Genomic DNA, 57047 nt, shown 5'->3' with positions numbered 1-57047 from the left:
ATAAATCGGCATCAGCTCACTGAGCGGTTGTCGGCGCTGTTGGATAAACCGATTCTGCAGAAGATTGTTTTTGAGCCGAGTGTGGATCTTGAGACGGCGGCGTTTCAGGGGATCAAGGCGTTGATTGATCTGGCCACGGGGACGGAGTTTGATTTGTTGCTCAACAGCGGGACGTTGATGCCGTCGCGGTTGCGCGAGATGTTGGTTGATGCGGTGCTGGAGGCGTGGCCACATAACTTTTCCGAGGAGTTGCGGCGGCCGACGGCGATGGTTGCGCCGCGACATGTGAAGTTGGCGGTGGAGTTTATTCAGGCGCATCCGGAGCAGTTGGTGAGTGGTGTGGATCTGGCGCGGTTGAGCCATGTGAGTCAGCGGGCGTTGCAGGAAGGGTTTCGGCGGTTTGTCGGGATGTCGATTGTGGCGTATCAGCGGCAGGTGCGGCTGGAGCGGGCTTATGAGGTGTTGAAGCAGCGGGGTTCGGGGTCGGTGACCGAGGTGGCGTTGCGGTTCGGGTTTAGTAATGTGGGGCGGTTTTGTCGGTATTTTCAGGGGGCTTTTGGGGTGAGTCCGGCGGAGTTTCGGACTCGGGGGTGATTGGGTAACAGGTTTGCAAGGTAACTTGTGGTGAGAAGATTTAGCTAAACGTCGCACCGCGCCGATGGGTCGCTAAGCGTGGGGATGGCACGCCGGCGCGGTTGATCGAGGAGTGGGCGCGGAGGCGTTTGACCGAGTTGGCCAGTTGATTTTGCGGTGACTGCTTTCCCCTCATCGGAACGCCGCCCGCCTATCCCTCTCCCCAAGGAGAGGGAACCGAGCCGGGGATATTGAAGATCTACACCGACCTGAGAGTCTTGCTTTGAATCCATAATCGCCTCGATCTTTCAGGTCGATGCATGACGCAAGACGCCTCGGTCAGTCCCCTCTCCCACAACTTCATATACCAGCGCAAGGGACACTCGCAGGTTTTGTGGTGGGGCTGCCCCTCATCGGAAAGCCGCCCGCCCATCCCTCTCCCGAGGGAGAGGGAGCCGATTGGTGGGCTTTTCAAAATTTGAGCTCGACTCGGTATGCCACGTCGGTGTAACCCTTCCAATCCACGCGGTCAGTCCCCTCTCCCTTCGGGAGAGGGTTAGGGTGAGGGGCTTTTGTGGGAGCGGGATTGCTCGCGAACGCGGTGGGTCAGTCGATTTGATGTTGACTGGCCTGGCGCTTTCGCGAGCAGGCTCGCTCCCACATTGGTTTTTTTTGGGGGGGGTGTTGGATTGGGGGTCATCCTTGATCCCGCGTGTGTTTTAGAAGGCGTAGCTGGCTTTTAGACCGCCGTTGAAGCCGTGGCTGTCGCCGCCGCCGTTGGCGCCGACTTCTGCGCCCAGGCTCAGGGCGCCGAGGCTGGCCATGACGTTTACGCCGCCGCTGAATTGGTCGCGATTATCGAAAGCAGCGCGTTGTTCGATGTCCAGGCCTAGCAGGTGGCTTTGGCTGTCGACCTGGTTGTCGCCCAGTGTGCGTTCGTAACCCACTTGTACGCCCGGCACCAGTTGCCATGCGCCCATCGCCACCGGGGCGAAGGCGACGTTGAGGTTGGCGACGGCGCTGCGGCGGGTGGAGCTGTTGTCGTCGACGTCGAGGGCCAGTTCGCTGCCCTTCTCTTTGAAGCCGTTGAGGTCGAGGTGGCTGATGCGGAAGCCGAGGCTTGGTTCGAAGATCATGCCGTTGATTGGGGCGCGGTAGCCGAGGGCCAACGTGGCGCCGGTGAGGTTGCCGTGGGTGTCGCCTTTCGCGGCGCCGAGGCCGCCGCCGAGGTCGCGTTTGCTGTCGTAGTCGATGTAGCCGGCGCTGGCGTTGGCGTCGAGAAACAGGCCTTGTTCGAGGCTGGTGAAGCCGTAGCGAGCGCCGACGTTGAGGAAGGTGAAGTCGGTGTCGGCTTCGCCACCCGCGCCGCCAACAGTGCCTTTGCTGTAGCCAAAGCCGCCGCGTGCACTGAGTTGTTCGCTGAAGCGCTGGGTGATGCCGACCATCAGGCCTTGGCTGTGTTCGTTGCTGCTCTCAGCGTGGGCCGAGCCGTCGGTGCCGAGGTAGCCGGCGAGCGCGGTGGTCCAGAGGCGGTATTGGCCGACCTTGAGGTCAGTGCCGCTGGCGAACGGCGCGGCGGCTTGTTCGATCATCGCGTTTTGGCGCAGCAGGTAGCTGGCGGCGTCGGCGTGTACCTGGCCGCCGACCTGGGATTCAACACCGCCGAGGGTGCCGGCGTCGATGGCCGATTGCAGGTAGTAGTTGTAGGCGCTGTAGGTGCCGGACAGGTTGGTGTTCTGCAATTGGCGAAGCAATTCGGCGCCGGCGGCGGCGTTGCCGATCAGCCCAGCCTGACCCGGCAGGCTGTTGTATTCAACCAGTTTGCCGCGCAGCACATAGATGGTTTCCTGCGACAGACCGAGGCCTTGTTTGAGGTAGTTGTCCATGCTGCCGTATTCGGCTGTGACTTCGTCGAGGCCGGCTTGCAAGTAGCTGGCCTGCACGCCGAGCAGCGGCTCGTAGATCGCGGCCATGCTCGGCGGCAGCGCTTTGAGCGTGGCGGCGACGCGGGCGGCGGTGTAGTCGTTGGTGGCGAGGTAGTTGGCCATGATCGTTGCGTTGTCGACACCGGCGATGCTTTGCAACACAGCGGCGGTCCAGCCGGTGCGGTCCTTGCCGGCGGTGCAGTGGAACAGTTGCGCGGCATCGACGCTGGCGAGTTCATTGAACAGCTTGCCGAACTGGCCGCGCATGCCGGCGTCACTGACGAAGGCGCGGTTGGTCTGTTCCATCATGGCGATGGCGTCGGCGGCGCTTTTGAAGGAGATGTTGGTGATATTCGCGCCGGAGGTGGTGGAGCCGATGATGTCGATGTTCTGGTAGGTCGCGCCGCTGATCATGGTGTCGGGGGTGGCGGCGATTTCGCTGGGGGTACGCAAGTCGTAAACGGCTTTGATGCCGAGGCCGTTGAGAATCGCCAGATCGGCGGCGGTCGGCGTCAGCGCGTTGGAACGGTAGAACACCCCGGCGCGCATCGTGCCGTCGTGAGCCGTGGTGTACGCGGTGGTGATGCCGGCGACGTCGCGGAAGTTGTCGATGCCTTGCAGGCGCGGCGTGTCGAGCGGTACAGCCTCGGCAGCATGGGCGGCGGCGATGGACAGGCTCAGTACGGACAGCGAACACAGAAGACGTTGAAACACGGTGCAGCCTCATTTCGGTTAGCGTTGGGCTGCCTACTATCTGCACCGGATTTAGACCGAATATGACAAATTCACGCCGCACGAAAATGCCTGCGCGAATGGGCCGTGGGGTGCGTGAATTGTCCATCGGGTTGGATGGTGCAGTTTGAGCGGTGACACTGTGGGAGCGAGCTTGCTCGCGAATGCGGTAGGTCAGTTAAGGTGATGTTGGCTGACAGGGCCCCTTCGCGAGCAAGCTCGCTCCCACAGGGTTCTTCGGGATGCTGGATATGCTGGATTTGACACAAATTTTGTAGGAGTGAGCCTGCTCGCGATCGCGGTGGGTCATTTAGCAATAATGCGGCTGATAGACCGCGATCGCGAGCGGGCTCACTCCTACAGGGTTCTTTGGGCTATTGGATATCTGTGTTTTGCCACAAACCTGTGGGAGCAAGCCAGCTCACACAGGGATTGAAGGTCGGCAGTGGAATAGTTGATCTACAACAATATTCGCCCACCCCGGCGGCGATATTCTGTAGTGGCTGAAAACAGCCGTGCTGTGCGCACGTCACAGGCCTTGTGGCCAAGGTGGCGCCATGAACAAAAAACGCATTGTCTGGGGGAGCATTCTCCTGGGCCTTCCGTGTGTCTTGCTTCCGCTCCTTTTGATGGGTTACGTCGCCTGGATGTTGAATCTGGCAGCGGCTCAGCAACGTCTGGAAACCCTCGCTTCCATTGCCTCCAGTCGTGCCCACGGGACTTTCAGTGAAGCGGCCGGTGCACTGAAATCCATCGCGGGTTCGCGTCTCGCGCCGTGCACGCCGGAAAGCATCGACGAGATGCGTCTGCTGACCATCAACACCCTCTCCGTGAAGTCGATCGGCTACGTTGAAGAAGAGATTTACGCCTGCGGTTCCTGGGGCCCGGTCGAGCAGCACGCGACGCCATGGCGCGAGGACTTCACCACCTCGGACGGCGTGCGCGTGTCGCTCGGCGTGCAGTCGCGCATCGTTGCGGCGAAACCGATGATGGCGCTGCAGTACGCGGCGTTCAACGTGCTGGTCGATCCCGAGCAGTTTCTGCATGTGATGCTCGATGAGGATCTGCATCTGGCCGTCGGCACCGCGTCCGGGCAATTGGTCAGCACCTCGCGCCCTGGCGCGGAACACTTCCTCGCTCGCGTGCATTCCGGCCCGCATTCGGGCCTTGCCGACGGTTATCTCTACACCCTCGTACACAGCGGCGACTGGGTGGCGATCGCCGCGCTGTCACGCCATGAACTGATGCAAGGCTTGATCCGCCGGGAGTTACTGCTGTTGCCCATCGGTGGTTTGCTCGCGGGGGTGCTGGTGTTGCTGATCGTGCGCCGCACCCGGCAACGTCTGTCGCCGCTGGCGGAACTGCAACTGGCGGTGCGCAATCGCGAGTTCGTCGTTCACTATCAACCGATCATCCGCCTCAGCGACGGCGCCTGCGTTGGCGCCGAGGCACTGGTGCGTTGGCAGCACCCGGATGGCTCGCGGGTCTGCCCCGATGCGTTTATTCCGCTGGCCGAGCACAGCGGTTTGATTCTGCCGATCACCGATCAGGTCATCGACAATGTGATGCGCGACGTCGGCCCGTTGCTGATCAAGGAGCGCAGTCTGCACGTGGCGATTAACCTGGCGGCGAAGGACGTCAGCAGTGGCCGCTTTCTGCCGAAACTGGAAGCGGCATTGCGTCGTGCTGATGTGCAGCAGAAGCAGATCTGGCTGGAGGCCACCGAGCGCGGCTTCGTCGAGATCGACGCTGCCCGCGCCACCGTCAATCGCGCTCGTGAGCTGGGTTATCTGGCGGCCATCGATGATTTCGGCACCGGGTTTTCCAGCCTCCAGCATTTGCAGCAATTGCCGCTGGACGTGCTGAAGATCGACAAGTCGTTTGTCGACAATATCGATCAGGATGCCGCGACCGGCACCGTGACCGGCCACATCATAGAAATGGCCAAGAGCCTGCGCCTGCAGATAGTCGCCGAAGGCATCGAGACCGAAGCCCAGCGCGATTACCTGCGCGGTCACGGTGTGCAGTTTGGTCAGGGCTGGCTGTTTGGCAAAGCGATGCCGGCGGATGAGTTTTTGCGGTTCTATCGAGACCGGGCAAACCTGCTTGTCGGCCACCCAGCGCTAGAAAGCGTGTAACTATCGACGAGCCCCGGACAAGCCACCCGCCAGCCGATCAAGAATCTGCACGAGCTCAGGTCGCGTCCATTTTTCCCACGGTACGACCTCCTCGTCATCACCGGTGTGCCTATGCTCTCCGGAATCAAACGCGAGGTAGATGGAAAAAGCCGGTTCGGGCATTTCGGCATCCATGCCGAGGTTGACGATATCGCCGAACAAAAGATTCATCACCTCGTCGCATGCGTGAAAGTCGCGTGCACCGCTAAGGAACTGATCGGCCATGGCAATCGCGACTTGATTCAACAGGTCGCGAGGATTCATCTTCACGGCCTGAGAAATAAGGCTCAAGTCGTGAATCGTGTCTTGCTCCAGGATTTGCAGAACGTAAGCAAGATCAGCGCGGCTCAAGGTCAAGGCGTGCCCTCCGGGCGTACAGTGAAGTGTGCGCGCAGCATGCAATGGATCGCCGCCAATGCCAACGTCTGCTGCACACTTCAATTGGTTTTGCTGACAACCTTGATGTCTGTAATCCCTACCCGCTTGGCCTGCTCGAGAATCTCCTCGTCCGTCGAATCCGCAGTGGGCATGATCAGGCCGTTTTCCGCGTCGCCCAGATGTAGTTCCAGCAGATGCATCGCGGCGTCGTGCTTGGCCAACTGCTCCTCCTTGAGTTCAAGCAGAAAGGTACGAGGCTCGCCGTTGAATCGGTAATCGATGTGATAGGTGTACATGATGTCATCCGCGTCAGTAGAGAAAGGCAACTGACTATCCTGACGCAGTGGTCAGTTTTTAGTTCAAATTGAATCGCCCCTCAGACCAATCTGGAATTCATGGCAAACTTTTCGCGCGCCGGGGCGTCCTTTTCTTAAACCCCTTAGCGGCTGATTTCAGCCAAGGATCGGCGATGACCTTCTTCATTTTTCTTCTGGCCTGCGCAGCAGCGGCAACCACCGGCGTGATGTTCAAACCGGGGCCGTGGTACGAAACGCTGAACAAACCCGGTTTCACCCCGCCCAATTGGGCGTTCCCCGTGGCCTGGACGATTATCTATCTGCTGCTGGCCTGGGCCGGTTACCGCTTGAGCCTGATCCCTGGCAGCCAGACTGTGCTGGCGCTGTGGGCGGCGCAGATTGCGTTGAACACGCTGTGGACGCCGGTGTTCTTCGGCGCGCATCAGGTGTTGGCGGCGATGGTGATTCTCACGGTGCTGTGGCTGGTGGTTGCGGCGATGGTGGTGCTGGCGATACAACTGGACCTGATCACTGGCTTGATCCTGTTTCCTTATCTGGCGTGGCTGTGCGTGGCGGCGGCATTGAATTTTTCCATCCTGATCAAGAACCGCTGATGAGCAATGCCAATTGGGGTACTGCAACACCATGGCGGCAAGGCGAGCGTGAGCTGGCGCAGGTGCGCGCCTTCAACCGCAAACTCGCCTGGCTGCCGCGTTTCAAGATCCGCAATCGCCTGACGCCGCGTTTGATTCAGGCGCTGTTGCGCTGCAGCCAGATCGGCGGCTCGCGCGTGTTGCGCAAGTTTGGTCTGACGGCTGAGCGCAAGCTGATTGATAACGTGCCGGTGCGGATCATTCGCCCCAAGGGCCCGGCGAAAGGCGTGGTGCTGGACTTTCACGGTGGCGGCTGGGTGATCGGCAATGCGCAGATGGACGACAACTTCAACGCGGCCATCGTCGACAGCTGCCAAGTAACCGTGGTCTCGGTGGATTATCGACTGGCCGTGTCCACGCCCATCGAAGGCTTGCTGGAGGATTGCCTCAACGCCACTCGTTGGTTGTTACAAGAGCCTGAGTTCGCCGGCCTGCCCGTCGTGGTGGTCGGTGAATCGGCGGGCGGTCATCTGGCGGCGGCGACCCTGTTGGCGCTGCAACAATGGCCCGACCTGCTGCAAAGAATCAGCGGTGCGCTGCTGTATTACGGCGTCTACGACCTCACCGGAACATCCAGCGTACGTAACGCGCCCGCCGACACGCTGGTGCTAGACGGCCCCGGCATGGTCGAGGCGTTGCGCCTGCTCACGCCCGACCTGACTGACGAGCAGCGCCGCCAGCCACCACTGTCGCCGCTGTACGGCGACTTCGCCGGTTTCCCGCCCGCGCTGCTGTTTGCCGGCGAACTCGATCCGCTGCGCGACGACACTCTCAACATCGCCAAACGCTGGGCGCAATCAGCGCCGGTCGAAATGTACATGCTGCCCTCCTCGCCCCACGGTTTTATCCACTTCCCCACGGCCATTGCTCAGGGCGTTCTGGCGTACAGCCGGAAATGGATTTCGGCGCGTGTCGAGGCCGTTAAGGTGCCTGACGAACTGGCGTAAACGTTCAGGCTCAGGCGAGGTAAAAGAAGTACAGCGCCAAACCCAGCAACTGCATGATCAGCAGGATCGCAAGCACGTGATTGCAGCCCTTCCACGCCTTGCTCACCGGTTTGTTTCTGGCGACTCGGTAGCGAAGATAACTGTCGAGTGAAAGCGACGCCGTGGGGATGAGCACGAACAGGAACATCAAAAAGAAATTAAACATTTCCTTTGCCCATCGACTCCCAACATGAAACCGGATTTGCTCGCTGCATCGTGCACTGCTCAAGGCGTCTGAGCAGACAGCTTAGCTGATCGGCACGCCCCCGGAATCCATGGGGTTCTGCACCGCAGTGATCCCTGGCAATAGCACTCGGTGGGGACAAGTCAGTGACATGCAAACCCGCAACACCGCCATTAAATGGCAGAATCCCCAGACCCTGATCATTTCGGAGACCACAATGCTTCGCGTGTTTGAACAACGGCTCGACCCCTTCCCTCCCGACGAAGCACCGCCTCCGCCCGTCGGCCTGATGCGGTTCCTGTGGGCCTGCACGCGCGGTGCACGCGGTTATATCCTCGCGCTGGCGCTGCTCAGTGCCGGTGTGTCGATCTACGAAGCCTGGCTGTTTTCCTTTCTTGGCCAAGTCGTCGATCTGCTCTCGACGTGGCAGGCCGGCGGCGGTGTCAACGCACAAGAAAGTCGCGTGCTGTGGGGCATCGGCATTGTGTTGTTCATCAGCATCGGGCTGGTGGCGCTGCGCACTATGGTTCAGCACCAGATCCTCGCGATCAATCTGCCGTTGCGGCTGCGCTGGGACTTCCATCGACTGATGCTGCGGCAAAGCCTTTCGTTCTTTTCCGATGAGTTTTCCGGGCGGGTCACGACCAAGGTCATGCAGACCGCGCTGGCGGTGCGCGAAGTCTTGTTCACGCTCATCGAAATCGCACCGGGCATTGGCGTTTACTTCATTGCGATCATCGCCCTCGCTGGCGGTTTTGCCTTGAAACTGATGCTGCCGTTCATTGCCTGGCTCGCGTTATTCGGGCTGGCCATGGTTTATTTTGTGCCGCGCCTGGGGAAAGTCGGCCAGGAACAGGCCGATGCGCGATCGTCGATGACCGGGCGCATTGCCGACGCCTACACCAACATCACCACGGTGAAACTGTTCTCGCACTCCAAGCGTGAAGCACACTTCGCGCGCGCGGCGATGGAGGATTTCAAGCTCACCGGTTTTCGCCAGATGCGTCTGGTCAGCCAGTTCGAGATCGTCAATCAGGCGCTGGTGGTCGGGCTGATTATCGGTGCCGGCGGCTATGCCCTGTGGCTGTGGCATCTGGGTCAGGTCGGCACCGGCGCGGTCGCGGCGATCACCGCCATGGCATTGCGCATCAACGGTATGTCGCACTGGATCATGTGGCAGATGACGTCACTGTTCGAAAACATCGGCACCGTGCAGGACGGCATGGCCACCCTCACCCGCGGCCCCAAAGTGCAGGACGCGCCGAACGCCAGTGTGCTGGTGCCGGCTGGCGGCGCGGTGTCTTTTGACAAGGTGAATTTCAACTACAACGGCGAACGCCAGGTCCTCGACAACCTGAGCCTGAACATCCGCGCCGGCGAAAAAATCGGTCTGGTCGGCCGTTCCGGTGCGGGCAAATCGACGCTGATCAACCTGCTGCTGCGCTTCTATGATGTCGACAGCGGTGAGATCCGCATCGACGGCCAGAACATCGCGCACGTGACCCAAGACAGCCTGCGCAGCGCAATCGGCATGGTCACGCAGGACACGTCCCTGCTGCACCGCTCGATTCGCGACAACATCGCCTACGGCCGCCCGGACGCCACCGACGAAGATATCCGCCGCGCCGCCGCCAATGCGCAAGCCGACGGTTTCATCAGCCAACTCAGCGACAAGCAGGGTCACAGCGGCTACGACACGCTGGTCGGCGAACGCGGCATCAAACTCTCCGGCGGCCAGCGCCAACGCATCGCCATTGCCCGAGTGATGCTCAAGAACGCGCCGATCCTGCTGCTAGACGAAGCCACCAGTGCGCTGGACTCGGAAGTCGAAGTGGCCATTCAGGAAAGCCTCGATGAAATGATGCAGGGCAAAACCGTCATCGCTATTGCCCATCGGCTGTCGACGATTGCGGCGATGGATCGACTGATTGTCATGGACGAGGGACGCATCATCGAACAGGGGACGCACACTGAATTACTTAACAGAAACGGCATTTATGCACGGCTCTGGCAGCATCAGAGTGGTGGGTTTCTGGGTGAGGATCAGGGCGTGGCGGCGGCGATGGATCAGGCTTGAGGGAGCGTGGTTGGGAGCAGTCGCGGATGAGCGGCTGCTCTCGGGTGAAGTGTCTGGGCTTTCGGTTTATGAAAAAGTTGCGATCAGCTTTTTCTGCGCCTCCACAGCATTGCGCGCGGACCGCACTCGATCGTTCGCCTCCCGACCACTTTCTTCATGCATGTTGTCCTGCCGGGTGCTTCCGTCTCTCCGGTTCATGTCGTGGTCTTTCCACTGAGCGAGCGCTCGTAGGGCTGCCTCCAGTTCTTGCTCGAGTTGCGCTAACTTCGCCAATGCAGCTAGTTTTTCAGTTGAGTCGGCCATGAGTGCTCCTTGATTGTCGTGACGCATTTCATCTCAGACCTGCGGGAATTCGCGCCTGAGCCCGGGGGGCGGCAACGCTATATATACCTGCGAAGGCACGGTGTAAAGGCCATCAATTCCCGACCCGCAGTGTCTACTCCCATCTGCGAGCGGCTAAAAAACAGCCTCAAATGCGCGACACTCTCTTTGCAACTCAAGGTTTACGAGTCTTCGCCTGCGGCATAACAGCATGCAGCCAGTGATTTCATCATGCGGACAGGTGATAACAACCTCAGCGAGCAAGAAATACTCTTGCCTGATTTTATTTGCGCTAGCACTTGGCTCAATCGATCTTGATCCCAAATAACCGATGAGCGCTTTCAAAAAGCGTTCTGCTGACAACTAACACCTTGATGGCCACACCTTTCAACTCACCGGCACCGCAAACACCGCACTGGCCCGCGCAACCGTTCGCTCGCCTACATGCAGGCTAACGGCGGCAAACGCCAGTTGCCGGCCTTTTTTCGAGTACTCAAGACGCACTTCCAGCCACTCATTCATTTTCACCGCGCCAAGATAATCCAGTGTCATGCTCGCGGTGATCAATGGCTGTGGAGGGTCGCTGGAAAACGCCATGGCGTAACCCATCCCGACATCGGCCAATGTAGCCAATACCCCGCCATGCAAGGTGCCCCGGCCGTTGGCATGGCGTGAGTCAGTCAATAAGCCCAGTTCCAATTGCAGCCCGCTGCCGCGCGCGTAGATCGGGCCCAGCAAATCCAGCAACGGGCTGCTGCGGGTAAATGGGGTGAATCCTTCGGGAATTGCGGTGATGTCCATGGTCCCTCCGTGTGTCGGCGACGGCGTCATTAACCTGAATACTTCGATTCAGTCGGAAGGTTTATGGGGAATCATGTAACGGGGGAAGCACTATACGGATGCGGAATCTGCACTGATAAACCGTGCACCCTGAATGGGCGGCACTGACACCTGGGCAGCTATCTTGATACCTTGCCGAACCCGAAACAGTCTCGTGTTCAAGGAGGAGAATTGCGTATCTACATTACAGGCGCTTCGTGCGCAGGCGTCACTACATTGGGGCAGAACCTGGCCCTTTTGCTCGACCTGCAACACGTCGATGTCGATGATTATTACTGGCTGCCCACCAATCCTCCGTTCACGACTAAACGACCGCCCAATGAACGCGTTTCATTGATGCACCGAGAACTCGGCGACGACGATTGGGTGCTGACCGGCTCGTGTATCAATTGGGGAGATGCGCTGATTGCCCATGCCGATCTGATTGTGTTCGTTGTCACACCGACACCCATTCGCCTTGAGCGACTGGCAGCACGGGAAAAGCAACGCTTTGGAGAGCGGATTGCACCCGGCGGTGATATGCATGAGATACATGTGGCCTTTCGAGAGTGGGCCTCGCAGTACGACAATCCGGGCTTTTCAGGACGCAATCGAGCGTGGCACGAGGCATGGTTATCGGCGCAAACGGCCCCGGTCTTGCGAGTCGACGGGATCAGTAGCACTGAACAAATGGCTGCGGATGTCATTCACGCTTTAGCGCAATAGCTCAAAACCGCGTTGCAACAACAGCTTCAGCGCAGATAACTGCGGCCTTACCCCACCGACGTGACCCTCGCCGCTGGCGCAGGATGACGCGACGTCAAAAGACCAATAAAGGAAATCGCCAGCGCCAATCCAATAGTTGTGGTGACCTCGGTGCGATGTTCCGGAGTGATCATCATCACTGCCAGCGCTGCACAGATGAACACAATCACCAGCCACGTCAGCCAGGGAAACAGCCACATGCGAAAGGTCAGTTCGACGTTGCGCTGACGCAAAATCCGCCGCATGCGCAACTGCGACACGGCAATGGCGAGGTAGACCAGCAAGGCAATCGCGCCGGAGCTGGCCAGCAGGAATTGAAACAGCCCGGCGGGCATGAAATAGCTCCACACGGTAATCGACGCACCGATCACCGTGCTGGCGATAACGGCGGCGCGCGGCACACCTTCCGAGGAGGTCGCCTTCAGCGCTTTCGGCGCATCGCCACGACGACCGAGCGAAAACAACATGCGCGAGGCAATGTAGATCGAGGAGTTCATGCAACTGGCCACGGCAATCAGGACGACGACGTCGACCATGAACTTGGCATGCGGGATATTCATGATTTCCAGTGCGCGCTGATAAGAGCCGACCGAGGCCAGCAACGGATCATTCCAAGGCACCACGGAGATGACAACGAAGATCGACAGCAGGTAAAACACGCCGATGCGCCAGATTACCGAACGCGTGGCTTTGGCAATGTTTCGCGACGGGTCGTTGGATTCGGCGGCGGCGATGGTCACCGCTTCGGTACCGATAAAGCTGAACATGATGGTGATGAACGCACCGACCACCGCCGACAGACCGTTGGGCGCAAACCCACCGTGCTCGGCCATCAACCCACTCAAGCCGCTGACGTCGCGATCCGGCACCCAGCCCATCAACACGGCAAAACCAACGCCGATAAAACCAATGATCGCCACGACCTTGGCCATGGCGAACCAGAACTCGAATTCACCGTACTTGGACACGCTGAACAGGTTGGTCACCACCAGCGCAATGATCGAGCCCAACGCGAACAACCAGGCATCGACCTGCGGAAACCATTGGTTCAGCACATGCCCGGCGGCGAGCGCTTCGATGGGAATGACCAGAACCCAGAACCACCAATACAGCCAACCGATGGTGAAGCCCGCCCAGCGCCCGATCGCCTGGTCGGCATAGGTCGAGAACGAGCCAGTGTCGGGGTTAGCCACCGCCATCTCACCGAGCATGCGCATGACCAGCACGACGAGCAAACCGGAGAACAGATAAGCCAGCAGAACCGCTGGCCCCGCCGCCGCAATGGCGTGCCCTGAACCTACGAACAATCCGGCGCCGATAATCCCGGCAATGGACAGCATGGTGACGTGACGAGGCTTGAAGCCCTGCGCCAATTGGCTACTCGAATCCATGGAGTTAGGGCTGATCATTGGTTTTTTTATTCTCTGCTGATCGACATTTAAGCGAGTTGACTCAGGCAAACGATCATCATCGTCGCCTGTAAAACTCCCCGAAAGAAGCCCCCTCAACCGCCGCAGTTCTTATCAACCCCATGATCTGTATGGGGTTATCTTGACTTAAAGACACCTCACCTTACCCGGCCTGCCCGATGAGTCAGTAGCCTGATTGCGCCATGATCGTGTCTGATATCGACATTCGAGAACTACGTGTTCACGATTAAAACCAATTGGTCACCGCGCGCACATTGCAACCTATGTTTGCTGCAATGCCTCATGACTCGGCAACGCAAACACAACCCGCGCCCCACAAGGCGCATTCGCCTCCGCCCACAAGCGTCCGCCATGCGCCTCAATGATCGTGCGACAGATCGACAGCCCCATCCCCAGCCCGGTGGCTTTGGTGGTGTAGAACGCGGTGAAGACTTCTTCCGCGCGCTCACAGGCAAACCCCGGCCCGGAGTCGCTGACCGTGATCCGCACGTTTTCACCGACGCAAGCGCTGCTGATCGACAGTCGACGCGCGCCCTCCTCCATCACCGCCATGGCTTCGAGGCCGTTGACGATCAGATTGAGCAGAACCTGTTGCAACTCGACCCGGTCCGCCAATACCGCCGGCAAGTCGCTGGCCAGTTGCACGGACACCACAGCCCTATACCGAGTCGCCTCACCGCGCGTAAACCCGACCATTTCGTCCACCACCGCATTGAGGTCCAGCGCTTGCCGTTGCGGCGGCGTCTTGCGGATCAATGCGCGGATTCGGCCGAGTACGTCGGCCGCGCGGTTGCCATCGCTGATGATGCGCCTGAGGCCATGCTCGACTTCATCGGTGTTCGGCGGTTGTGCGCCGAGCCAGCGCAGCGCGGCGTTGGCATTGGTCACGGTGGCGGCGATCGGCTGGTTGACTTCGTGGGCGATGGACGCCGCCAATTGGCCCATGGTCGCCACGCGGTTGGCGTGGGCCAGTTCCGCTTGTACCTGACGGTAACGGCGCTCGCCTTCGCGCACTTGTTCTTCCGCTTGTTTGCGTTCGCTGAGGTCGAGGACGAACGCCACGCCCTGTTGCTGACTGGCTTCAAACGCGGCCAGACCGACGATCACCGGCAGGCAACTGCCGTCCTTGCGGATGTATTCCTTTTCGAACGGCTGAGTGCGCCCGGTGCGGATCGCCGTCGCCAGCGCCGCTTCGCTTTCGGCGCGCCGAGCCGGCGGGGTCATGTCGCGCCAATGCACGTTTCCCGAGAGCAGATCATCGCGCTGGTAGCCAACCATGCGCAGGAACGCGTCGTTGGCCTCAATGATTTCCCCTTCAACGCTCCAAACGATAATGCCGATGATGTTGGCATCGACCAGCCGGCGAATCTTCGCTTCGCGCTCGGCGACGTCACGATACAGCCGCGCGTTGTCCAGCGAGATGGCCGCTTGTGAAGCGACCAGCCGCAGCACGGCAACACGCGCCGGGCTGAACACCCCCGCCGACAGATTGTTCTCCAGATACAGCGCCCCGGCGACCCGACCCTGATTCATCAACGGCAGGCACAGGATCGAGCGGGCGCCGTGCTGATGCATATACGGATCAGCGGCGAATGCCGGATCGGCGCCGGCATCGTCCAGGCACAGATTTTCGCCGGTGCGCAGGGTCTGGTAGAGCACCGATTCGGCCAGCGCCGTCGCGTTGACCGGCTCATTGCACAGTAAATTGCTGCTGTCGCCAATGCGCGTTCGCGCGGCGATATACGGAATCTCGCCTTCGGTGAGAATCAGCACACCCCGCTCGGCGCCGGCCTGTTCGATGGCGGTGCGCATGATCGTTTGGATCAACCGGTCGAGAACAATTTCGCCAGACACGGCTTGGGAGACCTTGAGCACCGTGGACAGATCCAGATGCTCGACGGCAGTGATGATGGTCGCAGTCGGGCTAGGCAGCGCGTCTTCCTGGCGCAGAAAACGGTGCCGTCGCTCCAGTTGTCGCACCTTGCCATCGGCGCCCCAGCGCAAGTAACCGTAGCGCGCGTCTTGCAGGTAAACGCGGGCGATTTTCGCCAGACCGCGAGCACCGTAGAAACGCGCCGCCAGTTCGTTGGCCAAAGCCTCGATGTGAACGAAACCGTTATCCGCCGCCAATTGAATCGCCCGTTCGTACAGCAACTCTGCTTCGATCAGTTGCCCCGCAACCCGCGCGATTTCCGCGCCGACCAGTGCCACGTGACTGGCGAAGGTTTCGGCACACTGTTGCGCCCAGGTCTGCAGTTGATCGTGGTGTTCTGCCAAGCGTTGCAGTTGATCGCTATCGACGGCGCCGTGGGCGGCCAATGTCAGCGCGGCGTAGAAGTGGTATTCGGCCTCCTCGAAAAAAGAAGAAATCACCCACATTAATTCCTGCGCTTGAGCCGCGCAGTCAGCGGCCGCCGCGTAATCTGCAGCCAGATAACGCGCCTGCAATTTGCGCACCCAATATTTGCCCCGAGCCAGCGCCAGATCAGGCGCGGCGAGATTCGCCTCGAAGTGCGTCTCATCAAATTGTTCATCGTTGAAACTGCCGAATTCCAGTGTCTGCCCGCGCAACATGCGGATCAGTGCCCGTTGGCAGCTCATGAAACTGATCACCAGACCGAAGCGGATTTTCTGCGCATAAGCCAACCCTGCCTCGGCCTGAACCTGCACCTCCGCCAGCGGCTCGCCAATAAACAGCAGGTCGGAAATCAGGCTGTTGCCGGCATACGCCGCATAGGGCAAATCGCCGATGCGGTTGCCGGCGCTGAGCGCACGTCGCAACAATTCACGGCACTCGCGCACCGGGCGCATCCAGCGCACCACGAAAATCGAGAAGCACAGGTAGGTACGCGCTTCGTATTGCGTAAGACCTCGGCGGTCAACCAGATCGCAGCCCAAACGGCCGAAGCGGTAACCGCTGGTGTAGTCACCGAAGCGCCGCCCGGCGACCCGCACAACGTTGGCGTAGAGCATGCAGGAGGCGTCGCAATTGCCGTGCTCAAGACTCAGACTGACGGCTTTACAGATGGTCAGGCATGCGAGGTTCGCATCGGACTGCAACGCCGGGGCCAACAGTTTGCTCAACGCATCCAGCGTCACCAGTGAGGCCGGATCTTCCATCAGCGGCAGGTCGATCAATTGTTCGATGCTGCGCTCACCCAGTTGCGTCCAGATCTGCTGGTATTCCTGGCGCACTTGCTGATCGTCCGGATGCGCCGTCCAGTCGATGCCAACCTGACGCAAATAGGCCAGGCAGACCGCCACCGCGCGGTCGCTGCGATCAAGCAACAGGTAGACGTCCATGTGCAAACACGTCACGGCCGCACGCTCCACGGTGGTCGCCGCGCGCTCGGCCAGAACCTGCAAACGGGCATCCGCCAGTGCCAATTGCCCGGTGAGAAATTCGCACTCGGCGCGGTTCAGCTCCAGGGCAAACGCCAACTCATGGCGGCTGTCGAAGCCTTGTGCGCCAAGCACTGTTGCACCCGCGCCCAGGTAGGTCAGCGCTGAGGTGTAAGCGGTCGAAGCCTTGGCGCGCTGACCGGCGAGCAGATTGAATTCGGCCAGTTGTTCACGCTCGGCCCGGGCGCTGATCAGGCTGGCGCCACGGTTGAGTTGGCCAACGATTTCAAAGATCGCCTCTTCGCGCCTCTCGCCCGGCGTTTGCAGCGCCAATAGCCGGCCGATGCGCAAATGCGTCTGCGCACGTTCGGCTTCGGCGATCAGCGAGTAAGCCGCCTCATGCACACGGTCGTGGGCAAACGCACAGGCGCCGTCCAGACGTTCAACCAGATCCTGGCGCACCGCCGGCCACAGCGCCGCGTGCACGCGCGCCGTGGACAGATCGAGCACGGTGGCCAGGGTGTCGATCCGCGCGACGTTGCCCAGGCACGCCAATTGTTGCAAGGCCTGCCGGGTTTCCAGTGGCAAACGCGCAAGCTTGCCGACCATCAGATCGACAACGTTGTCGGTGTAGCCTTTGCCGTTGATCAGCTCAAGATCCCAGCGCCAACGATTGAGCTGATGGTCGTAAATCAGCAGTTCTTCCTCGGCGAGGGCTTGGAGAAACTGGATGACGAAAAACGGATTGCCGCCGGTCTTGTCCAGCACCAGCCGCGCCAACGTGACGATGCTCGCGGGTGGACAGCGCAACGATTCGGCGATCAGTTGTTCGATGTGCACACCCGCGAGCGGGGTCAGGCGAATCTCGGCGATGTGCGCGCCGGCACTACGAATGGCTTTGAGTTTGCTGCTGAGCGGGTGGTCGGCATCGACCTCGTTATTGCGGTAGGCGCCGACCAGCAGCAGGTGGCCAACCTCTGCGCGGGTCAGCAGCTCTTCGAGCAGATCCAGCGTCGCCGCATCCAGCCATTGCAGGTCATCGAGGAACAGCGCCAACGGGTGTTCCGGTCGGGCAAACACGCTGATAAAGCGCTGCAACACCCGCAGGAATCGCTGCTGCGCTTGTTGCGGTTCAAGCTCCGGCACCGCTGGCGGCTCGCCGATGATCAGTTTCAGTTCGGGGATCAACTCGGTCATCAGCCGCGCGTTCGGCGACAGTGCCTGCAACAGCGCCGCGCGCCATTCAACGAGCACTTCGCGGCGCTTGCCCAGCAGCGTGCGCACCAGCCCTTGAAAGGCTTGAACCAGCGTCGCATAGGGAATATCGCGCTTGTACTGATCGAACTTGCCGGAGGCGAACAGCCCCCGCGACGGCACCAGCACTTTATGCAACTCGCTGACTACCGAGGATTTGCCAATGCCTGAGTAACCGGACACCAGCACCAGTTTCGGCGCCTGACTCTGCACCACGTGTGCGAACGCATCGATCAGCGTTTGCACTTCGCGCTCGCGCCCGTAGAGTTTCTCCGGGATCAGCAGGCGATCGATCGCGCCCTGTTCGTTCAGGGTAAATGTCTCGATGTGCCGGGCGCGCTGCCAATCGTTCAGGCAACGACGCAGGTCATGCTCGACGCCGGCTGCGGTTTGATAGCGCTCTTCGGCAGTCTTGGCGAGCAACTTCATGACCACCCGCGAAAGCATCGCCGGCACGGTGGCCACCCGTTCGCACGCCGGCATCGGTAACCGCGCGATGTGGCAATGCACCCATTCCATCGGATCATTGGCGCTGAACGGCAGTGAGCCGGTGAGCATCTGATAAAGGGTCACGCCAAAGGCATACAGATCACTGCGCGAATCGATCGAGCGGTTCATCCGCCCGGTTTGTTCCGGCGCCATGTACGCGAGGGTGCCGGCGATGGTTTCCGGTGGCTCCGGCGCCTGCCGTTCACGGGGCAGACGTGAGGCGAGGCCGAAGCCGGTCAGGCGTGTCTGGCCGTCGCTGCAATTGACCAGAATGTGTTGCGGCTTGAGGTCTTTGTGCACCAGCCCGCACTGGTGCAGGCGGCCCAGCGCCACGGCGATGTTGATGGCCTGCAGCAGGCCGGTTTCGGTGTCCAGCGGCGCGATCAATAAACGCGACAGCGGCTCGCCGCCGGGGTCGTCGAACAGCAGACGCGTGGTTGCGCCTGCGCGTTCAATGGCTTGCGGTTGCAGCGCCCATTCACCGTTGAGAGCGTCCTTGAGGCTGTATTCGTGCGCCAGTCGATCGAGGGTCGCAGGCAGCGGTTGAGCGAGGGTCGGGCGCATTACCAGAACATTGCGGCTGCCCTCCCCCTGGCCGCGTTCGCGGGTAAACACCCGCTCGCCGTCGTCCCACAAAATCTGTTTTTTGCTGGCCATCTGTGTCGACACCGTCAAAGGGTTTTCTGCCACGCGGTGGATGACCCGCGATTTTTAGCGAAGACCGCCGTTCAAGCGTTGCGCCGCGCCGGCTCGATGCCCAGGGCTTCGGCGATGCGCACCAGATCCGCCACCGAGCGTGCCGAAAGTTTCTTCATCATCTGGCCGCGATGAACTTTCACCGTCACTTCACTGAGGTTGAGTTGCGCGGCGATCTGTTTGTTCATCAGCCCGACAATGACAAAACTGAGCACCTCACGTTCGCGCACCGTCAATGTCTCGTAGGCCTGGCGCATAACCGCGCCAGACTGCTCGGCAAGCAACCGCGCACTGTCGCGGGCCAGCGCGCTGGCCACGGCGTCGAGCATGTCCTGATCGCGAAACGGCTTGGCGAGAAAGTCCACCGCGCCGGCCTTCATCGCCTTGACGGTCATGGCGATATCGCCGTGTCCGGTCATGAACACAATGGGAATGCGCACGCCGGTCTTTTCCATCTGCTCCTGTAAAGTCAGACCGCTTTCACCGCGCAGGCGCACATCGAGCACCAGGCAACCGGGCACGTCACGTTTGGCCGATGCGAGAAAATCCAGGGAGGTTTCGAACGTCTGCACCTGCAGGCCGATGGAGCGCAGCAAACCGTCGAGAGCCTGGCGCATCGAGGCGTCGTCGTCGACCACATAAACCACTGGCTCGCGCAACGTCGGCGGGTTGGCGCTGGGGCTGGAATGCGACCACAGGGTCATACTGTCTCCTCGGCGAGATCGCAACGCGTACGATGTGCAGGTGAATAAATCTAGTCCATGATGGCAAACGCAGCCAGAGGCCAGCCAAACGGTCGCACAGCAGGCTAGCAGTCGGCACGCGTTGCCGACAGGCCAGAAAACCCTGAAAATCGGCCATGTCGCCTCCGCCCCACTTCAGCCGATTGAACAGGCAGATTTTGATGTCCAGCGCCTTCCCACAGCCTCGCACTTCTGCCGCGCAATCACGCGACGTGGTGTTCATTGCCTACCCGCGCATGAGCCTGCTCGACCTCAGCGGTGCACAAACGGTGTTCTGGGCGGCGAGCAAGGCCTTGGCCGAACGCGGTCAACCCGGTTATCAACTGCACACCGCCAGCCTTGACGGCGGTTTGGTGTACACCGTCGAAGGTCTGGCCGTGGATACCCGCGCGCTACGCGATCTGGACATTGCCACGCTGGACACCCTCGTCGTCCCCGGTGCACCGGACATCTGCCAGACCCTCGATGAGCACGGTGAACTGACCGATTGGCTGCGTCGCGAGGCTCCGAGCGCGCAACGCGTGGTTTCGGTGTGCAGCGGCGCGTTTCTGCTGGCCAAGGCCGGTCTGCTCGACGGCTGTCGCGCCGCGACGCATTGGGCCATGTGCGAAACGTTGCGCGAGCGCTTCCCGGCGATCGAAGTGGATGCCGATGCAATCTTCATCCAGCAAGGCACGGTGTGGACATCGGCCGGAGTCACGGCCGGAATCGACCTGGCGTTGGCGTTGGTCGAAGCTGATGTCGGCCGCGAAGTGGCTTTGCAGGTCGCCCGCGAACTGGTGGTGTACCTCAAACGCCCCGGTGGTCAGGCGCAATACAGCACACTGCTGCAAGCGCAAGTGCAGGAAAGTCCGTTGTTCGACTCACTGCACCTGTGGCTGATGGACAACCTCGGCGATCCCAAGCTGAGTGTGGAGCGTCTCGCCGAGCAGGCCAGAATGAGCCTGCGCAATTTCACCCGGGTCTACAAACAGAACACCGGCCGCACGCCGTCCAAAGCCATCGAATTGTTCCGCCTCGAAGCGGCCAAGCGTCTGCTGGAAAACTCAACGCACAACATCGACAAGGTCGCGCGTCTCTGCGGCTTTGGTGACGAAGAGCGGCTGCGCGCCTGCTTTCAGCGGCACCTGTCGATTTCACCGCGTGATTACCGCAGCCGCTTCAGCCGTGAAGGCTGATGGCCGGAACGGCTGAGGGCCAAAGGGGCTCGACCGACTATACCTAGGTATAGTTTTGCGCCGGTGCGGACGGCGTATGGTGGAAGGACGACAGGAGTCGCCATACGTGCCCATCCGACCAGGGAGCCCTATGCACAACACGGTTGTCATTGCAGTGGTGGACGACGACAAGGCCATTCGCAGTGCGCTGGCAAGCTTGCTGCGCGCCAGTGGCTACCGAGTGCAGACCTATTGCGGCGCCCGCGCGTTCCTTGCATCGACAGACCTTGCGCAGGTGCACTGCCTGATTTCCGATATCCAGATGCCCGGCATGAGCGGACTGGAACTCCTTGAAGCGTTGCGCGCGCAAGGCTTGCGCATTCCGGTGATTTTCGTCACTGCTCATCCCGATGACGTGAACACCCGAGTCCCCGAAGTGGTGGCTTGCCTGCCCAAGCCCTTCCAGGCCGATGACTTGCTTAGCCATATCAAACAAGCCCTGAGTAAAACCCCTCCCGTGTAGGAGCTGCGAAGGCTGCGATCTTTTGCTGTTGCCTTTTAAAAGCAAGATCAAAAGATCGCAGCCTTCGGCAGCTCCCACAGTCGATACCTTCGTATACCCCCCTTCAACACATGCGTAATCGACGCACACCGATGGACAACTGCGCCCACAGCCCTCACGCCGTAGCATTGTTTTCGACAGCGGGCGACTAACCGCCATGCAGTACGGCAAGCGGTTTGCGGCGGCCAGTGATCGTCGCGCCAGAGTCGAAACCACGACTCGGTTTATCCATCCATCAGCGTCAGGGAGCACATTATGAAACAGCAATTATTGGTGATCGGTGCAGGGTTCGGCGGACTCTGGAGCACGTTGAGCGCCGCGCGTTTGCTGGACATGCATGACCGTCACGACGTGGAGATCACTCTGCTCGCCCCGCAAGCCGAACTGCGCATCCGTCCGCGTTTCTACGAACCCGACGTGCACAGCATGTATGCGCCGCTCGACGCGCTGTTCGACGCTGTCGGTGTGCGCTTCGTCAAAGGCACCGCTGAAAGCATCGATGGCCAGGCACGTCGCGTCGGCTATCGCGATGAAAACGGTCGCCCGGGCGAACTTTTTTACGATCGCCTGGTGCTGGCCAGCGGCAGCCAACTGGCCCGTCCGCCAGTGCCGGGTCTGAAAGAACATGCCTTCGACGTTGACCAGATCGAATCGTCGGCGCGGCTGGAACGCCACCTGATCTCGCTGGCCAGTCAGCCGGCCAGCAAGGCCCGCAACACGGTGGTCATCGCCGGCGGAGGATTCACCGGGATCGAAACCGCGACCGAAATGCCGGCCCGTTTGCGCGCCATTCTGGGTGAGGGTCAAGACGTTCGAGTGATCATCGTTGATCGCAGCAAAGACATCGCCGCGACCATGGGCGACGGGATTCGCCCGTCCATCATCGAAGCCTCGAAAGAACTGGGCATCGAGTGGATCGTCGACGCCTCGGTCGCCGGCGTGGATGCCAACGGCGTAACCCTCGCCGATGGCCGCCACATCGAAAGCAACACGGTGATCTGGACCGTGGGTTTCCGCGCCAGTCCATTGACTGAACAGCTCAACGCCGAACGCGACGTCCAGGGTCGTCTGCACGTCGATGGCAACCTCAAAGTGCAAGGTCTCGATCACGTATTCGCCGCCGGCGATGTCGCCCGCGCCGCCACCGACGACGTCGGTAACTTCTCGGTGATGTCTTGCCAGCACGCCATCAGCCTCGGTCGTCACGCTGGCAACAACGCCGTCGCCGATCTGCTCGGCGTGGCGCCAACCACTTACCGTCAGCCGAAGTACGTTACCTGCCTTGACCTGGGTGCCTGGGGCGCCGTGTACACCGAGGGCTGGGATCGCCAACTGAAACTGGTGAAAGCCGAAGCCAAAGAATTGAAGACGCAAATCAACAGCGTGTGGATCTACCCGCCGGCCGCCGAGCGTAGCGCCGCGCTGGCCGCTGCCGACCCGGCAATTCCGGTGGCTTGATCGCCCCCTTCAACCTCGAACCGATGTCTTGCCTGAGTACAAGGAGAACACCATGACCGTGCATCTGGATTCATTCACCGCCAATAGCGCCACCCTGCAAACCCCGCCCGAAGAACTGGTGCCGTCGCGCTACGCGCTGCGCCTGGGTGACATCGACGTGATGGTGATCAGCGACGGCGTCCTGCCGCTGCCGACCCAGACCATGTCGACCAACGCCGATCCCGAAGCCCGTGCTGCGTGGTTCAAGGAGATGTATCTGGGCCCCGACGCATTCGACTGGGCACTCAACGTGCTGGTGGTGCGTAGCGGCGAACAGGTGATCCTCGTCGACGCCGGCCTCGGCGGGCAGTTCCCCGGTTTCCCCCGCGCCGGACAATTTCCCAAACGCCTCGCGGCGGCCGGTATCGACCTACGCGATGTCACCGACATCGTGATCACCCACATGCACATGGACCACATCGGCGGCCTGCTTGTCGACACGGTGAAAAACCGTCTGCACGACGACGTGCGCATCCACGTCACCGCCACCGAAGTCGACTTCTGGACCTCGCCGGACTTCACTTATACCGACATGCCCGCACCGGTGCCGGATGTATTGCGCTCCACCGCCAACGCGTTCATCCAGCAATATCAAAGCAAACTGCGCATCTTCGAAGACGCGTTCGAAGTCGCCCCTGGCGTCGTCGCCAAACTCACCGGCGGCCACACCCCGGGCCACTGCGTGGTCTACGTGAGCTCCGGCGACGAACGCCTGACCTTCGCCGGCGACGCCCTGTTCCCGGTGGCCTTCGACCACCCGGACTGGCACAACGGCTTCGAGCACGACCCGAATGAAGCGGTGCGCGTGCGCGTCCGGCTATTGCAGGAAGCTGCGGCCAGTGGCGAACTGTTTGTCGCCACGCACCTGCCGTTTCCATCGGTGGGCCGTGTTGCCGTGAATGGCGAGGCGTTTCGCTGGATTCCGGCGATCTGGGATTATTGATCGCGATTGCGTTGTGCACCTTCGCCCGGCCTGTGTCGGGCGAAGGCGTGTCTGGGCCATGGACAATCCATCCGGAATCATGGCGACGAGCCGTGGCTCGTCGCACTGCCCGGATGGCAGCGAAGATATTTTGTGCTCGGGCGCCAGTCGCGTAGGCAGACGCTTTTGCGCAAAACAATTTGCCCCCGCAAGGACGCACTGCCCGATGAACACCACACAAGACTGGCTGACCCGGTTGGCACGCAAGCAAGGACAGCCTGCCACTTATGAGGACTTCCGACGCAACGACGCGCTGGAAATACTCGCTCACGTCGGCAGCACCGGCACATGGGCAGACGTAAGTAATCACGCCAACGGTTTTGTTCGTGAAGTCGCTGTGCGAGAAATGTGCAGGCAAGCGTCTGCCGAAGCATTGGCGGTGTTGATCGAACGCCTGAACGATTGGGTCCCGCAGGTGCGCGAATTGGCGGCGGCGGGCCTGCAACACTACCTCTCCCCTGTTCATACCCAGGCCTGGTTGTCCGCTCTCGAACCCTTGATGGCATTGGCAGCGCAACGCCGAGTCGACCACAGCCAGACCTTATCGACGGTTCGCGCAATGCTGCAATCGGCGAAATGCCGGGACGAGGTGTACGCCGATTTCTTGGATCGCCAAGGCAAAGCCGCGCGTTACCTGTTTACGCTGTTGCTGGAAAATCCTGAGAACCCCGAAACCCTACTCCGCAGCGCTTTAGCTCATCGCGAGTTGACCGTACGTTTGATGGCGGTGTCGGCGACTGCAATGTTGCCGGCGCCGCAAAGTCTGCCGTTGCTCCTTGAAGCGATGTCACGGCCCGGCGGCAAAATCCGTGTGCGTGTGCTTCATGCGCTGCTGCCGCTACTCGCCGATCCGAAACCTGTACTGCACGAAGCCTTGTTGGATGTGTCACCTGCCGTCCGCAATCTGGCGCTGTGGGCGGCACCGCGTAACGACGTTGATGCGCACGCGGTCCTCGCCGAGCGCTTGAGTCAGCCGTTACCCACGGCAAAACAACACTGGCTGGGCGTGATCGGCCTGACCACTGAACTCGCTGGCACGTTGCCAGAGCACTGGCACGCCCGCGCATTACGCTCGGCTTTTGTTACCGTGCGACAAGCCGCCGCGCGCCTGCTTCGCGATGATCAATTGCCTGAACTGTTCGCGGCACTCGACGATCCGTCGGATAAAGTTTTTTCGGTGGTGATTGCGCGACTGGACAAAGTGTCCTGGCCGCTGTTGATCCGTGGAGTGAAAGCCAAACTTGATCAAGACTGGCATGAACTCCCGTTGGCGCGGCGCAGCGCCACTTTCCAACTGCTGCCGACCTGGCAACAAGTCGGCTACTTGTTAAGCCGCCTCGACACGGGGCACGTCGGACAAACCTACTGGATCGGCCAAATCGAATCGTGGTGCGACAGGCAATATCTGGTTGTCGATCCGGTAACACCGAAGGCAGAGCGCGAAACACTGCGGGAAAAAATTCGGGAGTTGACGGCAAAGGGACTGATCCGCTCAGGCGTACGTTTGCTCTCCTGAATGATCCAGGCTGTTGATCAAGACAACCGCTACCTTTCCTCCTTTACATGGAACGACGGTCGCTCCCTGTTCTCTACCGCTGAACCTACAGCGGAGGGATTGACCATGATTGCCCCTGAAACCGGTATGAAACCGGGTGAGCGTTATCGCATTGAAAGCGTCGAGCGCGCGCCGCAATTTTCCGGATTTTTCCTCGATGGCAAGTATTACCTGGGCCCCGAGTTGCAAACGGCCGTGGGCTGGCTTGAAGGGCAAAAATTCCTGTATGACCAACTCGATCCCAATGGCGAACCGGTTTATCCGGACAGAATCGTCGGCACTATCACCGCACGGACACTGGAGCTGACAGACGGCCTGCGTCTGAGCATCGAGGAAATGCCGTTTCAGGCAGAGGTCGTTACGCCATTGCAGACGCTTGACGAAATAGCTATTGAAACCCGACCTCGGGCGATATCGCAGCGGCACACAGCAGCAGGCTTGCGCCAACCGATGCAACCTTCGGCGCTCCTGGTTGCAGGCGCTGCATTGCTGGTCGGGCTGTGCCTGTTGGCGATCAATCGTTCTGGTCGTCGAGTGAGGTAGCCTTCGAATGATCCCGGCAGTGACCGTGACTGGATTGCTGCCTGCGATCAAAAGCCAAGTACAGCGCTTGCTTCGCGCATGAAGATTTCCACGGTTTTCGGACCGATGCCGTCGAACTCCGCCAGCCGTTTCTCAAACGCCTGGCGATCAGCGCTGGCCTCGACCATATGGCAGACCTTGCCCGCGTACTCGTCGTTTAACCGGCGTGCCAAGGCGTGAAGCCGTACGGCGGTGGTCTCGTCATAACGCACGTAATGCGCTTCCCCGAGCATCGCGACCAGTTCACGATGGCTGCACGCGGCCAGTTTGCGCGGTGTATCGCGCCCGTGTTTATCGGCAATCACCCGATAGGCTTCTGCAGCGATTTCGGCCTGTATCCGCTTGCCCATCAGGAAACTGGCAAGCAGCCATTTGAACAGGGAACCGTCATCGTTGTGCTTGAGCTGAATGTTCAAATCCCTGGCACTGATCGTCTTGGTCAACGGCTACCTCCGGGGTTGAAATCGATTGGATTTTTCGTCCCCTTGTCTACTCGGCAAGGCTTGATCTTTAGGCTTGCGCCCGCTCCAGCCGTTCAACTCAAAACAATTCTCAGCAGCCTGAAACAAACTCCGAAAATCCTTTGAATTTTTTTTGTCGGCAAAACTCATTTGCGTATGAGCGTAAGGAGGAACGCATGAGCAACGTCGACATCTTCGTCATCGAATACAAACTTCACGGCCAGCCAAAATCATTCGTCATCCGCGCGAAAACCATGCGCAATGCCGATGCCTGGCATTGGGCGAGTTGCGATGCCGGCATCGCGCCAATTCCCAAACCCGGCAAACCACCGTTGAAGGTCATCTCCAAACCCCAGGCCGAGCGCTTTGGCATTACCGAAGTGAAGTGGCGTGAAACGGCGACCGTGGACTGGACAGAGGCATAGCCATGCTCAAACAAATCGGTAATACGCTGATCCGCCGCGACCATCGCGCGAGTTGCCATTGCGGTGCGGTCATCCTCGAAATCCATTTGCCCGACGGCCTGCCCCCGCCCCATCGCTGCGACTGCTCGTTCTGCAAACGCCGAGGCGCAATCGTGGCGGCAGTGCCGGCGGCTGACCTGAAGGTGGTTCGCGGTAAATCAGCGTTATTAAAGTACAGCTTTGGCCAGCAAGTGGCCGAGCACTTTTTCTGCGGCAACTGCGGGATCTACACACATCACCGACGCAGCACCAATCCGCATGAGTTTGGTTTCAATGTCGGCTGTCTTGAAGGGGTCAACCCTTATGATCTGGGTGAGGTGCCTGTTGCGGAGGGCGGGGCTTGGCAGTCGCCGTGAGGGTAAATGACCGCTGGCGAGCACATCAAGGCTCGCCAGCGGATCTATCAGAACGGTCGGCATTAACGAAAGAAATTTCCTTACCGCACTTTCAATTCAAGCAACTCACCGCCCTCTTTACTCAAACGCTCCAGATACGCACCGGCATCGAGCAACTGATAAGGGAAGTACAGACCTGCCGGAGTGGGTGGTTTGCCATCCAGCCCAAGCAGTCGTTCCAGCAACATGGCCACACTGAGCCCTGTCAACGCTGCGGCGCCTGCCGGGTGAACGACGGCATGACGTGTGTGCAACGTCCGACCCTGGCGATCCTCGCCGACCATTTCGATGAGAATTTCGGTCGACATCGGCCGACCCGCGCGCCGCGAAGAACTCACCCCGCTGGCCAGATTGAACTGCACATTTGGCGCATCGGTGGCGGCAGCCAGCCCGGTAACATCAATGGACGAGAAGCCAGAGGCTTGCATCGATGTGCCGTCCACCGCACGGAAGCTGACGTTCTGCTCCTCACCTTCACGCCAGATGTAATTGCCATCGCGCCGCGTCAGGGCGGCGGGCAGCATTTTGCTCAAGTGTTCAAAATCTTTGGCCACGGCCGGCCCGCCGCCGTCCTGCTCGTCAACCAACGCATCAATGCGGATATCGCGCACCCGGGAAAACGCCTCAGCAATGTGCAGCGCCGCCACCGTCGTCGCGCCCACCATCCACTCGTAACCCAGCACGATGGGCGACGCGTCAGGGCGATGGATGTAACTGGCGATTTGCGGCGCAATCTCGAAAATGCCGGACGAAATGCTCAAGTGCGGCACCTTGCGCTGCTGCGCAAAACGCAGCCCGGCAAGGGAATGATCCATGTAGAAAACCGCCACGGCGCTGATCGGGCGATCACCCAGCCCCAAGTCATCGGCAGAAGGATCAATGACTACGCCCTGCGCCCCGCCCATTTCCTCGGCGGCTTGTTGAGCCTTGGCCAGGTCGCGGCCGCCGATCAGTAACGGTACGTCGGGGTGCGCGGCGCGCAACGCTTTGGCAGAACGGTGGCCGATGGCGCCGGAGCCGCCCAGAAACAGAATCGGATGAACTGACATGGGTATCCCTCCTCGTCTTTTTGGGTTGCAACCTAGTGTTGGTGCGTGTCTGGGCGTGAGGGTTCCAGGCCATTGCCTGAGCTGTAGGGCGGGCCGACGAATGTCATTTTGAACGGCGCGTCGATGAGGCTTGTTTAGGAGTTTTTTGTGGTTGTTTAAAAGACACGTCGCGTTACCTGCTTAAGGCTACAACGTCTTGCGCCGTTGCCTACGACTACGCCAGAATCCGCCGGCTTGTGCGTCTTGAGGGCCACCGGTAACTTGGTTCGCATCACTGATTCCCAGTGATCGGGTTTAGTAGCCCGTGGTAAATGAAAGTGCACAAGCGTCCATCAAAAGGTATTCACGTACCTGCACTTGATGGCGGCTGTGCGTAGGGCGCCCTCGGGCGCGCCGGCTTTCTTCTTTTCCCCGGTCTACTAACCTGCGTACAGCTGCCACCCCCTGTTTAGTAGCTCGGTGCGGCGGCCACACCACAGGAAAAAGAAGAAGATGTTCAAGATCACGCCGAACCCGCCGGAAACAGATCCGGCCTCCCCCTACGAGTCACCCGACTCCAAGAAATTCCACGAAGCCGCCGAACGCGCCCTCGACTACTACCTCACGCCAACCCAACGCATCATGGGCAGCGACCAGAAACACGCCCCCATGTTTCTGGCCAACGCCGACTACGACAGCGAGTCCCTGCTGGTTAACGCCAGCGAGTCCCTCAGCTCAGCCACCGAAATGCTCTGCAACTTCGCCGCCCTCCTGGACCCAGGCCACCGCAAAACTGCGCTGGGCATTGCGCAAGTGGTGATGCTGGGGGAATTGGCGGTGAATCGAGCGCTGGATAAGGTTGTGCCGGTGGATTGAGGGGTGATCCCTTTGTGGCGGCGGTCAGGTATCCGCCACAGAGGGATCAAGAACGCTTAATGCGCCTGCTTTTGGCCAAGAGCCGACAGTCTCTGTCATTGCGAGCAGCTCATCGGCCGACAATGCCCAGGCCGGTGTCACTCCTTGGTCAGATCAACCAACGGCGTCTGCCGCACCTCGGTCTCGCGTCCACCCTGAATTTCGCTCACCTGCTTCAAGGCCTTATCCACTGCCGCTTTATCCGCCAACAAGCTGTAGCTGATGCGGAACTGCTTGTGTTCCTTCGGCCCGATTGTCGGCACCAGGTTCAGTGGCCGCTGATAACGGCGGTTGTAGGAAAAACTTGTCCCCGGCTCCAGCCCTGTGACATATCCCTGGCCTTGGGTATCGGTGTTTTTCCACAGGGAAAACACCGGCAGTGTCTGCGTATTGAAGCCAACCGAAACGCCCAGGCTGCCGGCTTTGTTATGCAACACGGTCAACGTATCGCCCTTGGCATCGGCATACGGCACCACGTTGTAAACCGTTTCGTCGTAGTCCTTGGTCGGTGCGCGGTAGGTTTGCCATTCGGGCAGATCGCCCTTGGCTTTGTCGTTGAACGGCGACACTTGCTTCACCGGCGCGGCGAAACGAGCGCCCTGCTCCAGGAACGGGGTGCTGAAGTTACTGTGATACAGCGCCTGGTATTCCTTCGGATAGTCGCCGTTGTTGGTCAGGGTGTCGTTGAGGTCGAACACGACGCTGCCGGGTTCGGTGACCAGTTCCGTCGCGACGGAGAAGTCGACCTTCTTGAACGCCTGCTCTTTCAGTTCGCCGCGCAGGGTGATGGCGTACGGTGGTGTTTCATCGATGTGCAGAGTGACTTTGTTCGCAGGAATGTTGGCGGCTCGACCGTGCAGGGTCAGCAGTTCGCCGTTGTCAACGCCGGGGTGGCCAACCCATTCGTACCCGCAGCGGGTGACCAGCTCATTGAAACCTTCCAGCCAGCCAAGACCACCGCGGCCATTGAGTTCGATGAAGGACGGATTGACCACTTCCTTGACCGGTGAATCCCAGCCCATGCGCACATTGCCGACCGAGGCCTGCAGGACATTCATTCCCCGTGTCGGCACTACCGAGAGTTTCATCGTACCGTTATCGATGTCGACAATGCTGACGCCCTCCTGCCGACCGCCATGCAAGGTGCGCAGGGTAACGCTGAAGGGTTTGTCGGTTTTTATGCCGAGTTGCTGGCTGGTGATCTGCCAGTTCTGGGCGGCTTTGTCGGTGTCGAGCAGAACGTAATCCCAGGCCATGGCGTGGGAGGCAGCGGACAGTGCGCTGAGGGCAACAACGAGTTTGAGCGGGGTCATGGCAGCAGCCTTTCTTGGAGTTGTGCGCTTTTTATAAACTGGGTGAAACGTTTCAGCAAGCTTAAATGGTGACGCTACGCTGGTGTATGTCGAGAAAGATTTTGGATAACCAGGAAAATCGAATCGACACACTGTCGCAAATCCGCCGCTAACTTCTCACGCTCTCTGGAAACCACCGCCACCGGCCCATTCGCCCACGGTCAGCAGATAGTGGCCGCTCAGGGACGTCCGATTTCGGCCAGAAGCGACCGGTCTGCCTGATAAATAAATCCGTCCCCATTCCAGCCGGCAATGAGTTCCCCTTCCTTGAACCGTGAAGGCAATGTGATAGCATGCGTTCGCCCCCCGGAGAGGGGGAATTTTTCTACATCCTGCAAGGAATATGCCCCCGTGAAAGACTTCGTCATCAGCGTCAACAACACCGTCCTCTATCTCTCCCTGGCGTTCATCTGGCTGGTCGCTATCGTCGCGATTTTCACCAGCGGGTTCCTCCCGGCGCTGGGTATCTTCGTGGCCGGCACCCTGTGCTGGTGCATCATTTCCGGCTTCTGGTTCGTCCAGTCGGCGACCTACGAAGAACTGCGCAAGCTAAACGCAAACAAAGGCTGAAACGTCAGGGTGGAGCCGTAAGTGCCCCGCCCTACCCTGAGCGCTTGGTTCCGTGCCGAGCGCTCTCGCCCACTGCGAATGGCTCGCATAAATCCCGCATTCTCCGAAATCCTGAAATTCCCTAGCCCCGAGCGCAGAGAAAAACCTGTCATCCCCCCAAAAACCATCGTAATTTACCCGCCATAACTACAAGGTCGTTTGGGGATACACGTGGGAGCCTTCCGTTTGCTTTTGGCCGTCCTGGTCGCTGTTTCGCATATGGGCAAGACGTTCATGGGGTTCAACCCAGGAGTGGTTGCCGTGATTTCCTTCCTGCTCATCAGTGGTTTCGTGATGACCTCACTGATCGAGCGCAACTACAAGGCCCCCGAGAAAGTCGGCCGGTTCTACCTGGACCGAGCCTTGCGTCTTTATCCGCAATTCCTGTTCTATTTCTTCGTCTCTTGTGCGGTGATCTACTTCCTGCTGCCCGGCACGCCACAGTGGGCCGAACTGACCTTCAGAAACATCGCCGCGAACCTCGCGATCGTGCCCCTCGGTTTCTATATGTTCGGCGCGAGCGGAACGTGGATTTTGCCTCCGGCCTGGTCGCTCGGGCTTGAGATGTGCTTCTATCTGGTGATCCCGTTCCTGCTCATCTACCGAGCACGGGGCGTTGCTTTCGCGTTGTCCGTCGCGGTGTTCATTCCCGCGTGTCTTGGATTCATCAACACCGACTACTACGGCTACCGCCTGTTGCCGGGCGTCCTGTTTATATTCCTGTGTGGCAGCTACCTCTACAAACCGCAGGCGAAGGGTCTGGCAATCGCCACAGGCACCGCCGTGGCGGCGGCCATGATCGTCGTGGCGATCATGGCGGGCTGGATCGACCGCCGACCGTTCAACGCCGAAGTGGCCGCAGGCATTGCCCTGGGCATCCCTGCCGTGTACTGGCTGACAAAACTGAAATTTCACCGGTTTGACGAATTTCTGGGAAACATCAGTTACGGCGTGTTCCTCAATCACTTCGTGGTGATTTACTTCCTGCACGGCTTTTGGCCGATCACCTCATTCGATTGGGCCAGGGTTGCAACGGTATTGGTGCTGTCATTCTTGTTGAGTGGTGTTTCGTACTATTGCGTCGAGCGGCCGGCGTTGAAGTTTCGGCATACGCTTCGGGCCGGTTCCAAGGATCGAGTCAGGGACATTCACGGGGGTGAAGCAGCGGTTTGACATCGTCGGGAGGCAGATCACGCGTCTAAACGGGGTCTGTTCCTTATATCCACGGCTCTGCCTGAGGCAGTTATTCGCGAACAACTGCTTGCGGCGCTATGATCGCAACACCCGACCTCTTGAACACAAACCCTATGCCCTCCGAAAAAAACCGCCCGACCCCCGCCCCGTTCCTCAACCCCGGCGAATCGGTGGTCTTGTTCGATGGCGTGTGCAAACTCTGCAATGGCTGGGCGCGTTTTTTGATTCGCCACGATCATCAACATCGCGTACGTCTGGCAGCGGTGCAGTCGCCAGAGGGGCAGGCGTTGCTCGCGTGGGCCGGCCTGCCCATAGATCAATTCGACACCATGGCCGTTATTCGTGATCGTCACTACTGGGAGCGTTCGGACGCGTTCTTCGAAGTCATTAGCCAACTACCCGTCCGTTGGCAGCCATTGCGCCTGCTGCGCGTATTCCCCCGCGGCTTGCGCGACTGGGCCTACGATCGCATTGCGCTGAACCGCTATCGGCTGTTCGGCAAGTACGACACTTGCCTGCTGCCGAACCCTGATCATGAACAGCGCTTCCTGAAAGCCACCGCACCTACACCAGAAAGTTAAACAACTGCACCGGCGTCATCTTCGTGACCATCATCAGTACGATGACAAACATTCCGGCGAAACCCATCACACCCATCCAGAACCATTTCCGGTAGACGGCTTGATACTGCTCATCCAGCCCCGCCCCCACTTCGCTCGCACTCGTCGCCATCACACACAGCCGCTTCTGCAGGAGCAACACCGGCAACCACAGCGAGCCGACGCAGAAGAAGATGATCAGCGAGGTCAGCACCCACTCGGTGCTCATGCTCAGCCCCGACAGGCGCATCAGCAGATACCCCGTGATGATCTGCACGAACCCGGCCGGCGTGGTGATCCAGGTGTCAAAGCCCACGACCATGCGCGCAACGTGGGCAATCACTTGTGGATTGCGCGTGCGGCTGGCGGCGATCAGGTAGAGGTAGGAACCCATGCCGAAGCCGAACAGGAAGATCGCGGCGATGATGTGCAGGTACTTCAGGCACAGGTAGAGCATGTCAGCGCTGCCCGTCCGAGAACTGCACGGCCAGACTCAGGTTGTCAGGATCGTTGATCGCGGCCATGTACTCGGCGACGCTGATTTCGCCCACGCACGGTCGGGCGCCGGCGGCCGGCACGTAGCCTGAAGCCATTTTTTTCGCCAGTGCCACGGCGGCGCAGCTAGGGATTTCCGGGCCTTTGTCGTTCAGGGCGGTGAGTTGCGCGGTCATCGACAGCGGTTTGCCGTCAACGCCAAGGCCCTGCACGTCGATGTACATCGCACTTTTGCCATCGCCGAAACGCTCGAAATGCGTGCCCAGGCGATGCAGTCTGCCGGCCCACAAGGCATGGTCGCGCACCAGCCCGACTTTCAGCGCCTGAGCCAACAGACCGTTGGCAACGCCACCAAGTTTAAGCCCGGCGCCAGCCTTGAACTTCAGGGTCTGCGCGCCATAACGACCGGCAAAGATGTCCATGTCCGGCACATCAACGTTGGCCAGCAGACGAGTGCCCATCTGCGGCATTTTGCGCAAGGTCAGGTCCAGCCAGCCGGACACTTCATGCACCTTGCCGTTTTTCAGTTGTTTGATCGGTTTGCCGGCGTAAGCGAGTACACCTTCGATGGTCGACAAGCCCGGCATTTTCGCCGATGAGGAAATGCCGTGTTCGATCGAGTCGATGCGGGAAAAACGCTGACGCTGTTCATCGATGATTGCCGACGACAGCGTCGGCACCGAGCTGCAACCACTGAGGATCGCCACGCCGGCCAGTTTCGCTCTCGCGTCGAGAACGTGAATGCCGTTGACGAAGGTGCGGCAGTCAGCCAGGTCGCAGTAATTCACACCGGCGTCGATGCAACTTTCGGCGAGCGCATAGGATTGCCCCTGAAACGGCCCGCCGGTGTGCACGACCAATTGAATATTCATCGCCCGCAATGCGGCTTTGAATTCGCTGCCCATGGCGTCGCCGCACCAGCCTTCGCAGACGTTGCCCGATTGGCTGTTCAACTCATCGAGTTTGCGCTGCAATTTGCGCGGATCACGGCCCGAAAGCACCAGGCCGATGTCCGGCGTCGACGCCAGATGCCTGCACACGATGCTGCCGAAATTTCCGTAACCACCGACCACCATCACCCTGAACGGCATGTAATTCTTCCCTAATTCAATCCTTCAAACAGGCGTGAAGGATATAGGGCCGAGCGTCAGCAAGCCATTCAATGTAGGCCTTCGCCTGCTCGCGATAACGGTGTGTCAGAAGCAAATGAACACCTGACACACCGTTATCGCGAGCAGGCGAAGGCCTACAGGGTTATGCGGTGTACCCGAGTGCGCTAGAAATTTATCTTGAACCCCAACATCGCGTCATACCCGTGGCTGTCACCGTCGAACCCCTGGCGATAGCCGGCCGACGCGGTAAATGTGGTGCGCTGATTGGCCTGGTAATCCACCCCGACATTCACTTCACCCCACGTGCCCTGAATGTCGGATTCGAACGGGATGTAGCCCGACTCGGAGGAAAACTCGGTTTTCGGCTGCCCCTTGAATTCATGCCAGATACTCGGCCGGATCCAGCCGTTGGTGCGCCGTGCGCTCTTGTCGACGCCTTCGGTGTCCCAGTCCTTGGCGATGCGCACGCCGGCGCGGCCGATCAGTGAATCGACGTCCTTGAAGCGAATTTTCGCGCCGACGTCATCACTGCTGTCCAGATCGACGTAGCTGTAGATCGCCTGCAATTGCGGCTCGATGTACCAGTCTTTGTCGACTTCGTACGGGTAGCCGTTTTCCAGCGATGCGGTGTAGCCCCAGCCACGGGTTTTCAGTTTGGCCATGTCGTTGGGTTTGGCTTCGATGTCGAAGCGGTTGACTTGCAACACGCCGTCCAGATACCAGCCGGACGGGCCGAAGTGCGTCCAGTAGGCGCCGACGCCGTAAGCGCGCAAGGTGTCTTCGCCGGCGGCGCGCCGAGTGTAGTGGCTGACGCCGGCGTCGATGGTCCCGGCGGACAACGACAGCCCGAACAGGTTTGCGAGACGTTGTAGGCACCCGCCGCCAAAGGCCCGCATGCGGCCTGAGCGTCTGCGAGCATCAGGGTGTTGGCCATGGCGACCAGTAACGCATTGCGGATGAAATGCGGGGCGTGCCCGCCGTAAGAATGGCCGCTGGCACCTTGCATGAAAACCTCCCTGTTCAGCGTATCTCCACCACTGAGTGGCCACTGTCGACAACAAACGGATATGGCCTCGAGATTACAGTTATAGACCTTAGTAGCTATTTCAAAAGAAGGAGAAAAACACGACAAGCCTCACAGCAAAGCAGCCGGTGCGCGCGCGCAGGGTGACCGGAAGGTGCTGAACCCACTGACACACCTCTGCACTCAGGACGGACCGGCGCTTGCAATCAATTCAGGCTGAACTAGAAACTCGCCTTCACCGACATCATGAAGTTACGGGGATCACCGTAGTAGCTGCCGAACGTCTCGGTACCGATGGTCGAGTAGTAACGCTTGTCGAACAGGTTGTTGCCGTTGAGCGCGACCGACCAGGTGTCATCGATGCGGTAGCCGATGCGACCGTTCCAGATTGCATAACCCGACTGGCTGATTTTCTCGCCACTGGCGGGTGAGACGCGGAAGTTGTCGCTTTGTGCATTGACCCCGGCGCCGAGGGTAAAGCGCTCAAGCGCGCCACTCAGCGCGTAATCGCCCCACATGCGCAGCACGTGTCGCGGCACATACGTATTGAACGCGGCACCGGTCAGGCTGCTGTCGATGTCGTCCAGGGTCTTGGTCTGCGTGTAGGTGTACCCCGCGAGCAGTTGCAGGCGTTCGATGACTTCACCGCTGATCTCGGCTTCAAAACCTTGTGCGCGAACCTTACCCGCATTGAGGTAGCAATAGCCGTCGGACGATGGGCAGGACGAGTTGTAGTCGGTTTGCGCCTGATCTTTCTGAATCGTGCGGAACAGGTTGAACGAGCCGTTGAGTCGACCGTCGTACCAAGCGCCCTTGATCCCCAGTTCATAGCTCTGGCCCACCAGTGGCTTGAGCGCCGCGCCGTCTTCGGAACGGTAGTTGCCTTGCGGCGTGAAAATGTCCGAATAGCTGGCGTAAGCCGTCAGGTTCTCGTTCAAATCCAGCAGAACCCCGGCAAACGGTGTGACCTGGCCGGTTTCCGTCGAGCTGGAATGCTCCGAAGTGCCGCTGTTGATGAAGTCCGAATCAGTCTCAGAGCTGTACCAGCTGACCCGCCCACCGACGACCAGCGTCAACGGATCCGCGAGTTTCAGGCGTAACGTCGAGTAAACGCCCTGCTGTTTTGTCAGCGAATTGACCGGGCCGCCGCGCGAAGAGTTTTCGATGAAGTAACTGTCGTCCGGCTCAGGAATATGTTTGTCGGGATTGAACACACTCTGCCGCTGCGGCAAAAACGCCACGGAGTAGAAGTCGTTCTTTTTCGAACGGCTGGCGTTGGCGCCGACGATCAGTTCATGTTGCTGACCGAATGCGTTGAACTTGCCATCGACGTACGCATCCAGGCCGTAATCGACCTGATCGTAGTCGTACATGCTGCCCAGCATGCCGGTGGTGTTGACGCCCGGAGTCACCGCACCGGAAGCAAATGCGTATTTGATGTCCTGCGTGTTTTTTGTGTAAACGCTGGCGACCTTCAGGCTCCAGTTTTCGTTGATCTGATGCTTGAGATCACTGAACACCGTCGTGCGCTGGCTGCGCCAGGTATTCCACGACGGATCCAGGCAAGTCGAACGACTGAGTTTCAAATCGCTGCGATCCTTGTAGCGCGGCAGACCGCCCCAGCACGGATTGGCATCGACGTCTTCATAGGCGACACCCAGTCCGAGTGTGGAGTCGGGGCTGACGTCAAAGTCGAGCGCGCCGTAATACACCTGATCCTTGCGGCTGGCATCGTCGACAAAGTAATGCCGGCTCTGCTCGGCGACCACGGCGCGGCCACGTATCGTGCCAGCGTCATTCAACGGGCCACCGGTGTCGACTTGTCCGCGATAATTGTCCCAACTGCCGCCCGACAAGGTGATCTCGGTTTGCGCTGTGGCCTGCCCGCGTTTGCGCACAAAGTTAACCCCGCCGGCGGTGCCGCCCGAACCTTTCATCATCCCGGCCGCGCCGCGAAGGATCTCGACGCGGTCGTAATAGGCCATGTCACCGCTGAAACTGTCGGCCTGAACGTAGAGGTTGCCCATGTCCAGCGGCACGCCGTCGTACTGATACTGGCCCGACATGCGAAAGCCACGGGAGTAGAAGTATTTGCCGCCCATGGTCGAGTCGTAGACGGTGATCCCCGGGGTCTTTTCCATGACCTGATCGATGGTGTTGAGGTTCTGGTCGTCGAGCATTTTGCGCGTCATCACCGTGACCGATTGCGGGGTCTCCCGCAGCGAGTGCTCACCTTTGCCGATGGTCACCGCGCCGGTGGTGTACGAGCCGCTGTTTTCCGTGGTCGCGCCGAGCATCTGGCCGTTGATGTTGGTGGCCCCCAGTTCCAGCGCCGAACCGACTACCGGTGCCGGCCGCAGCACATAGGTGCCATTGGCCTGCGGTTCGGCTTGCAAACCGCTGCCACCAAGTATCCGCGCGAAGCCTTCGCTGGTGCCGAATGCGCCTCTGAGGCCAGGGGATTTCAGGCCATCGGTTTGTTGCGCATCAAACGAAATCGCTGCCCCCGCCGCACTGGCGAAATGGCTGAGTACTTCGGTCAGGCTGCCAGCGGCAATGTCGAAGGATTTAACCGAACTCTGTTGCGCCGAAAACGGCGCGGCCAACGTGGTCGTCGACCAGACGCCGGCCGTCGTTGCCGCCAGTAGCCCGACCTTCACTGCGGTCGCCAGACGACCAGACTTGTACACCCGAGACATGCTTACCCTCCCCCAGAAACGCTGAATAAAAACTCATTGAGGGATGAGCCGAACGGTGTGTGTGAAAAGTGCAAACGCTGAAAAAATATTTCCGGTTCACGGCGCCAATCACTGGGCAGGCGGCGACACGTTGACCCAATAACGGCTGTAGCGCGTGATGCGCAAGGAGAATCCACTCTCCAGCGCCGCCAGTGCGAGGTCGGTGTTATCAATCGGGAATGCGCCGGAAACCTTCAGTTGGGCGATCCGCGCATCACACCGCAGCACGCCATGGCGGTAACGCGAAATATCCGCCAGCAACTCGGCCAGAGGACGATTGAGCGCGATGATGCTGCCTTGCTGCCAGGCACCGACCGACGCATCGTTGCGGCGAATCGCGCCTACCGCACGACTGTTGAAATCCAGTGATTGTCCAGCCTCTAAACGCACGGTGGAGCCACCGCCCGCCGAGCTGACTTCGACCGCCTTCTCGACAACCGACACCTCGCCACCGCTGTCCTGTGAGCGGACGATAAACCGCGTGCCCAACGCCAACACTTGGCCATGCCGGGTCAATACTTTGAACGGACGCTGCGACGAATCGGCCGCGGTGCTCAGCAGAATCTCGCCCCACAGTAATTCCAGGGTTCGCTGGCGACCGTCGAAACGCAGATTGACCGAGGTGTCGGTGTTGAGCAGCAAGGCACTGCCATCGGCCAGACGAAACTCGCGCCGCTCGCCCACGCCGGTACGGAAATCGGCCAGCAGGTTTTGCGACGGCTCACTGCGCCAGCCCAGCCAGCCCAGCGACCCGGCCGACGCCAGCAGCACCACGCTGCGCAATACCTGCCGCCGGGATCGCTCGACCCCGCGCAACGCCGGTGCCGCCAATGCGCCCGGCACGCTGGCCATCTGTTCGCCGACCGCCGCCATCTGCTGCCAGGCTTGCTGATGGGCAGGATCGGCGCGCAACCAGTCGTTCCACGCAGCGCGGTCCGCCTCGGTGGCGATGCCGGAATGCAGACGCGCGTACCAGCGGGCAGCGGCGCTGATCGCTTGCAGTTCGGCGGGCGACAGGCTCATGCCAGTTGCATCTGAATCTGCATCAGACAGCAATGCTCCATGGCCTTGGCCATGTAGTTGTTGACGCTGCGCACGCTGATGTTCAAGCGCTCGGCAATCTGCAGGTAGGTCAGGCCATCGAACTGCGACAGGATGAAGGTCTGCTTGACCTTCGGCCCCAGCCCTTGCAGCAAACGGTCGATTTCCACCAGCGCCTGCAGCAGGATCGCCTGCTCTTCCAGCGAAGGCTGTTGCTCTTGTGGCATGGCCGCCAGCGCTTCCAGCCAGGATTGCTCCAGCGAACGGCGGCGGAACAGGTCAACGAGCAAGCCTTTGGCGATCATCGACAGGTAAGGACGCGGCTCGCGAATCTCCAGAGCGCTGCGGGCCTTGATGACCCGAACGAAGGTGTCCTGCGCCAGATCGGCCGCATCGAAAGAGTTGCTCAGACGCTTGCGCAACCAGCCTTTCAACCACCCGTGATGGTCGCAATACAAGTCATTGACGGCGCTGCGCAGGGATAATTCGTCGGCGGACATGAGTCTGGAATAATTCGCGAGTGATAATGACTCTTATTGTCTGGCGCGCGACGGGTGCTTGGCAATAGGCAACTTTGGCCATTTGCATACCCATAACCCGGGTCCCGAAAGTTGACGAACGGTCATTCGAATGTTCAGATGCCGCCCAGTTTCAGGTGTCCCATGCCGCCGTGCATGGGGTGAAACGGGAAACCGGTACGTTCTTTTCGAACAAGTCCGGTGCTGCCCCCGCAACGGTATGCGCGTGATGCTTTCGATACACCACTGTGGCCAGACGGCCATGGGAAGGTGAAAGCCTCGATACGCGCGAGCCCGGAGACCGGCCTGAAATTTTGTTTGGCAAAATCCTGCGGTGGGCGGGCATGGGCCGGTATTGGCTGTGCGCGATGCCTTCTCCTGCATGCTCTTCTGCGAAGATCCTTTTCGAGAAGACAATGATTCGACCTTTCAACACTTCTGCTCCAACCCTGTTCCTTGGCTGCCTGTTCAGCCCGCTACTACTGGCCGACGACGCGCCGCTGGAACTCCATCAACAAATCGTTTCCGCACCGTCTGTGGAATCCACCACCGTCGCCGAGATGGCGAAGTTCGGCAGCAAGGTCGAGATCGTCAGCCGCGAACAGATCGAACGTGCCGGCCCCAGCGCCGATGTCAGCCGCGTCATGCAGATGTTCATTCCCGGTCTGTACGTCGCACCGAAAAACGGTCCGTTCGACTACGGCACTTATTCACTCCTGGGCGGGCGCAACGACGACACTTTGATCCTGCTTGACGGCGTACGCCTGAACAATCGCCTGTACGGCGGCCTCTATCTGGACACCCTGCCGGCCAATGCCATCGAGCGCATCGAAGTGCTCAAGGGCGGGCAGAGCCTGTTGTTCGGCACTCAAGCGGTGTCGGGGGTGATCAACATCGTCACCCGCAGCCCGCAGAGCCGCAAAGCCTCCGGCGAAGTGAATTTGGGCGTCGACAGCTTTGGCGGCACCAGCGAAGACGCGCGGGTCGAGAATATCTTCACCAACGGTTTCGGCGATCTCGGCTTGCTGGCGTACATCAGCCACAACGTCTCCGACGGTTACCAGCCGTATCGCAACCGTGACATGAAAAACGTCAGCGAGAAGAACCGTGCCTACGAAGTCACTACCTTCGGCGGCAAGGCCATTCAGTCGTTCGGCGATGATGCGCGGCTGGAACTGTTCTACCAATACGCCGACGCCAACCTCGATTTCGCCCGCCCGGTCGACAATCACACGACCACCAACGATCGCGTGCAGCAGATCGCCACGGCGACCTTCGAGCAGAACATCAACGAGCGCCTGAGCTATTTCGTCAAAGGTCATATCAACGACTGGGACACGCGCTACACCCGGGTCAACAACGTCGCCGACGGCGGTACCAAAGTCATCAACCACAACGACTATTGGGGCTTCACCGATTGGGGCGTGCAGGCCGAAGGCAAGGCTGAATTGCCCGGTGGCCATGTGTTGGTGTTCGGCAGCGACAACCAGTGGTTCAAGGGCCAGGACGATGTGTTGATCATCGATAACGACAAGGCCGAAGCCCATGCGTTCTACACGCAACTGCGACCGCAGATCGACGCCCTGCCCGACTGGCATCCGAGCATCGGTGTGCGCCACGAAGCCATGAGCGGCGGCGACAGTGCCACGGTCGGCATGCTCACTTCGCTGTATGACCTCAATGACAATTGGTCGGTGCGCGGCCAATACGGCAGCGCTTACAAACTGCCGAACGCCGAGCAACTGTTCGTCAACGAGCCGGGCGACGAGATCGGTAATCGCAATCTCAAACCGGAAAAAAGCCGCAACGCTGAACTCGGTGTCGACTACAAAGGCTTCTTGCTCGATCGCGAATTCAGCGCCAGCGTGACCCTGTTCAAACGCAAGATCGACGACCTGATCACCCTCGATGACATTCAGTGGGTCAACGGTGAAGGCACGATCCAGATGCGCGGTTTCGAGGCCGACGCCAAGCTCGCGCTCAACGAGCAGTGGAGTCTGCAAGCGGACATGACCCGCAACCTCACCGAATCGCGCACGGGGGCGACCATCAATGACATCCCGAGCTTCTTCGCCCGTTCGCGCGTGGGTTATGAATCGGAAAATCGCCTGTGGGGTGCCGGCGGCGCGATCCGCTACATACGCGACATCACCAGTTCGAAACAGGTTGAATACGGCAACTATTCGGTGGTCGACGCCGACGCTTATCGCTACCTCGACAACGCCCACCAACACCGCGTGAGCCTGCTGGTGGAAAACCTCTTCGATCGCGATTACGTCACCAGCCGTTCGAGCAATGTCGACAACCTCGGCCGGCCGTTCACCTCCGAAGTGCGCTACACGTACCGCTTCTGATGAGTGAGATCAAAACCGTCGACGGCATCGACACGCACCCGGACTGGTCGCACGTGCCCGAGCACGCGCGCCATGTGTTCCTCTGCACCGGCCCGCGCTGCACCCAGCGTGGTGCCTTGCAGTTATGGAAAACCTTGCGCCGGCATTTGCTCGCGCACGATCGCATCGAGACGCCGGGCGGCGTGCTGCTGACCCGCACGCACTGCCAGTTCCCGTGCAATCTGGGGCCGATTGTGACGGTGTACCCGGAACGCTGCTGGTATGGCGTGCGCAGCAAAGACGATGTGCAGCGGCTGGTCGAGGGGCATCTGGTGGGCGGTGAAGTGGTTGCGGATTTGCTGATCAAGGCGCGGCCATGAGCAGGTTGTGGATGTTGTTGAGTGCCCTGCTCTGCGCCGCGCCCGCACTCGCCGACACTTACCGTAATTGCGGCGAAGACTGGCGCGCCGCTGCGCCCTCACGCATCGTCGCGCTCAATCAGCATGCGGCGGATCTCGTGCTGGCACTGGGTGCGGGGCCAGCGCTGGTCGGCGTAGCCTATCTGGATGACACCGATGCCGGTCAGCGGCCTTCCGAGTATTTCGGTGTACCGGTGATCGCGCGGCAATACCCGGCCAGCGAAGTGCTTTACGCTGCGAGGCCGGATCTGGTGATCGGTGGCTTTGCCACGGCGTTCGGCGACGGTGTGACCTCACGCTCGGGACTGGCGCGCAATGGCGTGGGTTCGTATCTGCTGGAATCCGCCTGCAACGGGCATTCGCTGGATTATTTCGCGCATGTACGCAATGACTTGCTGACGTTGGGCAAGCTGCTGCACCAGCAGCAAAAAGCCCAAGCGTTGATCGACTCCATGGAAAAGGACATTGCCAGCGCCCGAGTCCTGGCCGGTGCGGGTAAACCGTTGTCCGTGTTCTATCTCGACAGTGAAGTCAAAGGCCTCGACAGCGAGGGCCGACGTGGTTTTGTCACTCCGCTGCTGGCGGCTGCCGGGGTACGCAATGTGTTCGCCAACATCAACCTCTATCGAGTCACCGTCAACAGCGAAACCCTGCTGGCCAGCGACCCGGACGTGATCCTGCTGGCCGACGCCGAATGGTCGCCCGCCAGGCGCAAACGCTATCTGCTGACCCACGACCCGGTGTTGTCGCAACTGCGCGCGGTGCGCGAGAACCGAATGATCGACATCCCTTTCACTCACCTGCTGCCGACCTTTAACAGCGGTCGGGTGGCACTGGAGCTCGCTCGCCAGCTCAATGCCCTGAACAAAAATAAATGAACCCGTCGCACCGCACGCCACCTAACGCACAGACCATCAGGAGGTAGCCAATGCAAATCGAAACCGTGTGGATCGTACTGGCGGCAGTTCTTCTGCTAATCGAACTCTGGGCCATCAATCGGGTGCGCAAGAGCGAGGGGAAAGCGAGCAATAAAGGCGTGTGGATTGTGCTGATCGTGTTTGTGCCATTGTTCGGCTTGATTGCCTGGGCGTTGGCGGGCCCCAAGCATGTCAGTCATTCAGCGTCGTAACCTGACTATTGATCCTTAGCGACTGAGCATCCGTCACGGACTGGCATGCCAAATGCCCGCGGGAAATATGGCCGCTTAGCCCGGTTTCAGCGTACGAGCCCGGCTTTGGCCGGGCTTTTTCTGGTTGCTCGCATTGTCACCCCTGTTGCAGGATCGGCACCTCGACAACAGGGAATGTTGCAATGAAAAAGACAGCACATCGGCGAATTGTGGTGGTGGGTGCGGGCATCGTCGGTGCCTCTCTTGCGTATCACCTGTCCGGCAAAGGTGCACAGGTCACGTTGATCGAGGCCGGCGAGATCGCGAACGGCGTGACGGCAAGCTCTTTCGCCTGGATCACTGCCACGCACACCGGCGCTGATCCGATTGCGCAGTTGCGCGGTATGGCCATAGAAGCCTACCGACGACTCGAAACCGAGCTGCGGGATTTGCAGATTCGCTGGACCGGAGCGCTGTCGTACAGCGAATCAGCAGAGTATCCGGCGTCGGCGACATTGTTATCGTCTGCCGAGGTGCTTGCCCGCGAGCCCAACCTGAAAAATCCCCCTCCCCGCGCGTTGTATCGCGCGGAAGAAGGCGCACTCGACGCCGTGCAGGCCACCCACGCCTTGATTGCCGGCGCCCGGGCGCTGGGGGCGCAATTGCTCACGCAAACCCGAGTGACCGGTTTCAAAACCTGCAACGCAGATGTCACCGGCGTTGAAACCACAGCGGGCACGATCGATGCCGACCTTGTTGTGCTTGCCGCCGGGACTGGCACCCGGCAGTTGACGCAGTTGCTGAACGCCTCCCTGCCCATCGACGCCTCACCGGCCATTTTCATCCGCTACAAAACCCAACCGGGCGTCGTTAAAGGAATCATCTCCAGCCCCGAAATGGAAATTCGGCAAAGCGCCGACGGCACGTTGCTGGCCGCTGAAGATTATTGGGGAGAGACGCCAGGCAACTCGCCGACTGACATCGCCCGGCAAACCGCCGAAGCCATACGCAAAGAACTTCACGGGGTGGTTTTGATTGAGGCGCAAACCGTCGCCGTCGGACTGAGACCTATGCCCGCTGATGGCATACCCGTGGTCGGTTACTTGCCCGGTGTCAGCGGGGTCTACGTTTGTGCGATGCATCCCGGTGTGACGCTGGCGGCAATCGTCGGGCGCCTCGCCAGTGAAGAGCTGCTGGATCGCCGGTCATCTGCTGCCCTTCAACCGTGCCGCCCAGAGCGTTTTTTTCGGAATTCCGGTAACGCTTGATTTAGACTTGCCGACTTTTTGCAGCAAGGGATTTGCACATGCAACGCATCGTCATTCTGGGCAACTCGGGCAGCGGCAAATCTAGCCTCGCCCGCGAAATCGGCCGGCGTCTGGATCTGGCGGTGGTTCACCTCGACCCGCTGTTCTGGGAGCCAGGCTGGGTAGAGCCGGTCAATGAAATGTTCCGTGAACGGGTTCGCCAAGCCGTGGCGGGCGACACCTGGATCTGCGAAGGCAATTATTCGCGGCGCACCTTCGATCTGCGACTGCCCCGTGCCGACCTGGTGATCTGGCTGGATACGCCTCGGCTGACCTGCATGAAGCGGGTCATTCTGCGCAGCGCCCTGAATCGCCCGCGCACGGATCTTCCCGTCGGCTGCACCGAGCGGCTGGACCGCGCATTTCTGCAATTTCTGAAATACGTGTGGAATTTTGACCGGGTCAATCGCCCGAGCATTGAAGCGATGCGTGCTAGCGTCGGGCCGCAGATTCCAGTCGTTCATCTTTGCGGTGTGCCGCAGATTCTGGCGTTTCTCACTGAGCTGTCTGAAGCACGCAAAGTGACGAACAACGCTGCTCTTACCCTCTGAAAACCCGCCGCACTATCACCAACAACTCGAGAGGCACAGACGCACATGGACGTCATCAACACGTTACAACCCGCCGACTGTGCGGACATGCAAGATATTCGAAGTGAAATCGACCGACTCGATCAAGCGGTGATCAAACTGCTGGGCAAGCGCTTTCAGTACGTACTCGCGGCCTCGAAGTTCAAGACCTCGGCGACCTCAGTGCGGGCACCGGAGCGTTTTCAGGCGATGTTGGCAACCCGTCGCGACTGGGCCGAAAACGAAGGTTTGAATGCAGATGCCATTGAGAAAATGTACAGCGACCTGGTCAATCACTTCATTGCTGAAGAGATGAAGCACTGGGCGGCGGCGCAAACGGACCGCTGACTGCTTTGGCACAATCTTCCGTTTGCTTCTTAGGCTGACAATCAAGGAGAACAGCATTGACGCCCCCCAACGACACCGCGTTCGCCTATCAAGCGGTCTACCACTACCTCATCGGATTGATCGAGGCGGCCAGTGGCACGACTGAGCAGAAACTGCCGTCCCTGCGACAACTGGCCCTGCGCCTCGGCGTTTCGGTGTCGACGACCAAATATGCCTACGCACTGCTCGAGGACGAAGGCAGAATCCACGCCAAACCCAGGTTCGGCTATTTCACCCGGTCGATGCCGGCGGCGCCTGTGACGACCAGCTCCGGCAATCTTCTGGACCACGTCTTCGTCAGCGCCCGTCAGCCCGGCATGCTGGCGCTGAGCAGCGATGCCCCGGCGATGCTGCTGTCGCTACAGGGGCCGTTGTTGATGATGGAGCGTGAGCTGACTCGCCAATACCCGCCCTCGAATGCACCGCTCTATCAGCCACTCGGCGAGCCGGAATTGCGCGCCGCCCTGGCGGAACGCTACACCCGTGCCGCTCACAACCACTGGCTGACCGAGCAGGTGTACATCGGCGCGGACCTGCGTAGCGTGCTGGAATTATCACTGAGTGCCTTGAATCTAGGCGGCAGCGTGGCGTTGGTAGAGTCGCCCTGCTCGTGGGCGATTCTGCGCCAATTGCGGGCGGCTGATATCCGCGTCATCGAGATGCCTCTTGGCGATGACGGCCGCTTCGATCTAACCGCGTTGAAGGCGTTACTCACGCGCGAACCGGTGCGCCTCGCGGTGCTGTCCTCCACGGTGAATATTCCCCAGGGCCAGTTGATGCCGGCGCACGATAAACAGCAGATCTGTGACTGGCTGGCCGAGCGCGATATCTGGCTGTTCGAAAACGACACATGGGGCGAATTGTGTTTCTCCGATTCACCCGCGCGCTATCGCGATTTTGCTGATCCGGACAAACTGGTGGTGTTCTCGACGTTCGACAAGATTATTGGCGGCGAAGCGCCGTACGGCTATGTGCTGTGTCGCCAGCAGGCCGCGCAATTTCATCGATTGTTTATGCAACGCGGATTTCGCCTCTCGCCAATTCGGCAGAAAGCGATTGCCAGACTTTACAGCTCCAGGCGCATCGATCAGCACCTGACCACCCTGCGAGCACTGTTGCGCAAGCGCATGCAACAGCTACAGACCTTGTTGGAAGAACACGGTAACGGTCAGTGGCAGGTAGTCGCCCCTCAGGGCGGTGCGAGCTTCTGGCTCAAGGCTGTGCGGCCGATCGACATGCAACGGGTGTTCGAGCGCCTGCTGACCGAGCGGATCGTCATCGCCCCCGGCGAGATCTTCAGCCAACAAGGCGCCTGGAACCAGCACCTGCGCCTGAGCTACAGCCTCGATTGGGACAAGGATATCGGCCACGCGGTGCAACGACTGGCGCAGGCGTTCACCGAAGAAAACCGTGTCTACAGTCCATAGCAATGCCGCGCCTCAGGAAACCGACCATGGCGCACATCGTCAGCAAACTGCGCGCATGCCTCGCTGATCACCGCGCCGACATCGGCGTAGCGTTTGACGAAGCGCGGCAGATGCTCACCGCCCAGGCCGAGCACATCTTCGGTGACCAGCACCTGGCCGTCGCAGGCCGGTGAGGCGCCGATGCCGATGGTGGGCATTTTCGACTCCAGCGTAATCTGCCGCGCCACGCCCTCCGCCACTCCTTCGAGCAACAGGCTGAAGGCGCCTGCGTCTAGATTGGCCCGGGCATCTTCGGCAATCACTGCACCGGTTTCAGCCGTCAGGCCCTGAGCCTTGAAACCGCCCATGACATTGACGAACTGCGGCATCAAGCCGACATGGGCCATGACCGGAATACCACGGGCTACAAGAAACTCGACCGTCGGCGCCAAGGCCTTGTTGGCTTCCAGTTTGACCGCGTCGCAACCGGTACGCGCCAATACCTGAGCGCAATTACGAAAGGCCTGCTCGTGGGATTCTTGATAACTGCCAAACGGCATGTCGGCCACCACACAGGCCAGGCGCGTGCTATCGACCACCGCCCGCGTGTGGCCGATGATTTCTTCGAGCTGCATGCTCAGCGTCGAGGCGCGGCCATAACCGACCATGGCCGTGGAATCGCCGACCAGAATAAAGTCGACGATCGGGTCGATCAGCTTGGCGATACTGCTGGAGTACGCCGTCAGCGAGACGATTTTCTGTTGGCCTTTCATCGCGACCAGTTGCGGCACGGTCAAGCGTTTGGTGCGGGTATGCAGGCTCATGGGCGACTCTCCGAGGCTGCCGTCCGTGAACGATAAATGTCGCCAGATTGAATGCGTAACGCTTCCATACAGTGCCCAACTCCAAAAGATTCGAGCGCTCGATTATTCGTTTAACGCAGAAACATTCAATGCACAGATTTGCCTGAAAAAGCGACCCAGGTGCCCCCGGCTTCGTTGAAATGCCTGCAGGATCCGGGATGCATACTTTCGCCGTTTACCGCAGGATGCGAAGCTTGCGAAGGATTCAACCGATCGATTTTGATCACGGTTTACAACTCGAAACGGAAGTCACCTCATGCTCGAACGCAACAGACTGGTCCCGGAATTGATGGTGTCCAACCTGCAAAACAGCCTGCGGTTCTGGGTGTCTTGCCTGGGATTCAGCATCGCTTATCAGCGCCCCGAAGACGGTTTCGCCTATCTCGACCTGAATGGCGCACAGGTCATGCTCGAACAAGTTGATCCAGATGCCGGCCAATGGTTGACGGCACCGCTGAGCAAGCCCTTCGGACGCGGCATCAACCTGCAGATCGATGTTGCCGAAGTCGCTTCGATCATCCGTCATCTCGGACAGGCCGGTTTTGCGCTTTACCGTGATTGCCAAGACACTTGGTATCGCGCTGACAACATTGAAGTCGGCCAGCGCGAATTCATCGTTCAGGATCCCGATGGGTATCTGGTCAGACTGGTAGAGCGCTTGGGTGAACGGGCAATTTGAGCTTCACCCGGACGTAACGCAACGATTCCCAAACAACACAGGAGCGCCATTCATGGAAGAAATCATTAGCTACCGAACCGCTACTGCCGAAGATGCTCTGGCGATGTGCGAACTGGGCCAATTGCTCAATTCGGTACACCACGCCGCCCGCCCCGATATCTACGCCGCCGCCACCGAAGATTTCGCCCGCGACTTGCCGCACTGGGCCGGGGTATTTGAAAAGGCAGGCCAGATCGTCTTTATCGCCAGCACCGCTGACCGGCCCGTGGCGTTCATTACGGCCACCCTGTCCGCCAGTTCCGGCCCGCTGATGCAGCCGCAGAACGTGGTGCGCATCGGCTCAGTCTGTGTCGCCGAACCGTTCTGGGGCAAAGGCATTGGCCGCGCGCTGATTCAGCGGGTTAAAGACTGGGCTATCGAGCAGAATGCGCAGGACTTGCGCTTGACGGTCTGGCCTTTCAACGAGCGCGCGGTGCGCATGTATGCCGAGTTCGGCTTCGAGACCCGTGCCTTGGAGATGGGCGTGCGTTTGTGAGGAGCGACCAACTCTGATCATGAATAACCCGGCAAAATATCAGCACGAACCCTATCGAATGGTTCGATCCTGCCGACAACATGCGGGTGGCCTGCGCAAGACTGAACGACGCACGTCCATGCCTTTTACAAGAGCCACTTTCCATTACGATTCAAGAGGCTGCACCCATGAGCAATGCCTGGAACGAAGGTTATTTCACCGACGAAGGCTACACCTACAGCTATAGCCGGGAAATCAATCCGGTTTTCCAGCGTTACTGCCTGTTGTTACGCGGCTTTGCCGGCCTGGACAATCCCGACGGTTATCACTGCGAACTCGGTTTTGGTCAGGGTGTGTCGATCAATATTCACGCCACGGCCAACCCGGCAGGCTTCGTCGGTACGGACTTCCACCCCGGTCAGGCGGCTCACGCCATTGAGCTGGCGGAACTCAGCAACAACGGCGCAAGACTCTATGACGACAGCTTTGAGCAACTGCTGGCGCGCCATGATTTGCCGCAGTTCGACAGCATCAGCCTGCATGGCATCTGGACCTGGGTCAGCCGTGACAACCAGAAGCTGATTGTCGAATTCGCCCGGCGCCACCTCAAACCGGGTGGTCACCTGTACGTCAGCTACAACGCATTCCCGGGCTGGTCGCCTTCAGCGCCGTTGCGCCAACTGTTCAGCCTGCACGACCGCTTTGCCAGCCACTCGACGCGGCCGGATCAGCGCATCGATGCTGCGTTGCAGTTTTCCGAAGCGCTGCTGGCGGCCAACCCCAAGTACGCCATCGCCGCGCCGAGCCTGGGCGCGCGACTGCAGACCATCAAAGGTCAGGATCGCCAATACGTCGCCCACGAATATTTCAATCGCGACTGGAACTGCATGTATTTCGCCGACATGGTGGATGCGCTGGCCCCGGCCAAGCTCGATTACGTCACCACAGCGGTGCCGCTGGATTCGGTCGATGCACTCAACCTGAGCGCCGAAGGCCTGGCCTTTCTCGACGGTATCGAGCATCCGGTGATGCGCGAGCAGGCGCGTGACTACTTCGTCAACCAGGCTTTCCGTCGCGACCTGTACGTGCGCGGTGCCAACCGACTGAGCGCCACCGAGCGCCGCTCGCGTATGCTCAATACGCGATTTGTCCTGATGCAACCGGCAGAAAACGTAGCGTCCAGCGTCACCGGCCCCGCTGGCGAAGCGTCACTGCAAGCGGAAATTTACCGCCCGCTCCTCAATGCACTCGCGGGTCAGACCTATGAAGCCAGAACGATGCAACAGTTGCTCGATGCGGTGTCGCCAATGGCTTATGACGATCTGGAACAGGCCATCGCCATCCTGGTCGGCATGGGCGCGGTAGCCCCTTGCCAGAGCGAAGCCGCCGAGGCGCTGGTGTACGAACGCTGCGCCGCGTTCAACTTGCAACTGTGCAAGCGCGCGCTGTTCAACGCTGACATTCAGGTGTTGAGCAGTCCGGTCACCGGTGGCGGCGTCACGGTCAGTCGTTTCCAGCAACTGTTCCTGATTGCAATCCGCCAAGGCAAACAGCACCCGGCGGAGTGGGCGCAACTGGTGTGGAGCGTCATCGCCGAACAAAACGAAGTGTTGCTCAAGGACGGCAAACCGCTGACCACTGCCGAAGCCAACATTGCCGCGCTGACCGAACAAGCTCAGGCTTTTGCCGAGCAATCGCTGATCGTGCTGAGTGCTTTGAAAATCGTCTGATCGGCGTGGGTGGTGCGCAACGGGCTGGAAATCTTAATCAAACGCCCCGTTGAGCACCTCGTAAATCAGGCCGGTGGCCAACGCGACCAGGATCAGATCCGTGCCCACCTGCTGCCATTCGTAGCCATCGTAATGCGGCAGGTGACCGACCAGGCGTCCATCGAGCTTTTTCGCGATACCGGGCGGCAATGCTTTGCCGCGAGCCAGGTTCTTTTGAATGCCCGGTGGCAGCGCAGGCCCCGGGCTCCAGTAGTCGCGGTAGCCGCCAACAATCCCGAGCACATTGCCGTGATCGATGCTTGGGCCATGACTCCAATCACCACCCGAGTTGTTGCCCTTGTTGCCGTTACCTTTCTGGTTACCGTGGCCCTGCACATTCTGCGAATTTCCCTTGCCATTGCCCTGCCCCTGACCTTTTCCATTACCGGGATCGGCCAGTGCCATCGCCGAACTGAAAACCAGCGCAAGGGACGAAATCGTTGCAATCAACGTGCGTGACTTGATCATGCGGCGCGCCTTCATGGTGGGATGCTCCTGTGTCATCTTGACGTTACACATCAGCTTAGTTTATCCCGGCTGGCCGATCGTCGATTACGCCCAGCCCATCGACACCCGTCCGCAATGCGCATCATCTGGCTGCCAAAGCGCTTCGCCACTTCTCTGTCGAGATTCGTGAGGAGAAGGCGCTGGGCGCGTTTATCGAGGCGGCGTTCGCTTCCAAGTGAAACTCCTGCGGCCCTGATCGATACGTCTACGCTCTCTCCATCCCCCCACGCTTGGAGACTTCGTCATGACTCGCCCGCTACTGACCGCCCTCGCCCTTCTTGCCCTGAGTTTCCAGGCTCATGCCGACGTCGTCCCTTTTCCTGCGACCTTCCACACTCAGGACATCAAGGTCGAAGGCGCGACAATGCACGTGCGGGTCGGTGGCAAGGGTCCGGCCGTGGTGCTGTTGCATGGTTTCGGTGATACCGGCGACATGTGGGCACCGCTGGCGGCGGATCTGGCCCGCGACCACACCGTAGTGGTGCCGGATCTGCGCGGCATGGGGTTGTCGTCGATTCCCGAGGGCGGCTATGACAAAAAGACTCAGGCCGGCGACATTCGTCAGGTGTTGAGCGCGCTGAAGATCGAACATTCGGTGGTCATCGGGCATGACATCGGCACCATGGTCGCGTTCGCCTATGCCGCGCGCTATCCCGAACTGACCGAGCGCCTGGTGGTGATGGACGCGCCCGTGCCCGGCATCACCCCGTGGAATGACATTGTTCGTTCGCCGATGCTCTGGCACTTCGACTTTGGCGGTGCGGACATGGAGCGTCTGGTGGCCGGGCGTGAGCGCATCTACCTCGATCGCTTCTGGAATGAGTTTGCCGGCAATCCGGCCAAGGTCGATGAAGGCACCCGCCAGCACTACGCCAGGCTTTACGCCCGCCCCGGCGCCATGCACGCCGCATTCGCCCAGTTCCGCAGCATTCGTCAGGACGCCCTCGACAACGCTCCCGTCCTGCACAAACACTTGAGCATGCCGGTACTGGCCGTGGGCGGTGAAAAGTCCTTTGGCAACAACGAAGCGATCGTCATGCGCAATGCTGCGGACAACGTCACCGAGGTGGTGATTCCGACGGCAGGACATTGGTTGATGGAAGAAGCCCCGGCGCCGACCATCAAAGCGGTGCGCGACTTCATCGCAATGTGAGGAATGGCATTGCCTTGGACGGAGGCTTACGTCAGGATTCGCCCCTTTTTGAGGGCAAAGTGCAGCCTATCTTGTGGCTCGTCCCTTGATGCGTACGTTTACGCCCTTCGCTAGTCGTTATTCAAACTTGTAGGCCGGACAGAAAACATGAATCGTCAAAAGAAACTCAAGCAGTTGTTCAAGGAAAAGGCCAAAAAGGCCAGCGCCAAACTGGCGCCGAAAAAGCCCAAATACATCAGCAAGGCTGATCGGGCGAAACTGGAAGCTGAAGCCGCAGAGCCAGTCGAAACCAGCGAAAGCTGAAATCCCCCTCAGCTTCCCCTTGAATGGCCGGAAACAGACTTTGAGCCTGGCCAGCCCTTCTTTCTTCAGAAGTGCTGGCCGGGTCTACTGATTAATCAGAGACGATAGTTAATCCACGTTATCTCTCGATTCATTGATAGCTGAGATGCTTTTAAATTCTACTTCCGGTCGAGTACTCACATAACCGTAATAGGTTTTGACCGCTTCGGATTTTCCGGGATATGGCTGTTCATGGGCGACGGTTTTCAAGCTCAGGCCCATGCTGCTGTGGAACGTTCCGCTGGCCTGAGCAGTCACTCCGCCGCCCTGTACGATGTAGCCGGAAGTGCTGATGATGTTATGTTGAATACACTCGGAGAAAACCTGTTGAACCGGGATGAACCACAAATAGTGGTAATCACCGTTATTGTTGATTGCCACTTTATTATTGAACCAGATGGCAACGTATCCTTGCAGCCAGACGTTCCCGACCCACTGGGTGTTTAGTTCGGTGAAACTCAAGTCAACCTCACCCCAACCGTGGGTGTGGGGAGAAATTGGCACTTTGGTCGACGCACCATAGTTGGAGGCCTTGGACTCGCTCGCGCCCTGCGTAGAAGACAGGGTCATTTCAACGGTACTGCTTGTCTCCGCGCCACCTACAAGTGGAATGCCCGCGTTGGCTTTTACCGTGACGCCGACTTTGAGTTGTTCCGTAACGCTCCAGGTAAAGGTATCCGTCAACCCTTGTTGCAAGCTCACCACATGTTCTATGACCTGACCGCCGTCATTGACAGTGTCGTATTTACCTAACAAAGCGCTGCCACCATCTTTTTGCACAAAACTCGAGTACACCAGATCTTTTGGTGGCGTCACATTGGTTTGATATTGCATGTAGTTCTTGGTGTCTTTGTTACGGGCATATTGTGTGCTTTCAGTAAACCAGCAGGTTGTTCCGTATTGAGCAGTTTTCCAGCGCCCCCATGCGTTAGTGATCGTGTCGATATCATTCATGATAGTTTTCTCCATTATTTTAGGCAGATTCTTCAGCGTACTCGGCTGCCCATCAACGGCAGCCACGATCAGGGTGGTTGAAAAAAACGCCCTATCACTACTAATGTTGATAGTTTTTCAACATATTCATGTGCTACGCGACCTTGTCCCTGAGTCGACTTGCGCCTGTCTGGTTGAAAACTCTGCAACCTCTAGCTAGCCTGACGGTTCGCCCCTGATACCGAATCAAGGATAGATATGGTCGTGGCTAAACATAACGTTGATTTTCGACAAGCATTTGACTACGCGCGAGTTTCATTCGCGGGCACGTTTCAAAGGGAACTAACAAGGAGGATCCTGCTAAAGACAAACTGCAGCCATTACGCAATTTTCTACAAGGCGGCGGTACCTGTATCACTTCCGAAAGTCTATCTCACCGACAACTTTGACTTTTCCTGTCGGGTTATCTACGACCAGGAAAAAATCTGGATGATGGACCCGGTTCTGGATATAGCCAGTGACGTAGAAATACATCACTGGAGCAGCGGGCTGCCCGTGTCCTCGCCGAGCATTGTCACATTGATAAAAACGTCTGCAGCCAAACGCGTGGCAGATGCTTCGACGTTAATTTATCCCATGCGTAACGGCAGCGTGGCGTCATTGACTCTGATTTGGGCGAACACAGACCGACCCGACATTGACTTCAATGAGACCTACGAAACATTGTTCTCGGAATCACGAATGGTCGCCCAAAAAATAAGTCACCTGTCGAAATGCAGCCAATCCGTAGCAAGTAGTCAGCTAAATATTCGTGAAGTACGCATCATGCGCTTGCTCGCTGATGGCCTGACATCCAAGCAGGTGGCCGACACCATCAACGTCACGCGTGCGACCGTATACTTTCACGTCAAACAGTTCACCCGAAAAATGAATTCTTCAACACGTTCAGAAGCCATTATCAAAGCGGCGTTGCTTAGAATGATATAAGGCAGATTATTTGCCGGATAATCCCCCCACTCATCAGGCCGAGCTCCTGGACCGAGTGGCCCCACAAATCCTCCTCGAATTGGATCTTTCCTTAACCTCTTGCCGCCCTAAACTGGCCACATTCCCCAGTTCGACCAGGAACGCAAACCATGCCTGTAGGCGACTTCAACTGCCAACCCGCTCTGTACGCAAGCACGCTGAAGCTACGGGCATTGGCTGCCAGTGACTTTGAAGCGCTGTTCCTGGCCGCCAGTGATCCACTGATCTGGGCCGGCCACCCCGCCAGCGATCGCTATGAACGGCAAGTGTTTGAAGCGTACTTCGCCGCTCGGCTCGCCAGCCAGAAAGCACTTGCCGTCATCGATATCGAGTCGGGGCAGATCGTCGGTATGTCGAGCTACTACACGCCGCCCGATCAACCCGAGAGTATCGCCATCGGCTACACCTTTCTGGTACGGGAAAAATGGGGTGGCGCTGCCAATCGTGAGTTGAAGCGATTGATGCTGGAACATGCATTCAAGGTCTACGACACCGTCTATTTCCACATCGGCCCCGCCAACCTTCGTTCGCAAAAAGCGCTGTTGAAAATCGGCGCCGGGCACTTGTATGACGCCGAGCTAAACCTCTCAGGTGCACCTGCCCTGTGCAAGTGCTACGGGTTATCCAGGGCAAAGTGGCTGGCATCCACTGCTGAACATTAGTGCCGTACCCGAAGGCGCAAAAGCATTCCGTGCACGTACCCTGCCCCCAAGGGGATCGCCAGTAACACCAGCGAGATCGAAAGCCAGTCAAAGAGGCTTGGATACTGGCCGAAGATCGCCATCGAGCTGAAGATCCCGAACACAGGAATCAACAGCGACAACGGTGCCACTCGCGATATCGGGTATTCGCGCAACAGCAAGTTCCATCCCCAATAACTGAAGTGCGTCGCGGCATAGACCTGAAACGCCAGCGAAAACACGGTTATCGCGTTGAGCTGCGACGGCAGTGCAGTGAACGGTGCGGTGCCATGCAGCAGCCACGTCAGCAGCATGAGCGGGATGGGAGGAAACAGGCTCGCCCACACCACAAACGCAAAAATCTCACGCACCTTCGAGACCTTGATCACGACGTTGCCAATGCTCCACGCCAGGGCGCTGCCAATGACCAGTGCCAAACCCGCCACCGATGCGTCGCCGGGGCGACTCATTACGATGCCCATCAGGCCCGCGGCGGCCAACAAAGTGCCAAGCCATTGCAGCCGTCCCAGACGTTCGCCGAAAAAAACCACGCCCCAACCCAAGGTAAAAAACGCACTGAACTGGATCAGCAGCGATGCCGTTCCGGGGGGCACGCCCCAAGCGATACCGAGGTTGATCAACGCCCACATCGCCACGCCGAAAATCAGTCCGTAAGCAGCCAGCCAGTGGAACGCCACACGTGGACGTTCGACGAAAAACACCCAGGGCAATGCGGCCAACGTGAAACGCAGTGCGGTCAGCAGCAGCGGGTCGATAGCCGCAAGGCCGAGTTTGGTCACGGGGAAGTTCAATCCCCAGACAGCCGTCACCAGAACGGCGAGTACAAGATGCTTCTTTTGCATGGTCAATCTTTCCCGGCGCCGAGCGGAAGTACTCGGGCGCCGAGAAATATGCAGGCAATCGACATGGCC

The 57047-nt window shown here is 59.5% G+C and carries 55 protein-coding genes and 1 riboswitch (1 of these 56 only partly in view); of the genes, 33 read left to right on the top strand and 22 right to left on the bottom strand.

The window, feature by feature from the left end:
* Window positions 1–594 carry the 3' portion of an AraC family transcriptional regulator gene (locus KBP52_RS01155; RefSeq protein WP_212621797.1) on the top strand. It extends 378 nt beyond the left edge of the window, so only the last 594 of its 972 coding nucleotides appear in the window; the start codon falls outside the window, past its left edge; it ends in the stop codon at window positions 592–594.
* Between the two features lie 698 nt (window positions 595–1292).
* On the opposite strand, the gene KBP52_RS01150 is transcribed toward KBP52_RS01155, so the two are convergent.
* On the bottom strand, window positions 1293–3212 hold the full coding sequence (locus tag KBP52_RS01150) for a tyrosine-protein phosphatase (RefSeq protein ID WP_212621796.1): 1920 nt from the start codon (window positions 3210–3212) through the stop codon (window positions 1293–1295).
* A gap of 647 nt (window positions 3213–3859) precedes the next feature.
* Between KBP52_RS01150 and KBP52_RS01145 the strand changes: the two genes are divergently transcribed.
* On the top strand, window positions 3860–5368 hold the full coding sequence (locus tag KBP52_RS01145; RefSeq protein WP_249122230.1) for an EAL domain-containing protein: 1509 nt from the start codon (window positions 3860–3862) through the stop codon (window positions 5366–5368).
* On the opposite strand, the gene KBP52_RS01140 is transcribed toward KBP52_RS01145, so the two are convergent.
* Both KBP52_RS01140 and KBP52_RS01135 read right to left on the bottom strand, forming a co-directional pair.
* Window positions 5369–5764 carry a hypothetical protein gene (locus tag KBP52_RS01140; protein WP_077572576.1) on the bottom strand — a complete coding sequence of 132 codons (396 nt, stop codon included), beginning with the start codon at window positions 5762–5764 and terminating at the stop codon, window positions 5369–5371.
* Window positions 5765–5844: 80 nt separating this feature from the next.
* Window positions 5845–6111 carry a hypothetical protein gene (locus KBP52_RS01135; RefSeq protein ID WP_077572575.1) on the bottom strand — a complete coding sequence of 89 codons (267 nt, stop codon included), beginning with the start codon at window positions 6109–6111 and terminating at the stop codon, window positions 5845–5847.
* Window positions 6112–6254: 143 nt separating this feature from the next.
* Between KBP52_RS01135 and KBP52_RS01130 the strand changes: the two genes are divergently transcribed.
* Complete coding sequence (locus KBP52_RS01130) at window positions 6255–6695, top strand: TspO/MBR family protein (protein WP_077572574.1); 441 nt, start codon at window positions 6255–6257, stop codon at window positions 6693–6695.
* Window positions 6695–7681, top strand: coding sequence for an alpha/beta hydrolase (locus KBP52_RS01125; RefSeq protein ID WP_212621794.1), 987 nt, complete (start codon window positions 6695–6697; stop codon window positions 7679–7681). Before KBP52_RS01130 ends, KBP52_RS01125 begins: the two co-directional genes overlap by 1 nt.
* A gap of 10 nt (window positions 7682–7691) precedes the next feature.
* On the opposite strand, the gene KBP52_RS01120 is transcribed toward KBP52_RS01125, so the two are convergent.
* Entirely contained in the window at window positions 7692–7886 is a 195-nt protein-coding gene (locus KBP52_RS01120; protein ID WP_212621793.1) for a hypothetical protein, read from the bottom strand.
* Between the two features lie 235 nt (window positions 7887–8121).
* Between KBP52_RS01120 and KBP52_RS01115 the strand changes: the two genes are divergently transcribed.
* Window positions 8122–9981 carry an ABC transporter ATP-binding protein gene (locus KBP52_RS01115; protein WP_212621792.1) on the top strand — a complete coding sequence of 620 codons (1860 nt, stop codon included), beginning with the start codon at window positions 8122–8124 and terminating at the stop codon, window positions 9979–9981.
* Between the two features lie 66 nt (window positions 9982–10047).
* Here KBP52_RS01115 and KBP52_RS01110 read toward each other — a convergent pair whose 3' ends face one another.
* Together KBP52_RS01110 and KBP52_RS01105 are read right to left on the bottom strand one after the other, a co-directional pair.
* Window positions 10048–10284, bottom strand: a complete 237-nt coding sequence (locus KBP52_RS01110) for a hypothetical protein (protein WP_212621791.1) — start codon at window positions 10282–10284, stop codon at window positions 10048–10050.
* Window positions 10285–10689: 405 nt separating this feature from the next.
* Window positions 10690–11103, bottom strand: coding sequence for a PaaI family thioesterase (locus tag KBP52_RS01105; RefSeq protein ID WP_212621790.1), 414 nt, complete (start codon window positions 11101–11103; stop codon window positions 10690–10692).
* 210 nt (window positions 11104–11313) lie between these two features.
* Between KBP52_RS01105 and KBP52_RS01100 the strand changes: the two genes are divergently transcribed.
* On the top strand, window positions 11314–11847 hold the full coding sequence (locus KBP52_RS01100; protein WP_212621789.1) for an adenylate kinase: 534 nt from the start codon (window positions 11314–11316) through the stop codon (window positions 11845–11847).
* Between the two features lie 47 nt (window positions 11848–11894).
* Here the strand turns inward: KBP52_RS01100 and gabP are convergent, their stop codons facing one another.
* The 3 genes from gabP to KBP52_RS01085 all read right to left on the bottom strand — a co-directional run bounded on the left by gabP (window position 11895) and on the right by KBP52_RS01085 (window position 19801).
* On the bottom strand, window positions 11895–13295 hold the full coding sequence (gene gabP / locus KBP52_RS01095) for a GABA permease (protein WP_212621788.1): 1401 nt from the start codon (window positions 13293–13295) through the stop codon (window positions 11895–11897).
* 282 nt (window positions 13296–13577) lie between these two features.
* A complete protein-coding gene (locus KBP52_RS01090; RefSeq protein ID WP_077572556.1) occupies window positions 13578–19058 on the bottom strand; it encodes an AAA family ATPase in 5481 nt (1826 codons plus the stop codon).
* Window positions 19059–19129: 71 nt separating this feature from the next.
* Window positions 19130–19801, bottom strand: a complete 672-nt coding sequence (locus KBP52_RS01085; protein WP_077572555.1) for a response regulator transcription factor — start codon at window positions 19799–19801, stop codon at window positions 19130–19132.
* A 200-nt stretch (window positions 19802–20001) separates the two neighbouring features.
* Here KBP52_RS01085 and KBP52_RS01080 point away from each other — a divergent pair, with 200 nt between their 5' ends.
* The 6 genes from KBP52_RS01080 to KBP52_RS01055 all read left to right on the top strand — a co-directional run bounded on the left by KBP52_RS01080 (window position 20002) and on the right by KBP52_RS01055 (window position 26136).
* The gene (locus tag KBP52_RS01080; protein ID WP_077572554.1) at window positions 20002–21018 is read left to right on the top strand and encodes a GlxA family transcriptional regulator; all 1017 of its coding nucleotides are present in this window, start codon (window positions 20002–20004) and stop codon (window positions 21016–21018) included.
* Between the two features lie 130 nt (window positions 21019–21148).
* A complete protein-coding gene (locus KBP52_RS01075) occupies window positions 21149–21520 on the top strand; it encodes a response regulator (RefSeq protein WP_077572553.1) in 372 nt (123 codons plus the stop codon).
* Between the two features lie 294 nt (window positions 21521–21814).
* On the top strand, window positions 21815–23017 hold the full coding sequence (locus tag KBP52_RS01070) for an NAD(P)/FAD-dependent oxidoreductase (RefSeq protein WP_077572552.1): 1203 nt from the start codon (window positions 21815–21817) through the stop codon (window positions 23015–23017).
* 52 nt (window positions 23018–23069) lie between these two features.
* The gene (locus KBP52_RS01065) at window positions 23070–23999 is read left to right on the top strand and encodes an MBL fold metallo-hydrolase (protein ID WP_212621787.1); all 930 of its coding nucleotides are present in this window, start codon (window positions 23070–23072) and stop codon (window positions 23997–23999) included.
* Between the two features lie 205 nt (window positions 24000–24204).
* Window positions 24205–25554, top strand: a complete 1350-nt coding sequence (locus KBP52_RS01060) for a PBS lyase (RefSeq protein ID WP_123593270.1) — start codon at window positions 24205–24207, stop codon at window positions 25552–25554.
* A gap of 105 nt (window positions 25555–25659) precedes the next feature.
* Window positions 25660–26136, top strand: coding sequence for a short chain dehydrogenase (locus KBP52_RS01055; protein WP_077572549.1), 477 nt, complete (start codon window positions 25660–25662; stop codon window positions 26134–26136).
* 47 nt (window positions 26137–26183) lie between these two features.
* Here KBP52_RS01055 and KBP52_RS01050 read toward each other — a convergent pair whose 3' ends face one another.
* Window positions 26184–26618, bottom strand: coding sequence for a DNA methylase (locus tag KBP52_RS01050; protein ID WP_077572548.1), 435 nt, complete (start codon window positions 26616–26618; stop codon window positions 26184–26186).
* A 194-nt stretch (window positions 26619–26812) separates the two neighbouring features.
* On the opposite strand from KBP52_RS01050, the gene KBP52_RS01045 reads away from it, so the two are divergent.
* Together KBP52_RS01045 and KBP52_RS01040 are read left to right on the top strand one after the other, a co-directional pair.
* A complete protein-coding gene (locus tag KBP52_RS01045) occupies window positions 26813–27061 on the top strand; it encodes a DUF6555 family protein (RefSeq protein WP_077572547.1) in 249 nt (82 codons plus the stop codon).
* A 2-nt stretch (window positions 27062–27063) separates the two neighbouring features.
* Window positions 27064–27456, top strand: a complete 393-nt coding sequence (locus tag KBP52_RS01040; protein WP_077572546.1) for a GFA family protein — start codon at window positions 27064–27066, stop codon at window positions 27454–27456.
* An 80-nt stretch (window positions 27457–27536) separates the two neighbouring features.
* On the opposite strand, the gene KBP52_RS01035 is transcribed toward KBP52_RS01040, so the two are convergent.
* Window positions 27537–28544, bottom strand: a complete 1008-nt coding sequence (locus KBP52_RS01035; RefSeq protein WP_212621786.1) for an NAD(P)-dependent oxidoreductase — start codon at window positions 28542–28544, stop codon at window positions 27537–27539.
* 492 nt (window positions 28545–29036) lie between these two features.
* Between KBP52_RS01035 and KBP52_RS01030 the strand changes: the two genes are divergently transcribed.
* Window positions 29037–29399 (top strand): DUF6124 family protein, encoded by a 363-nt coding sequence (locus tag KBP52_RS01030; RefSeq protein ID WP_137216923.1) that lies wholly within the window; start codon window positions 29037–29039, stop codon window positions 29397–29399.
* Window positions 29400–29536: 137 nt separating this feature from the next.
* Here KBP52_RS01030 and KBP52_RS01025 read toward each other — a convergent pair whose 3' ends face one another.
* Entirely contained in the window at window positions 29537–30751 is a 1215-nt protein-coding gene (locus KBP52_RS01025) for an aldose 1-epimerase family protein (RefSeq protein WP_212621785.1), read from the bottom strand.
* A gap of 390 nt (window positions 30752–31141) precedes the next feature.
* Here KBP52_RS01025 and KBP52_RS01020 point away from each other — a divergent pair, with 390 nt between their 5' ends.
* The 3 genes from KBP52_RS01020 (at window position 31142) to KBP52_RS01010 (ending at window position 33174) form a co-directional block, all read left to right on the top strand.
* Complete coding sequence (locus tag KBP52_RS01020) at window positions 31142–31360, top strand: hypothetical protein (RefSeq protein WP_007916145.1); 219 nt, start codon at window positions 31142–31144, stop codon at window positions 31358–31360.
* A gap of 210 nt (window positions 31361–31570) precedes the next feature.
* Window positions 31571–32572, top strand: coding sequence for an acyltransferase (locus KBP52_RS01015; RefSeq protein WP_212621784.1), 1002 nt, complete (start codon window positions 31571–31573; stop codon window positions 32570–32572).
* A 134-nt stretch (window positions 32573–32706) separates the two neighbouring features.
* Complete coding sequence (locus KBP52_RS01010) at window positions 32707–33174, top strand: thiol-disulfide oxidoreductase DCC family protein (protein ID WP_123593275.1); 468 nt, start codon at window positions 32707–32709, stop codon at window positions 33172–33174.
* On the opposite strand, the gene KBP52_RS01005 is transcribed toward KBP52_RS01010, so the two are convergent.
* The 6 genes from KBP52_RS01005 to KBP52_RS00980 all read right to left on the bottom strand — a co-directional run bounded on the left by KBP52_RS01005 (window position 33158) and on the right by KBP52_RS00980 (window position 40102).
* Window positions 33158–33649, bottom strand: a complete 492-nt coding sequence (locus KBP52_RS01005; protein ID WP_212621783.1) for a DUF2269 domain-containing protein — start codon at window positions 33647–33649, stop codon at window positions 33158–33160. The genes KBP52_RS01010 and KBP52_RS01005 overlap by 17 nt on opposite strands.
* A 1-nt stretch (window position 33650) precedes the next feature.
* Window positions 33651–34778 carry a saccharopine dehydrogenase NADP-binding domain-containing protein gene (locus KBP52_RS01000; RefSeq protein WP_212621782.1) on the bottom strand — a complete coding sequence of 376 codons (1128 nt, stop codon included), beginning with the start codon at window positions 34776–34778 and terminating at the stop codon, window positions 33651–33653.
* Window positions 34779–34963: 185 nt separating this feature from the next.
* Window positions 34964–35695, bottom strand: a complete 732-nt coding sequence (locus KBP52_RS00995; RefSeq protein WP_249122229.1) for an autotransporter outer membrane beta-barrel domain-containing protein — start codon at window positions 35693–35695, stop codon at window positions 34964–34966.
* A gap of 349 nt (window positions 35696–36044) precedes the next feature.
* Complete coding sequence (locus KBP52_RS00990; protein ID WP_212621781.1) at window positions 36045–38522, bottom strand: TonB-dependent siderophore receptor; 2478 nt, start codon at window positions 38520–38522, stop codon at window positions 36045–36047.
* 108 nt (window positions 38523–38630) lie between these two features.
* Window positions 38631–39584: a FecR domain-containing protein gene (locus KBP52_RS00985; protein ID WP_212621780.1), complete on the bottom strand. Its 954-nt coding sequence runs from the start codon at window positions 39582–39584 to the stop codon at window positions 38631–38633.
* Complete coding sequence (locus tag KBP52_RS00980; RefSeq protein ID WP_077572535.1) at window positions 39581–40102, bottom strand: sigma-70 family RNA polymerase sigma factor; 522 nt, start codon at window positions 40100–40102, stop codon at window positions 39581–39583. The genes KBP52_RS00985 and KBP52_RS00980 overlap by 4 nt, the downstream gene beginning before the upstream one ends.
* Window positions 40103–40238: 136 nt before the next feature.
* Window positions 40239–40445: riboswitch (cobalamin riboswitch) on the top strand.
* 91 nt (window positions 40446–40536) lie between these two features.
* On the opposite strand from KBP52_RS00980, the gene KBP52_RS00975 reads away from it, so the two are divergent.
* The 8 genes from KBP52_RS00975 to KBP52_RS00940 all read left to right on the top strand — a co-directional run bounded on the left by KBP52_RS00975 (window position 40537) and on the right by KBP52_RS00940 (window position 47670).
* A complete protein-coding gene (locus tag KBP52_RS00975; protein ID WP_212621779.1) occupies window positions 40537–42474 on the top strand; it encodes a TonB-dependent receptor in 1938 nt (645 codons plus the stop codon).
* Entirely contained in the window at window positions 42474–42833 is a 360-nt protein-coding gene (locus KBP52_RS00970) for a (2Fe-2S) ferredoxin domain-containing protein (protein WP_212621778.1), read from the top strand. Before KBP52_RS00975 ends, KBP52_RS00970 begins: the two co-directional genes overlap by 1 nt.
* On the top strand, window positions 42830–43750 hold the full coding sequence (locus tag KBP52_RS00965) for an ABC transporter substrate-binding protein (RefSeq protein ID WP_212621777.1): 921 nt from the start codon (window positions 42830–42832) through the stop codon (window positions 43748–43750). Before KBP52_RS00970 ends, KBP52_RS00965 begins: the two co-directional genes overlap by 4 nt.
* A 50-nt stretch (window positions 43751–43800) precedes the next feature.
* Window positions 43801–44001, top strand: coding sequence for a PLDc N-terminal domain-containing protein (locus KBP52_RS00960; protein ID WP_077572531.1), 201 nt, complete (start codon window positions 43801–43803; stop codon window positions 43999–44001).
* A 182-nt stretch (window positions 44002–44183) separates the two neighbouring features.
* A complete protein-coding gene (locus tag KBP52_RS00955) occupies window positions 44184–45248 on the top strand; it encodes an FAD-dependent oxidoreductase (protein WP_212621776.1) in 1065 nt (354 codons plus the stop codon).
* Between the two features lie 38 nt (window positions 45249–45286).
* On the top strand, window positions 45287–45838 hold the full coding sequence (locus KBP52_RS00950; RefSeq protein ID WP_212621775.1) for an AAA family ATPase: 552 nt from the start codon (window positions 45287–45289) through the stop codon (window positions 45836–45838).
* Window positions 45839–45883: 45 nt separating this feature from the next.
* Entirely contained in the window at window positions 45884–46204 is a 321-nt protein-coding gene (locus KBP52_RS00945) for an isochorismate lyase (protein ID WP_212621774.1), read from the top strand.
* A gap of 56 nt (window positions 46205–46260) precedes the next feature.
* Window positions 46261–47670 (top strand): PLP-dependent aminotransferase family protein, encoded by a 1410-nt coding sequence (locus tag KBP52_RS00940; RefSeq protein WP_077572527.1) that lies wholly within the window; start codon window positions 46261–46263, stop codon window positions 47668–47670.
* On the opposite strand, the gene panB is transcribed toward KBP52_RS00940, so the two are convergent.
* Window positions 47658–48473: a 3-methyl-2-oxobutanoate hydroxymethyltransferase gene (gene panB / locus KBP52_RS00935; RefSeq protein ID WP_212621773.1), complete on the bottom strand. Its 816-nt coding sequence runs from the start codon at window positions 48471–48473 to the stop codon at window positions 47658–47660. The genes KBP52_RS00940 and panB overlap by 13 nt on opposite strands.
* Before the next feature lie 295 nt (window positions 48474–48768).
* On the opposite strand from panB, the gene KBP52_RS00930 reads away from it, so the two are divergent.
* The 3 genes from KBP52_RS00930 to KBP52_RS00920 all read left to right on the top strand — a co-directional run bounded on the left by KBP52_RS00930 (window position 48769) and on the right by KBP52_RS00920 (window position 51435).
* Entirely contained in the window at window positions 48769–49191 is a 423-nt protein-coding gene (locus KBP52_RS00930) for a VOC family protein (protein ID WP_137219551.1), read from the top strand.
* A gap of 52 nt (window positions 49192–49243) precedes the next feature.
* Complete coding sequence (locus KBP52_RS00925; protein WP_212621772.1) at window positions 49244–49726, top strand: GNAT family N-acetyltransferase; 483 nt, start codon at window positions 49244–49246, stop codon at window positions 49724–49726.
* Between the two features lie 167 nt (window positions 49727–49893).
* Window positions 49894–51435 (top strand): class I SAM-dependent methyltransferase, encoded by a 1542-nt coding sequence (locus KBP52_RS00920; RefSeq protein WP_077572523.1) that lies wholly within the window; start codon window positions 49894–49896, stop codon window positions 51433–51435.
* A gap of 33 nt (window positions 51436–51468) precedes the next feature.
* Here KBP52_RS00920 and KBP52_RS00915 read toward each other — a convergent pair whose 3' ends face one another.
* The gene (locus tag KBP52_RS00915; RefSeq protein ID WP_176091721.1) at window positions 51469–51942 is read right to left on the bottom strand and encodes an anti-virulence regulator CigR family protein; all 474 of its coding nucleotides are present in this window, start codon (window positions 51940–51942) and stop codon (window positions 51469–51471) included.
* 283 nt (window positions 51943–52225) lie between these two features.
* Between KBP52_RS00915 and KBP52_RS00910 the strand changes: the two genes are divergently transcribed.
* A complete protein-coding gene (locus KBP52_RS00910) occupies window positions 52226–53134 on the top strand; it encodes an alpha/beta hydrolase (RefSeq protein ID WP_212621771.1) in 909 nt (302 codons plus the stop codon).
* A 147-nt stretch (window positions 53135–53281) separates the two neighbouring features.
* On the top strand, window positions 53282–53437 hold the full coding sequence (locus tag KBP52_RS00905) for a DUF2986 domain-containing protein (RefSeq protein WP_077572520.1): 156 nt from the start codon (window positions 53282–53284) through the stop codon (window positions 53435–53437).
* A 108-nt stretch (window positions 53438–53545) separates the two neighbouring features.
* On the opposite strand, the gene KBP52_RS00900 is transcribed toward KBP52_RS00905, so the two are convergent.
* A complete protein-coding gene (locus KBP52_RS00900) occupies window positions 53546–54430 on the bottom strand; it encodes an ETX/MTX2 family pore-forming toxin (RefSeq protein WP_077572519.1) in 885 nt (294 codons plus the stop codon).
* Window positions 54431–54673: 243 nt separating this feature from the next.
* Here KBP52_RS00900 and KBP52_RS00895 point away from each other — a divergent pair, with 243 nt between their 5' ends.
* Both KBP52_RS00895 and KBP52_RS00890 read left to right on the top strand, forming a co-directional pair.
* Window positions 54674–55396, top strand: a complete 723-nt coding sequence (locus KBP52_RS00895; RefSeq protein WP_176091719.1) for a LuxR family transcriptional regulator — start codon at window positions 54674–54676, stop codon at window positions 55394–55396.
* Between the two features lie 149 nt (window positions 55397–55545).
* Complete coding sequence (locus tag KBP52_RS00890) at window positions 55546–56097, top strand: GNAT family N-acetyltransferase (RefSeq protein WP_249122228.1); 552 nt, start codon at window positions 55546–55548, stop codon at window positions 56095–56097.
* Here KBP52_RS00890 and KBP52_RS00885 read toward each other — a convergent pair.
* Complete coding sequence (locus tag KBP52_RS00885) at window positions 56094–56978, bottom strand: EamA family transporter (RefSeq protein ID WP_212621770.1); 885 nt, start codon at window positions 56976–56978, stop codon at window positions 56094–56096. The two genes, KBP52_RS00890 and KBP52_RS00885, sit on opposite strands and share 4 nt — an antisense overlap.
* Window positions 56979–57047 lie beyond the last annotated feature (69 nt).

Origin of the sequence: Pseudomonas sp. SCA2728.1_7 (assembly GCF_018138145.1) — a bacterium.
Lineage (GTDB): Bacteria > Pseudomonadota > Gammaproteobacteria > Pseudomonadales > Pseudomonadaceae > Aquipseudomonas > Aquipseudomonas koreensis_A.
Note: the sequence above shows the minus strand (reverse complement) of the source record. Positions and strands in the feature narration are given on the sequence as shown.

Bases quoted from the DNA above. Each gene is read 5' to 3' on its own strand.
- KBP52_RS01055 (WP_077572549.1), top strand. From the start codon at position 25,660: ATGATTGCCCCTGAAACCGGTATGAAACCGGGTGAGCGTTATCGCATT.
- KBP52_RS01085 (WP_077572555.1), bottom strand. From the start codon at position 19,801: ATGACCCTGTGGTCGCATTCCAGCCCCAGCGCCAACCCGCCGACGTTG.
- KBP52_RS00990 (WP_212621781.1), bottom strand. From the start codon at position 38,522: ATGTCTCGGGTGTACAAGTCTGGTCGTCTGGCGACCGCAGTGAAGGTC.
- KBP52_RS00995 (WP_249122229.1), bottom strand. From the start codon at position 35,695: ATGCGGGCCTTTGGCGGCGGGTGCCTACAACGTCTCGCAAACCTGTTC.
- KBP52_RS00975 (WP_212621779.1), top strand. From the start codon at position 40,537: ATGATTCGACCTTTCAACACTTCTGCTCCAACCCTGTTCCTTGGCTGC.
- KBP52_RS01005 (WP_212621783.1), bottom strand. From the start codon at position 33,649: ATGCTCTACCTGTGCCTGAAGTACCTGCACATCATCGCCGCGATCTTC.
- KBP52_RS01025 (WP_212621785.1), bottom strand. From the start codon at position 30,751: ATGACCCCGCTCAAACTCGTTGTTGCCCTCAGCGCACTGTCCGCTGCC.
- KBP52_RS01115 (WP_212621792.1), top strand. From the start codon at position 8,122: ATGCTTCGCGTGTTTGAACAACGGCTCGACCCCTTCCCTCCCGACGAA.
- KBP52_RS00920 (WP_077572523.1), top strand. From the start codon at position 49,894: ATGAGCAATGCCTGGAACGAAGGTTATTTCACCGACGAAGGCTACACC.
- KBP52_RS00970 (WP_212621778.1), top strand. From the start codon at position 42,474: ATGAGTGAGATCAAAACCGTCGACGGCATCGACACGCACCCGGACTGG.
- KBP52_RS01045 (WP_077572547.1), top strand. From the start codon at position 26,813: ATGAGCAACGTCGACATCTTCGTCATCGAATACAAACTTCACGGCCAG.
- KBP52_RS00890 (WP_249122228.1), top strand. From the start codon at position 55,546: ATGCCTGTAGGCGACTTCAACTGCCAACCCGCTCTGTACGCAAGCACG.
- KBP52_RS00945 (WP_212621774.1), top strand. From the start codon at position 45,884: ATGGACGTCATCAACACGTTACAACCCGCCGACTGTGCGGACATGCAA.
- KBP52_RS00960 (WP_077572531.1), top strand. From the start codon at position 43,801: ATGCAAATCGAAACCGTGTGGATCGTACTGGCGGCAGTTCTTCTGCTA.
- KBP52_RS00980 (WP_077572535.1), bottom strand. From the start codon at position 40,102: ATGTCCGCCGACGAATTATCCCTGCGCAGCGCCGTCAATGACTTGTAT.
- KBP52_RS01110 (WP_212621791.1), bottom strand. From the start codon at position 10,284: ATGGCCGACTCAACTGAAAAACTAGCTGCATTGGCGAAGTTAGCGCAA.
- KBP52_RS01130 (WP_077572574.1), top strand. From the start codon at position 6,255: ATGACCTTCTTCATTTTTCTTCTGGCCTGCGCAGCAGCGGCAACCACC.
- KBP52_RS01030 (WP_137216923.1), top strand. From the start codon at position 29,037: ATGTTCAAGATCACGCCGAACCCGCCGGAAACAGATCCGGCCTCCCCC.
- KBP52_RS00910 (WP_212621771.1), top strand. From the start codon at position 52,226: ATGACTCGCCCGCTACTGACCGCCCTCGCCCTTCTTGCCCTGAGTTTC.
- KBP52_RS01035 (WP_212621786.1), bottom strand. From the start codon at position 28,544: ATGTCAGTTCATCCGATTCTGTTTCTGGGCGGCTCCGGCGCCATCGGC.
- KBP52_RS00965 (WP_212621777.1), top strand. From the start codon at position 42,830: ATGAGCAGGTTGTGGATGTTGTTGAGTGCCCTGCTCTGCGCCGCGCCC.
- KBP52_RS01060 (WP_123593270.1), top strand. From the start codon at position 24,205: ATGAACACCACACAAGACTGGCTGACCCGGTTGGCACGCAAGCAAGGA.
- KBP52_RS00955 (WP_212621776.1), top strand. From the start codon at position 44,184: ATGAAAAAGACAGCACATCGGCGAATTGTGGTGGTGGGTGCGGGCATC.
- KBP52_RS01000 (WP_212621782.1), bottom strand. From the start codon at position 34,778: ATGCCGTTCAGGGTGATGGTGGTCGGTGGTTACGGAAATTTCGGCAGC.
- panB (WP_212621773.1), bottom strand. From the start codon at position 48,473: ATGAGCCTGCATACCCGCACCAAACGCTTGACCGTGCCGCAACTGGTC.
- KBP52_RS01090 (WP_077572556.1), bottom strand. From the start codon at position 19,058: ATGGCCAGCAAAAAACAGATTTTGTGGGACGACGGCGAGCGGGTGTTT.
- KBP52_RS01125 (WP_212621794.1), top strand. From the start codon at position 6,695: ATGAGCAATGCCAATTGGGGTACTGCAACACCATGGCGGCAAGGCGAG.
- KBP52_RS01075 (WP_077572553.1), top strand. From the start codon at position 21,149: ATGCACAACACGGTTGTCATTGCAGTGGTGGACGACGACAAGGCCATT.
- KBP52_RS00985 (WP_212621780.1), bottom strand. From the start codon at position 39,584: ATGAGCCTGTCGCCCGCCGAACTGCAAGCGATCAGCGCCGCTGCCCGC.
- KBP52_RS00885 (WP_212621770.1), bottom strand. From the start codon at position 56,978: ATGCAAAAGAAGCATCTTGTACTCGCCGTTCTGGTGACGGCTGTCTGG.
- KBP52_RS01010 (WP_123593275.1), top strand. From the start codon at position 32,707: ATGCCCTCCGAAAAAAACCGCCCGACCCCCGCCCCGTTCCTCAACCCC.
- KBP52_RS01065 (WP_212621787.1), top strand. From the start codon at position 23,070: ATGACCGTGCATCTGGATTCATTCACCGCCAATAGCGCCACCCTGCAA.
- KBP52_RS01070 (WP_077572552.1), top strand. From the start codon at position 21,815: ATGAAACAGCAATTATTGGTGATCGGTGCAGGGTTCGGCGGACTCTGG.
- KBP52_RS00950 (WP_212621775.1), top strand. From the start codon at position 45,287: ATGCAACGCATCGTCATTCTGGGCAACTCGGGCAGCGGCAAATCTAGC.
- KBP52_RS01105 (WP_212621790.1), bottom strand. From the start codon at position 11,103: ATGGACATCACCGCAATTCCCGAAGGATTCACCCCATTTACCCGCAGC.
- KBP52_RS01145 (WP_249122230.1), top strand. From the start codon at position 3,860: ATGGGTTACGTCGCCTGGATGTTGAATCTGGCAGCGGCTCAGCAACGT.
- gabP (WP_212621788.1), bottom strand. From the start codon at position 13,295: ATGATCAGCCCTAACTCCATGGATTCGAGTAGCCAATTGGCGCAGGGC.
- KBP52_RS00915 (WP_176091721.1), bottom strand. From the start codon at position 51,942: ATGATCAAGTCACGCACGTTGATTGCAACGATTTCGTCCCTTGCGCTG.
- KBP52_RS00900 (WP_077572519.1), bottom strand. From the start codon at position 54,430: ATGAATGATATCGACACGATCACTAACGCATGGGGGCGCTGGAAAACT.
- KBP52_RS01080 (WP_077572554.1), top strand. From the start codon at position 20,002: ATGTCCAGCGCCTTCCCACAGCCTCGCACTTCTGCCGCGCAATCACGC.
- KBP52_RS01120 (WP_212621793.1), bottom strand. From the start codon at position 7,886: ATGTTTAATTTCTTTTTGATGTTCCTGTTCGTGCTCATCCCCACGGCG.
- KBP52_RS00925 (WP_212621772.1), top strand. From the start codon at position 49,244: ATGGAAGAAATCATTAGCTACCGAACCGCTACTGCCGAAGATGCTCTG.
- KBP52_RS01040 (WP_077572546.1), top strand. From the start codon at position 27,064: ATGCTCAAACAAATCGGTAATACGCTGATCCGCCGCGACCATCGCGCG.
- KBP52_RS00930 (WP_137219551.1), top strand. From the start codon at position 48,769: ATGCTCGAACGCAACAGACTGGTCCCGGAATTGATGGTGTCCAACCTG.
- KBP52_RS00905 (WP_077572520.1), top strand. From the start codon at position 53,282: ATGAATCGTCAAAAGAAACTCAAGCAGTTGTTCAAGGAAAAGGCCAAA.